This is a genomic window from Pedobacter sp. KBW01 (assembly GCF_003852395.1).
In the GTDB taxonomy this organism is placed as follows: Bacteria; Bacteroidota; Bacteroidia; order Sphingobacteriales; family Sphingobacteriaceae; genus Pedobacter.
This window is the reverse complement of record NZ_QAJQ01000016.1, coordinates 1-57,671: the sequence shown is the minus strand read 5'-3', so window position 1 is coordinate 57,671 and position 57,671 is coordinate 1. Positions and strand designations below refer to the sequence as shown.

The 57,671-nt window shown below is 41.8% G+C and carries 48 protein-coding genes and 1 riboswitch (1 of these 49 running past the window's edge); of the genes, 13 read left to right on the top strand and 35 right to left on the bottom strand.

Annotation, left to right across the window (positions count from 1 at the left end; genetic code table 11):
- The 10 genes in view from DBR40_RS17245 to DBR40_RS17200 are tightly spaced (at most 26 nt apart) and all read right to left on the bottom strand, a layout consistent with a single transcriptional unit that may run on beyond the window.
- Positions 1-601, bottom strand: the 5' portion of a protein-coding gene (locus DBR40_RS17245) for a M60 family metallopeptidase (protein WP_124560986.1). The gene continues 851 nt to the left of window position 1, outside the view; only the first 601 of its 1,452 coding nucleotides appear in the window; its start codon is at positions 599-601; its stop codon lies off the left edge, out of view.
- Positions 602-609: 8 nt separating this feature from the next.
- The gene (locus DBR40_RS17240; RefSeq protein WP_124560985.1) at positions 610-2,337 is read right to left on the bottom strand and encodes an alkaline phosphatase family protein; all 1,728 of its coding nucleotides are present in this window, start codon (positions 2,335-2,337) and stop codon (positions 610-612) included.
- A 26-nt stretch (positions 2,338-2,363) separates the two neighbouring features.
- Complete coding sequence (locus tag DBR40_RS17235) at positions 2,364-3,968, bottom strand: DUF5008 domain-containing protein (protein WP_158674074.1); 1,605 nt, start codon at positions 3,966-3,968, stop codon at positions 2,364-2,366.
- Between the two features lie 13 nt (positions 3,969-3,981).
- A complete protein-coding gene (locus tag DBR40_RS17230; RefSeq protein WP_124560983.1) occupies positions 3,982-4,725 on the bottom strand; it encodes a fasciclin domain-containing protein in 744 nt (247 codons plus the stop codon).
- Positions 4,726-4,747: 22 nt separating this feature from the next.
- Positions 4,748-6,304 carry a RagB/SusD family nutrient uptake outer membrane protein gene (locus tag DBR40_RS17225; protein WP_124560982.1) on the bottom strand — a complete coding sequence of 519 codons (1,557 nt, stop codon included), beginning with the start codon at positions 6,302-6,304 and terminating at the stop codon, positions 4,748-4,750.
- An 11-nt stretch (positions 6,305-6,315) separates the two neighbouring features.
- Entirely contained in the window at positions 6,316-9,510 is a 3,195-nt protein-coding gene (locus DBR40_RS17220; RefSeq protein WP_124560981.1) for a SusC/RagA family TonB-linked outer membrane protein, read from the bottom strand.
- Between the two features lie 22 nt (positions 9,511-9,532).
- Positions 9,533-10,555 (bottom strand): DUF5007 domain-containing protein, encoded by a 1,023-nt coding sequence (locus tag DBR40_RS17215; RefSeq protein WP_124560980.1) that lies wholly within the window; start codon positions 10,553-10,555, stop codon positions 9,533-9,535.
- Positions 10,556-10,568: 13 nt separating this feature from the next.
- On the bottom strand, positions 10,569-11,231 hold the full coding sequence (locus DBR40_RS17210) for a hypothetical protein (protein WP_124560979.1): 663 nt from the start codon (positions 11,229-11,231) through the stop codon (positions 10,569-10,571).
- Positions 11,232-11,233: 2 nt separating this feature from the next.
- Positions 11,234-12,772: a RagB/SusD family nutrient uptake outer membrane protein gene (locus DBR40_RS17205; RefSeq protein ID WP_233603922.1), complete on the bottom strand. Its 1,539-nt coding sequence runs from the start codon at positions 12,770-12,772 to the stop codon at positions 11,234-11,236.
- 10 nt (positions 12,773-12,782) lie between these two features.
- Positions 12,783-15,725 carry a SusC/RagA family TonB-linked outer membrane protein gene (locus DBR40_RS17200; RefSeq protein ID WP_158674073.1) on the bottom strand — a complete coding sequence of 981 codons (2,943 nt, stop codon included), beginning with the start codon at positions 15,723-15,725 and terminating at the stop codon, positions 12,783-12,785.
- An 859-nt stretch (positions 15,726-16,584) separates the two neighbouring features.
- On the opposite strand from DBR40_RS17200, the gene DBR40_RS17190 reads away from it, so the two are divergent.
- Positions 16,585-17,133, top strand: a complete 549-nt coding sequence (locus tag DBR40_RS17190) for an RNA polymerase sigma factor (RefSeq protein ID WP_124560976.1) — start codon at positions 16,585-16,587, stop codon at positions 17,131-17,133.
- Between the two features lie 60 nt (positions 17,134-17,193).
- On the top strand, positions 17,194-17,871 hold the full coding sequence (locus DBR40_RS17185; RefSeq protein WP_124560975.1) for a FecR family protein: 678 nt from the start codon (positions 17,194-17,196) through the stop codon (positions 17,869-17,871).
- A 195-nt stretch (positions 17,872-18,066) separates the two neighbouring features.
- On the opposite strand, the gene DBR40_RS17180 is transcribed toward DBR40_RS17185, so the two are convergent.
- The 7 genes from DBR40_RS17180 to thiS form a co-directional block, all read right to left on the bottom strand.
- On the bottom strand, positions 18,067-19,104 hold the full coding sequence (locus DBR40_RS17180) for a HesA/MoeB/ThiF family protein (protein WP_124560974.1): 1,038 nt from the start codon (positions 19,102-19,104) through the stop codon (positions 18,067-18,069).
- Complete coding sequence (gene thiH, locus DBR40_RS17175) at positions 19,098-20,222, bottom strand: 2-iminoacetate synthase ThiH (protein ID WP_124560973.1); 1,125 nt, start codon at positions 20,220-20,222, stop codon at positions 19,098-19,100. Before thiH ends, DBR40_RS17180 begins: the two co-directional genes overlap by 7 nt.
- Entirely contained in the window at positions 20,209-20,979 is a 771-nt protein-coding gene (locus DBR40_RS17170; RefSeq protein ID WP_124560972.1) for a thiazole synthase, read from the bottom strand. Before DBR40_RS17170 ends, thiH begins: the two co-directional genes overlap by 14 nt.
- Positions 20,980-20,985: 6 nt before the next feature.
- Positions 20,986-21,621 (bottom strand): thiamine phosphate synthase, encoded by a 636-nt coding sequence (locus DBR40_RS17165; protein WP_124560971.1) that lies wholly within the window; start codon positions 21,619-21,621, stop codon positions 20,986-20,988.
- Positions 21,618-22,220: a thiamine phosphate synthase gene (locus DBR40_RS17160; RefSeq protein ID WP_124560970.1), complete on the bottom strand. Its 603-nt coding sequence runs from the start codon at positions 22,218-22,220 to the stop codon at positions 21,618-21,620. Before DBR40_RS17160 ends, DBR40_RS17165 begins: the two co-directional genes overlap by 4 nt.
- A 6-nt stretch (positions 22,221-22,226) precedes the next feature.
- Entirely contained in the window at positions 22,227-24,110 is a 1,884-nt protein-coding gene (thiC, locus tag DBR40_RS17155; RefSeq protein WP_124560969.1) for a phosphomethylpyrimidine synthase ThiC, read from the bottom strand.
- A gap of 129 nt (positions 24,111-24,239) precedes the next feature.
- Positions 24,240-24,443: a sulfur carrier protein ThiS gene (gene thiS, locus DBR40_RS17150; protein ID WP_124560968.1), complete on the bottom strand. Its 204-nt coding sequence runs from the start codon at positions 24,441-24,443 to the stop codon at positions 24,240-24,242.
- 63 nt (positions 24,444-24,506) lie between these two features.
- A riboswitch (TPP riboswitch) is annotated at positions 24,507-24,594 on the bottom strand.
- Positions 24,595-24,823: 229 nt separating this feature from the next.
- On the opposite strand from thiS, the gene DBR40_RS17145 reads away from it, so the two are divergent.
- The gene (locus DBR40_RS17145; RefSeq protein WP_124560967.1) at positions 24,824-26,131 is read left to right on the top strand and encodes a leucine-rich repeat-containing protein kinase family protein; all 1,308 of its coding nucleotides are present in this window, start codon (positions 24,824-24,826) and stop codon (positions 26,129-26,131) included.
- Positions 26,132-26,165: 34 nt separating this feature from the next.
- On the opposite strand, the gene DBR40_RS17140 is transcribed toward DBR40_RS17145, so the two are convergent.
- The 3 genes from DBR40_RS17140 to DBR40_RS17130 form a co-directional block, all read right to left on the bottom strand.
- Positions 26,166-26,591 (bottom strand): VOC family protein, encoded by a 426-nt coding sequence (locus DBR40_RS17140; RefSeq protein WP_124560966.1) that lies wholly within the window; start codon positions 26,589-26,591, stop codon positions 26,166-26,168.
- 522 nt (positions 26,592-27,113) lie between these two features.
- Positions 27,114-27,572: a DoxX family protein gene (locus DBR40_RS17135; protein ID WP_124560965.1), complete on the bottom strand. Its 459-nt coding sequence runs from the start codon at positions 27,570-27,572 to the stop codon at positions 27,114-27,116.
- 81 nt (positions 27,573-27,653) lie between these two features.
- The gene (locus tag DBR40_RS17130; RefSeq protein WP_124560964.1) at positions 27,654-28,520 is read right to left on the bottom strand and encodes an aldose 1-epimerase family protein; all 867 of its coding nucleotides are present in this window, start codon (positions 28,518-28,520) and stop codon (positions 27,654-27,656) included.
- A 124-nt stretch (positions 28,521-28,644) separates the two neighbouring features.
- Between DBR40_RS17130 and DBR40_RS17125 the strand changes: the two genes are divergently transcribed.
- A complete protein-coding gene (locus tag DBR40_RS17125; RefSeq protein WP_124560963.1) occupies positions 28,645-28,974 on the top strand; it encodes a hypothetical protein in 330 nt (109 codons plus the stop codon).
- A 51-nt stretch (positions 28,975-29,025) separates the two neighbouring features.
- Here the strand turns inward: DBR40_RS17125 and pepT are convergent, their stop codons facing one another.
- Complete coding sequence (gene pepT, locus DBR40_RS17120) at positions 29,026-30,279, bottom strand: peptidase T (protein ID WP_124560962.1); 1,254 nt, start codon at positions 30,277-30,279, stop codon at positions 29,026-29,028.
- 59 nt (positions 30,280-30,338) lie between these two features.
- On the opposite strand from pepT, the gene DBR40_RS17115 reads away from it, so the two are divergent.
- Genes DBR40_RS17115 through DBR40_RS17105 form a run of 3 tightly spaced genes read left to right on the top strand, consistent with a single transcriptional unit; the run spans position 30,339 to position 33,476 of the window.
- Positions 30,339-31,070, top strand: coding sequence for a hypothetical protein (locus tag DBR40_RS17115; RefSeq protein ID WP_233603921.1), 732 nt, complete (start codon positions 30,339-30,341; stop codon positions 31,068-31,070).
- Positions 31,071-31,117: 47 nt separating this feature from the next.
- Complete coding sequence (locus tag DBR40_RS17110; protein ID WP_124560961.1) at positions 31,118-32,857, top strand: M14 family metallopeptidase; 1,740 nt, start codon at positions 31,118-31,120, stop codon at positions 32,855-32,857.
- A 4-nt stretch (positions 32,858-32,861) separates the two neighbouring features.
- Positions 32,862-33,476, top strand: coding sequence for a rhomboid family intramembrane serine protease (locus DBR40_RS17105; RefSeq protein WP_124560960.1), 615 nt, complete (start codon positions 32,862-32,864; stop codon positions 33,474-33,476).
- A 123-nt stretch (positions 33,477-33,599) separates the two neighbouring features.
- Here DBR40_RS17105 and DBR40_RS17100 read toward each other — a convergent pair whose 3' ends face one another.
- The 6 genes from DBR40_RS17100 to DBR40_RS17075 all read right to left on the bottom strand — a co-directional run bounded on the left by DBR40_RS17100 (position 33,600) and on the right by DBR40_RS17075 (position 43,268).
- Positions 33,600-34,583, bottom strand: a complete 984-nt coding sequence (locus tag DBR40_RS17100) for a hypothetical protein (RefSeq protein ID WP_124560959.1) — start codon at positions 34,581-34,583, stop codon at positions 33,600-33,602.
- 81 nt (positions 34,584-34,664) lie between these two features.
- A complete protein-coding gene (locus DBR40_RS17095; protein WP_124560958.1) occupies positions 34,665-35,405 on the bottom strand; it encodes a rhamnogalacturonan acetylesterase in 741 nt (246 codons plus the stop codon).
- A gap of 12 nt (positions 35,406-35,417) precedes the next feature.
- Positions 35,418-36,440 carry a pectinesterase family protein gene (locus tag DBR40_RS17090; protein ID WP_124560957.1) on the bottom strand — a complete coding sequence of 341 codons (1,023 nt, stop codon included), beginning with the start codon at positions 36,438-36,440 and terminating at the stop codon, positions 35,418-35,420.
- Between the two features lie 72 nt (positions 36,441-36,512).
- Positions 36,513-38,165, bottom strand: a complete 1,653-nt coding sequence (locus tag DBR40_RS17085; RefSeq protein WP_124560956.1) for a DUF5123 domain-containing protein — start codon at positions 38,163-38,165, stop codon at positions 36,513-36,515.
- Between the two features lie 10 nt (positions 38,166-38,175).
- Complete coding sequence (locus DBR40_RS17080) at positions 38,176-40,020, bottom strand: RagB/SusD family nutrient uptake outer membrane protein (RefSeq protein ID WP_124560955.1); 1,845 nt, start codon at positions 40,018-40,020, stop codon at positions 38,176-38,178.
- A 17-nt stretch (positions 40,021-40,037) separates the two neighbouring features.
- Positions 40,038-43,268, bottom strand: coding sequence for a SusC/RagA family TonB-linked outer membrane protein (locus DBR40_RS17075; RefSeq protein WP_124560954.1), 3,231 nt, complete (start codon positions 43,266-43,268; stop codon positions 40,038-40,040).
- 266 nt (positions 43,269-43,534) lie between these two features.
- Between DBR40_RS17075 and DBR40_RS17070 the strand changes: the two genes are divergently transcribed.
- Positions 43,535-44,569: a LacI family DNA-binding transcriptional regulator gene (locus DBR40_RS17070; RefSeq protein ID WP_124560953.1), complete on the top strand. Its 1,035-nt coding sequence runs from the start codon at positions 43,535-43,537 to the stop codon at positions 44,567-44,569.
- Between the two features lie 65 nt (positions 44,570-44,634).
- Positions 44,635-45,819: a class I SAM-dependent rRNA methyltransferase gene (locus DBR40_RS17065; protein WP_124560952.1), complete on the top strand. Its 1,185-nt coding sequence runs from the start codon at positions 44,635-44,637 to the stop codon at positions 45,817-45,819.
- Positions 45,820-46,035: 216 nt separating this feature from the next.
- Here DBR40_RS17065 and DBR40_RS17060 read toward each other — a convergent pair whose 3' ends face one another.
- On the bottom strand, positions 46,036-46,287 hold the full coding sequence (locus DBR40_RS17060) for a DUF6814 family protein (protein WP_124560951.1): 252 nt from the start codon (positions 46,285-46,287) through the stop codon (positions 46,036-46,038).
- Complete coding sequence (locus DBR40_RS17055) at positions 46,284-47,822, bottom strand: MFS transporter (protein WP_124560950.1); 1,539 nt, start codon at positions 47,820-47,822, stop codon at positions 46,284-46,286. Before DBR40_RS17055 ends, DBR40_RS17060 begins: the two co-directional genes overlap by 4 nt.
- A 136-nt stretch (positions 47,823-47,958) precedes the next feature.
- Between DBR40_RS17055 and DBR40_RS17050 the strand changes: the two genes are divergently transcribed.
- Positions 47,959-48,849 carry a bestrophin family protein gene (locus DBR40_RS17050; RefSeq protein WP_124560949.1) on the top strand — a complete coding sequence of 297 codons (891 nt, stop codon included), beginning with the start codon at positions 47,959-47,961 and terminating at the stop codon, positions 48,847-48,849.
- Here DBR40_RS17050 and DBR40_RS17045 read toward each other — a convergent pair.
- From DBR40_RS17045 to DBR40_RS17020, 6 genes are all read right to left on the bottom strand, one after another.
- Positions 48,846-49,475: a Pr6Pr family membrane protein gene (locus DBR40_RS17045; protein ID WP_124560948.1), complete on the bottom strand. Its 630-nt coding sequence runs from the start codon at positions 49,473-49,475 to the stop codon at positions 48,846-48,848. The two genes, DBR40_RS17050 and DBR40_RS17045, sit on opposite strands and share 4 nt — an antisense overlap.
- A gap of 85 nt (positions 49,476-49,560) precedes the next feature.
- Complete coding sequence (locus DBR40_RS17040; protein ID WP_124560947.1) at positions 49,561-50,136, bottom strand: peroxiredoxin family protein; 576 nt, start codon at positions 50,134-50,136, stop codon at positions 49,561-49,563.
- Between the two features lie 55 nt (positions 50,137-50,191).
- Positions 50,192-51,559 (bottom strand): S41 family peptidase, encoded by a 1,368-nt coding sequence (locus DBR40_RS17035; RefSeq protein WP_124560946.1) that lies wholly within the window; start codon positions 51,557-51,559, stop codon positions 50,192-50,194.
- A gap of 205 nt (positions 51,560-51,764) precedes the next feature.
- Positions 51,765-53,054, bottom strand: a complete 1,290-nt coding sequence (locus DBR40_RS17030; protein ID WP_233603920.1) for a hypothetical protein — start codon at positions 53,052-53,054, stop codon at positions 51,765-51,767.
- A gap of 194 nt (positions 53,055-53,248) precedes the next feature.
- Positions 53,249-53,779, bottom strand: coding sequence for a hypothetical protein (locus tag DBR40_RS17025; RefSeq protein WP_233603919.1), 531 nt, complete (start codon positions 53,777-53,779; stop codon positions 53,249-53,251).
- Positions 53,772-54,329, bottom strand: coding sequence for an RNA polymerase sigma factor (locus DBR40_RS17020; RefSeq protein WP_199748371.1), 558 nt, complete (start codon positions 54,327-54,329; stop codon positions 53,772-53,774). The genes DBR40_RS17025 and DBR40_RS17020 overlap by 8 nt, the downstream gene beginning before the upstream one ends.
- A 342-nt stretch (positions 54,330-54,671) precedes the next feature.
- Between DBR40_RS17020 and DBR40_RS17015 the strand changes: the two genes are divergently transcribed.
- The 3 genes from DBR40_RS17015 to aspS all read left to right on the top strand — a co-directional run bounded on the left by DBR40_RS17015 (position 54,672) and on the right by aspS (position 57,506).
- Positions 54,672-55,076, top strand: a complete 405-nt coding sequence (locus DBR40_RS17015) for a nuclear transport factor 2 family protein (protein ID WP_124560944.1) — start codon at positions 54,672-54,674, stop codon at positions 55,074-55,076.
- Positions 55,077-55,088: 12 nt separating this feature from the next.
- On the top strand, positions 55,089-55,670 hold the full coding sequence (locus tag DBR40_RS17010; RefSeq protein WP_124560943.1) for a DUF6882 domain-containing protein: 582 nt from the start codon (positions 55,089-55,091) through the stop codon (positions 55,668-55,670).
- A 90-nt stretch (positions 55,671-55,760) separates the two neighbouring features.
- On the top strand, positions 55,761-57,506 hold the full coding sequence (aspS, locus tag DBR40_RS17005; RefSeq protein WP_124560942.1) for an aspartate--tRNA ligase: 1,746 nt from the start codon (positions 55,761-55,763) through the stop codon (positions 57,504-57,506).
- Positions 57,507-57,671: the final 165 nt, after the last annotated feature.

Below are 57,671 nucleotides of genomic sequence, written 5' to 3'. Positions count from 1 at the left end.
GTACAAAATCGGGCGATTTAACCGTTCCGGTAAAAGTGAATTCTACCTTGCGGCCCAGTGCCCTTGGTGGGATAATGTAAACCTGACCACCATACAGGTTACGGATAAGGTTTTTGCCCGGTGCCAGGGTATGGCGGCTGTAAATAACCGGTGCCCTGAGTTTGGTTTGCAGGCTGGTCAGGTCATCATCCCAGGCACCAATCTGCGCAGTCATACCATATTCTCCGGAAGGAACATCGACCTGAATCAGCTCGCCAGCGGGAGCGTACATCCCCGTGCTAAACCAGCCTTGCGGCGGTACTGAAATTCTTAAATTGGCATTGTTTGCGTATACAAAATCGAAATCGAGTGTTACTTTGGTGTTTTTTAGCCGCGGCTCGGTAATGGATACCAAACCCGGGAAAACCCTGGCCAGATTAAACTGCGAGCGGTCTATCTTGTATTTGGAAGTATCGAGTTCCTGATTGCCAAAGGTATCTATTACCTCTGTTTTACTATAGCCATCTTCGAAAGCGTAGCCGTAATCTTTTTTGCAGGCCTGTGTAAGCAGCAAAAGCGCAGCACAAGCAGAAGTTAAAACTGTTATATGTTTACTTTTCATGGCCTCGGTTATTTTAAAATATTATTGTAAATAGGCGTCCAAACTTTCCCATCGAGGTTAAAGCCAGTTGCATTGATGTTTAGCCAACCCAGAATAAACCTCGGTATATCAATACCCCTTGGAACTTTTTGATAAAGTTCGGGGGTTGGTTTGATGCAAAATTTACTGTCGTAATCTTCGAAGTTTATCCACTGCGGGCTTTTCTGAAAAACAAAATCGTTTTTCGATTTACTGTAATCTTTTACTAAAGTGCCGGCACCATTTAGGGATGGCCAATAACCGATTAGGTTATTATAGTTTGGATGTCGGCTATCTAAATCTACCTGACAGGCAAAATCTTTAATGATAGCATCGGGAACAGCCGCATTAAAAATCCTGACGTCGGTTATAAACTGTGTTGCACTATTACCATAACCAGAACGGTAGCCTGCCACTAAAGGCTCGCTGTTGTTCGCATTTCTACCGGTTATTACTGTAGCTGGCCCAACCGGATCGCCATCCTGGTAGAGCTGCACATACCTGACTGTACCCACGAAATAGACCTTAAACCCAATATTGTACCAGGTATTAACTTCCATAGCTTTGGTTGTAGGGGTAGCTATTGCTGCCGAAGCCAGACCACCCAGGCGCCAGGTACCGTTCGATCCGTTGTGGATAATCCACCAGCCGGTAGTAGCGTTGGCAGGGCTCGATGTTTTAAAGAAAATGGGTGCATTGAGTGTGCCGAAAGCCTGCACTTTTAACTTAAATTCTACAGTATATTCTCCGGTGGTACCGAAATTGTATGCGTTCGATTTGACTGCATCAACGCTGGCAAGCGTATCGCCACTTAGTTTACCATAACTTCCATAATAGGGAAGGGAATTTAGGTTGGTAGGTTTGTTGTAAATGGTCGATTTGAAAATAGGATTATACAGAATCACAAAGCTGTTTAACAAGGGCTTACTGTACAGGGTTTGATCCATTAAAGCAGGAATAACCGGATAATTTCCGCCTTTGTTGGAGGCAATAACAATAAGCCAGTTTTCTTTGCTAAAACTGGCGCGGGCCTTAATGGCATTATTTAGCTCACCAATATAGGTGTCAATATTGGTGATGGCTGCGGCATACTGAGGCACGCTGGCATCGTAGCCATATTGTGCACCGGCTTTATCTACACCCTGAAACTCGGCCAGTACCACTGCGGCATCGTTATTGGCCAGCTCGGTTAAGGTGGCTGTTTTTACGGCCTCATCGGTAGCAAAAGTGCTGTTTACATCGGCATTGCTAATGAGCTTACTGCTTAAGCTTTGCGAAATGCTAAATGCAGCTGTTCTTAACGCAGTGTTATCTTTAACACGTTTAAAAAACATAGGGTAATCAGTGAGTTTGTTGTTCGCAAAATCTTCGCTAATCACCTTATGCTTGGTTTTATCATAGCCCGTAAGCATATCTGCCCATGAAGTGGAATTTAAGCCATTTTCATCCGATACGGAATTGATGGTAAACATGCCAGTCTTAATCATGCGCGAGAGGTTGGGCGTAGGCGATTTGAAAATAGATTCGCCACGTGCACCATCAACAATTATGTACAATACTTTTTGCTTTTGGGCATCGGCTACCTCGCCGCCGGTATTGTTAGAGAAGTCTTTTTTATCGGCCAGTTCTTTATTGCAAGAAAAAACTGCCACTAAGGCCACTATTAAAAGGGCTGCCAGTGGGTAGCTAAATGCCGGCTTTTTTATTTTATTTTTCATTGTAAGCTATTTGGTTAACAACGTGATTATGGTTTGAACGAGATGCGTACTGCACCGGCTACCTGCTGGTTATCGAAAAGAGAAATAGTACCTGCAATAAGTGCGGTAGGGTTACCAAAAATGTCGGTGCTTTCGTAAACATCGTTTACAATGCCCTGAAATTTACCGGTATTGTTGTATCCGGCGGCCAGGCTTCCATTGGGGTTTAATACCATAAAGCCTTGTCGGATAATTCCGTCGTACTTTTTAAATGAACCGAATACGAGTATTTTACCGCTTTTTAACTGAAAGGCTTTACTGATGTTCCCGCCTTCAATGGTTTTAAGCACCAGGCTTTTGTCCACCGTGCCATCGGTATTTAACATCACCAGGCCTTTGGAGGCAAATCCGTTATAATTGCTAAATGCACCAGCAACCAGGTATTTGCCGGAGGTTGCACTGTAGGTAAGGGCATTGATGGCATCGTCGGCACCAGTGCCCGAAGGGTAAGTTGGATCTATAAGTCCATTGGTGCCAATGCGCGTAATGCGGTTGCTGTTTAAACCCTGATAGGTGGTAAATGAACCCACGAGGATAATTTTGCCGTCGCTTTGCATTAATGCATCACTAACGGGGCCATTGCCGGCAACCAAAGGCAAATTGGTAGCTACATTAAAATTATAACTCGAATCCATTTTACCATTCATGTTCATTTTTAACAAGTTGTTGAGTTTGGTATAGCCCACTACTTTATTGTCGCGTGTAGAACGCTCGTAGAAAAATTCGGCATAGTTAGTAAAGCTGCCTACCACATAAATGCTGTTGTTGTAATTGAAAACTTTGTTTACTACACCATTTACGCCGCCATTAAAGGTGGCTACGGTATCGTAAGAATGGTCGGAGGTTTTACCTACTACTTCTACTACCGTTGAATCGACAGAACCATTACTGTTTAAGCGGGTTACGCTGTTCATGCCGATAACGTTGTTGTAAGTAGTGAGTGTACCGCCTACGATAAACTGTCCACTTGCCAACCTGAGGATAGAAGATATGGGGCCATTTGCACCTTTACCTGTTGAAAAACCAGAAGTAATAAAACCGTTTGCATCAGTTAATACGATGTTGTTGATGGGCTTTTTGATCGTGGCTGCAGCCATGTAATTGCTAAAGGAACCCACCATTACCAGGTTGCCATTGGCTAAGGGTAAAACCTGCCTGATGCTGGCGAAACTGGTATTTGAAGCAAAAGTGGCATCAATCTCAACCTTGCCTTCTACGCGGTAAGCCGGGCCAAAAAAGATCTGGTCGCCTACAATCAGTGTAGTTCCGCCTGTGCTGGCACCCGCCGGAAAAAGTACGGTAATGGCTTTGTCGGTTATTTTGGTAATGCTGGCTTCGGTATCGTTAATGTAAAACTTAACCTTGTCTTTAAAAGGTATGAGTCCGGTTACCTCGAAGGTAATTTGGGTTGCCCCGTTTACCTGTTCGGTGTCGGCTACATCAGAAGCGAATTTAATACCCAGCGCTACTTTACCTCCTGCATAGGGATCTTCGCTAATGGGATTTTCCTTTTTACATGATGCGAAGGAAAGTGCCAGCAGCAGCAGGCAGACCAGATGGGTATTTTTAAAAATTTGTTTATTTCTTAACATAATGCTGTTTTTATTAATTCCCAATTCCATTTTCTATTGCTATCGAATTAAAATAGGCGCTGTTAAAGCCAAAGGAGTGCTTTTCCATTTTAAGTGCGTGTACAATCCCGTTTGTGGGGTTGATATCAGATGAAGCTACTGGTGCGTTGATCCAGAAGGCTTGCGGGCGCGAGAGATCGGGGATATACGAAATCATCAGTTGCCTGTAGCCTGCATATTTTACCCTAACCTCGTTGGCAGTACCAGCATTGGTTACGGCATCGTTATACACCACGCCAATGTTCAAGGGCGCACCGTTGTACGAAAGATAACCCTGCCCTTTGTAGGTGTTCAGGGCCAGCGTATCAACCTGACTGTAATCTTTAAGACGGTTGGTGCCTTTAAAGACATAAAGCGAAAGTGCTGTTTTCCATACCGCGGGTTTAATATCCGAAAGTTTGTTTACGGTATCTTTACCGGTTGAGCGGAGCTCTTTGTTCAGTGTACGGATAGCGCGGTTAATGGTTGGATCAGTAGGAGCAAAAAAGGTAATGTTATCGCCGCTAAAAGTACTTTCCATGCCGGCCAGTTTAATTACCTGGGTTAGCGTATCGAAATGCAGGGGTTTGGCCTGTAGGTACTGCAAAATGGTACCCTCAAATTTGGCTTCTTTTACGCCCCCATCAATGTAGTGTTCGTATTTTTTGCAGCTAAAGGCTAATCCGGTAAGTACAAGTACCAGGCTCAGCAATAGTGTGTTTTTGTTAAACTTATTCATGTTTAAGGTGTGCTTTAATGGGTTAGCGCCAGTAATTGTTCAAAGTCATGTAGGGGTTGTTAAGGGTTGCACTGGGGTCGATTGGCCAGGTCCATGCACCCGCCTGAAACGCTGAAAACGAAAGTGGGTTAGGTGTAAACTTAGGGTCGAGAATTCTTCTGGTGCGTACCAAATCGTAAAAGTGGTGCCCTTCGCCCATGAGTTCCTTCCCTCTTTCTAAAAAGATGGCATCTTTAATTTTCCCTTCGCCCGGGTTTGCCGGAAAGAGATCGGCACCGGCACGGGCCCTGATTACGTTGAGCAAGGTTGCTGCCTCGCCATCCCTGCCCAGTTCGGCCAGTGCTTCGGCGTGCAGTAAAATGGCATCGGCCAAACGGAAAATAATGGGGTTATCATCAAGAGACTGAACAAGTGCTGCCCTGTTAAAAAATTTGTAGAACTGCCACAAGCCTGTTTCGTCGTAAATATTCTCATCAAACCAGATTGTTTTTCTTTTATCGGTACCATCTTCAGGATAAATCCTTTTCATGTAATCGCTTTTATAAGCCATTTCCGAATAAGGCCTGTCGCTGGGGAAGAAAGGAATATGCACTACCGAGAAGGAATATTTATACCTCGCATCGGCAACCGATTCGCCGGTATTATCGCTCAGTTGAACCTCGAAAAGACCTTCCTGCGATTTACCAAACATGATGAGGTAAGTTTGTTCAATCGGGATTAAGCGATAGGCTTTTTGCTGATCTACACCTATATCCTGCAGTTCGTTACCGAGTTGGTCTACTGCATCGTAATAGCTGGCTGAATTGGCGGCATCAAAACCGGCACACCACATGTTCATGTGCATCATTAAATCAATGGCTCCACCACGCATGGCCCTGATGCCTCTAAAAGTAGGATCGCTGTAGGTCCAGGGCAAATCGTTTTTTACGGCACCTAAATCGGCCAGGCAATTTTTAAAAACCGTAACCATGTTGGTACGCGGCAAAGCTTCCTGGTTATAGGCTTCGGTATAATAGGGTACATCGCCAAATAACCTGGTTAGGAAGAAATAAGATATGCAGCGCATAAAAACAGCCTCAGCAATATATTGTTTCTTTTTCTCCGAGGTAAGGATGTTGTCTGGCATTTCTGCTACCTCTTTTACCATAATGTTAGCCGCCTGGATCACTTTGTAAAAGGGAGTCCATTGCTGGATCAGATCATATCTCGATCTTAGCTGAAACCATTCGTTAATGGCATTGGCTTCGTAACCAGGTAATGAACGGTCGGCACGGGCCGCAATGGCCATTTTAAGGTTGTTGGTGGCCATGTAGTCAAAATCAATCCGGCCCGGATAATTTTTGACAGAAGACCTTGCCCATCCGCACCGGGTATCGCCGATTTCGAAAAGTACATTTTTCATCGATGCTTCTCTAAACAAGCGGTACAAGCCCAAATCGTAGCTTTGTACATCGGCTTCGTTTTTCCAGTAATTGTTGCCCGATAGTTTACTGAGCGGCTCTACGTTTAAGAACTTTTTACAGCTAAAGTTTACACTCAACAGCAGCAGTGCTGCTAATAGATATATTGTTTTTTTCATCGTGTTCCTGTTTATAATTGAATGTTTAAGCCCAAAGCATAGGTTCTGCGTACGGGGTAACCACCAGAGCTATCCCGGCCCAGCGAACTCACAGTTTCGGGATCGGCACCCGAGTAAAAACTAAAAGTGTGGATGTTGTTGGCTGTAGCAAATACCCTTAAGCTGGTAATGCCCAGACGTTTGGTTAACTGTGGCTTAAAGTTGTAACCCAGTGTTACCGTAGCCAGTTTTAGGTACGAACCATCTTCCTGAAACAGGGTTTGGTTATAACGGAAAGGCAAAAACTGTGTCGATTTATCGGTCGCCCCATAGTTTCCGTACCGCAAATAATCGTAGGGATTAGGATAATTTGCAATATCGCCCGACTGGCGCCATATATTGTATTCGCTTATGGGTACCAGGTTATTGGCCGAAAAAGGCGAAGCAAAGTTCTGAAAGCCCGAAGCCAGCGGGTTGTTCAGGATATCGCGGTGCCAGGTATAAGCTATAATTACGTTAAGCGAAAAGCCCTGGTACGATACGAAGTTGCTGATACCACCGTTAATTAATGGCTGGGAGTTGCCGGCCCCCACCATATCTTTCGAGTCGAGTACGTAATCGCCATTGATATCGGCATAATACGGATCGCCTGCCTTGAAATACACGGGTACAGCACCGTTAAAAGTATGGTAACGGGTACCATTGGCCGGGTTAACTGGCACGTCATCATTGGTAGCAAATACACCTTTAAAATTGTAAAGGATATTGGTTAAAGAGTTGCGGCCCAGGCGGTACAATATGGCTTGTCCGGTAGCGCCTCCCTCAATTAAGATCTGACGGGTAGCATCAGGAAGGGCGGTAATTTTTTCCTTATTGTAAGCGCCGTTAATGCTCAGGGTCCAGTTTACCTTGCTGGTAGCCGGCAATGGCCTGAAACTTAGAGCCAGTTCATAACCGATGTTTACGTTGCTAACCTCGTTGGTTTTAAGTTTGGTAAAGGCATTGTGTGTAGTAATGTTCTTTTGCCAAAGCTGGTTATCAACCATTTTGTAATAAGTATCGAAGGTTAGGGTAATGCGGTTTTTAAAGAGGTTTAAATCTAAACCCGCATTGTACTGGGTAGTAGAGGTGGGCAATAATTTAATGTTGGGCAGGTTGTTAAAATCGATAGCCGTAGTTGGAATACCGTTGTAATTGCCATAATAATCATAAGTACCATTGGCGTCGAATACGCTACCCACCGGGGCAATGTTTCTACCCCACGATAGGCGGAGCATACCTACATCGAGCCATTTGGAGTTGGCCAGGAAGTTTTCTTTGTTGAAATTCCATTTTACAGCCAGCGATGGGTTTTTAGCCCATGGTGCATTTAAACCTGTACTCGAAGTACCATCTAAACGGAAAGTAGCCTCGATGAGGTATTTGGTTTTGTAGTTGTAAGATAAACTTCCGGCGAGCGATGCTGCTCTCGAATCGGAGTAGTTATCTAACACCCCGCCACCCGAGCTTGCTGCTGCAGTGCCGAAGGGCCCCTGGTACTGATCGTTGGTATACTGATTTTGCTTAATGGCATGTGCCTGGAAATTGCGCACATACACCTCAGAGAAAACGTAGGCACCCAGGTTATGCACATCTTTTTGAAAGGATTTGTTAAAGCTTAACATGGCCCTGTTGTATAAGGTGCTGCGCTTATCGTTGTACGAGTAAACACCTGCCACATTGTTATTTAATATGGCGGGGTTAAAGGTTTCGGTGGTTCCCATCGAGTAATCGTAACTGGTGATGTTAGAGAGCGCCAAACCGGTAAGAAATTCGTAACGGGCCTCTACGCTGGTTTTAATGTTGCCAGCTTTATTGTCGTTATCAACAATTAAAGCACCCAAAGCTGCACTGCTGTTAATTAAACTGGGGCCGGGCAATAAAGATGAAGAGCCTGCACCTGAGGCTACTCCGGTTTGCAGTAAACCATTACCACTCCCTTTTTGGGTGTTACCCAAACTGCTTGATAGGATAAGGTTTACATTAAATTTAGGACTGGGTTTGTAACGGGTATTCATGCTCAGCGAGTAGCGGGTAAAACCGGTATTTTCCTGAATCCCCTTTTCATTGTAATAACCCACGTTAATTTTATAGTTAAAAGAATCGTCGCCACCGCTTGCATTTACATTGTGCTGCTGGTTATAGGTAGAGCGGTAAAAAATGCTTTGCCAATCGGTAGAGTTGTTGTAAAAGGCATTTAAACTATCGGCCAGCATGGGTGTGTTGTCGATACTTTGGCGCGCCGAATATATATTGGTTCCATAAGTGTAAATTTCCCAAAGCCTTAAATTACTTTCGGCAGCACCACCAATTACCTGACGCAGTTTAGGCGGGGTGTTGAAGAAAAAGTTGGTTGAGTACTGAATAATCGGGGTTTTCGATTTACCTCTGCGGGTATTGATTAAAATTACCCCATAAGCACCCTGTGCACCATAAAGGGCTGTTGCACTGGCATCTTTTAAGAAGTTGATTTCTTCAATATCCTCGGGTGGGATTAATGATAAGGGACTAATGCCCGGGCCGTTGCTCGAAAAGCCATACTGGTAATCGGTATTTAAATCAACCGGTACCCCATCAATTACGAACAAGGGTGAGGTTGGAGTTAAAAAGGCATTATCGCCCGAACCGGTTACGCTGATGCCGGATAAACCACGCATATTAATGGTTGGTGCCGCACCCGGACTACCTGTATTGATCTGGATGTTTAAGCCCGGTACTTTGGCCTGAAACAATTCGGCTACGTTACTTACAGGCACATCCTGGATATCTTTGCCTTTTAATGAGGTTACCGCCCCCATTACGGTTTCTTTTGTTTTTTGGGCGTAACCCACTACCACAATGTCTTCCAATGAGGTACGGTCTTCGGCCATTACAACCTTGAGGTCGTTTTTGCCATTTAACTTTACCGTAACATTTTTATAATTGAGGTATTTGAAGGTTAGTGTTGCGTTATCGGGTACGCTTACCGTAAATGAACCATCATCTCTGGTCATTCCTATTGCCCGGGTAGTGGTACTGGCCATAATGGTTACGGCTGGTATGCCGTTTCCATCACTTTTATCTACCACCTTACCCTTTACGCTGATGAGGGTTTGGGCCGATACTGTGCCCCCCCATACTGCCAGCGTTACCAAAAACAATAAATTTAGGATGTATTTTTTAGTCATATCTGTATTGTAAAAACTCATGTTCAACTTATTTTTCTGGGGATTAGTCGTTGGTAAACCGCGGGTTATCTTTATTAAACCAGAAAATGACTTCCCAATCGCCCTTTTCGAAAATGGCAAAGTCTAAACCCAGGTTGGCCTCTACCCTGAAGCCACCAAAACCAATGCGATCGTAAGCGAAAGCCACGCGGGCTCGAGTACCGTTAGCGTTGGTGTAAGGCGTTGGGATGGTTACAAGTGGGATGGGATAAGCGGCATCGTACTTTACAGCCGTAGTGCTCATTTTCATGTTAAAGCCATGTACCAGTTTTGTCCAATTGGTGAGTTTAAATTTGGCGGGGTCGATGGGTTTGAGCAGGGTATCTAAAAACTTAAATGAAATGGAATTGCCTTCGCCCACTTTATTAAACAGGATGGTTACATCGCTGCTGGATAAAGGCTGTCCGGATTTATCGCCCACTATACCGTTCAGTAATGTTGGGGTAATGGTGCCGCCTGTATTGGCCCCGGTTAGCGGATTAATGCGGTTGGGCTCGTAAGGCAGCTCTCTTTGCGGCTGCAATACCAGGTTATTGAAATATTTACGGCCGCCATTGTTCGATACTTCTACGTCGAAAACATAGCCCGAATCGGGCAATGCTTTTACAATATTGCTTTTGGCCTCTGCCCACATGATAAACTCGCCCGAGTGCTCGCCTACTTCAAACAGGGTATGCTGCTCGGTGCTGCGTTTGGCTTCAATTTCCTGAATCGATTTCTCGCTCCCATCGTAGGCTTTTTTCCACACCAGTACAGGAAAGGGTTTTAACAACTCGGGGCTGGTAATGCCATCGCTATTGCGCATGGCCACGATTTTGAAGGTGAGTGGTAAGGATGAGCTTTCGATATTAAAATTATCGCCCATTAAAGTGGTACGGCCCAGTATGGGTTTGTAAACGGTTTGTTTAAATCCGGCATCCTTATTAAAGGCATCGGTATCGCTCGGCAATAATTTTTTGCAGCCCAGTATGGCCAATGCGCCAATGGCTACAAAAAATAAGGCAATTGATTTATTTCTTGGTATCATATAACTGAATGATTTATTTATTTAATCGGATGAGGAATTCGCCGAAACCAAATTCGTGCGAAGCCGAAAGCACGTGGATAATGGCATTGTTGGTTTCAATATTTACCGCCTGGGTAGTGGCCGATTTCCATTCTTTGGTATACTGCGAGTTTTTAATGTCGCTGTAAACCACCCCTTTTGGACCACCAAAAACATAACCGCTGGCATTCGAGTTCAGCTCCTGCGCATTCATGCCATATTTAAAATGGGTGCTGGTTAAAAAGGCTCCATCAGCAAAGTGCAGGCTATCGGTGGTTATTTTTGTGCTTACAATGTAGCGGTCTAATAAAATACCCAGCTGGCCAGCATCCAGATTGGCAATACCCAATGCTTTTTTATTCTGGCTTAACCTGAGGTTGTTCAGGGCGTTTAGTGCCACTGAAAAATTGCGGTTGGTAAGCGAAAACACGGTAATGGCTTTACTGTTGCTTAAGGTATCTTTTGCCCAGCTTACCCGCTCGCATACTTTAAGCAGCGAATCGTATTTACCGGTTTGCGATTTAAGGTAGGCATAAGCATTGCCATCAAATACATTGGCTTCGTTTTCATAGTTGTAGGCGCCATTGTCTTTTTTGCAGGCAAGGGCAAACAGGGCTATGGCCATACAGCAGGCTATATTTTTAATACTTTTTATCATCGTTACCTCCAATATTCGTTTTGAGTAATTTTTGCATTGGTGCTTAGCACTTCTTCATCAATAGGCCAGTAAATGCCGCCTTTTTTAATCAGGTCGGTAAATTTTGGGTCGTTGTTTTTTAGTTTGTTGTAGCGTACCAGATCGTACCAGCGCCAGCCTTCGCCCATTAACTCCCTCCGGCGTTCGGCAAAAATGGCGTCAATCAATCCGGCATTTGTACCCTTGTACAGGCCAATACCACGACTGTTGCGTACAATGTCCAAAGCATCTGTAGCATCTTCCATACTGCCTATAGCAGCCAGCGATTCGGCATAAAGCAGTGTAATTTCTTCTATCCGGGTAAAAATTAAAGCTGAGCTGTAAATGGCCAGTGTACCGTCGGTAGAGGCATTGCGGATACATTTTACTTTGCTGAATACGGTGTTTGAAGTACCATAACCGCTGAAATAATCGGATACGGGTAAACCGGTAAGGGGATCGAACCTGAACCTGAGGTCGTTTGCTTCGTTAAATATGCTTGCAATTACATCATCAGGCATTTTAATTTGCGGTACAGCTTTTGAAATGATGGGAGCTGCCAGCGCCAGATCTTCGATATGGCCTACAGCGCTCATTTCGGCAGTATTGTAGTTAAACGGAAAGCCTACCAGTTGCGAGGCGTTATTGCCATAAAACAGGCCATCTACCTTGGTGAGGTTTTGTGTGGTGGTATAAATGGCACCACTTAAACCAAAGTTGGTCATTACAAATTTCGAGTAGGCAACGGCATCGAGGTATTTTCCCTGCCAGGCTGCAATATGTGCCAGAATGGAATAGGCCGAAATGCGGTTCAGTAAGATACCATCCCAGTGCGGGGCAACCTTACCGTAATAGGTTTGCTGGTTGAAACCGTTTTGCAATGCACCATAGCGGTAAGGCAAAGCATTAACAACGGCCAGCAATTCGCTGGTGGCAAACTGCAATACAATTTCTGATGCTACTTTAGGCCGTTCGATAAAATTACCGTCGGTAGAGGCCGTAATCAGCGGGATATCGCCCCAGATCCTGACCATGTAAAAGTAGGTAAAGGCCCTGAGTGCCCGCATTTGAGCAACATCAATCTTGTAATTTTCTTCGGTGTATTGCTTGTCGTTTTTTAAAATTTCGCCGGCACGATCAATAAAAACCGTACAGCTGTTAATTACGGCATAGAATTTACGCCAGTTGCTTAATGATTTTACTACCGGATAAGGTGCATTTAAGTTGTTTTCGGCAATAGCCTTTAAATCCAGGCGGGAGGTGGCTTTAAAATCGCCCATGCGCACATCGCCATACAGCCAGTGGGCATTATTATCGGCCAGTGCAGCCCTGAGTAAGCCGTACGAACCCAGCAGGGCCGAGCGGGCATCGGCTAAACTTTTCCAGTTGTTGCTTTCGTTTACCAGGTGGGTAGAATCGATATCGAGTTCTTTGTTACAGCCCGATAGCAATACCGTACCGAATAGCATAAACATCCCTATCTTTTTGATTACGTTTCTGGATGGTTTTATTTTGTTATACATGTGGATGTGCTTATAAATCAATTTTTAAACCTAGTGTGAATGTTCTCGGTATTGGCAAGCCATAACCGGTATCTTCGCCGGTATAGCTCACCAGTTCCGGATCGCCGCCGGTATAACTTTTTAAGGTGTACAGGTTAAGTGCTGAGGCGTACACATAAATTTTCCGGAAGGTTTTGTTAAAATACCTGAAGCTCGAGATGTCGTAACCCAGAGAAACAGACCTTAACTTGGCATAAGAACCATTTTCGATAAAAATATCCTGATCGGTACGGTACGATTGCACAGCACTCCATGGATTGTAAATTGGGTAATCGGCCACATTAATGCCTTTTTGCCAGAAAGTGATTTCGTTTACCGAGTTGATGTTGTTATTGCCGGTTTTGTTGATGAAATCGAGCTGGTTGGCTGCCGATTGGTTAATGATGCTTCGTTTTAAGGCGAAGTAGATGTTGAAATCGAGGTTAAAGCCCTTGTAGCTCAGTGTGCTACTAAAATTGCCGACAATGCGGGGCATATAACCGCCCATGGCTACCTTATCGTTTTCATCGATGATGTAATCGCCATTCTGGTCTTTCCATTTCGGATCGCCACCATGCAGTTTCAGGCCTTTGTAGGTCATGATCTGGAAGTTGGCTGGATTTACAGGTACATCTACATCGGTTTGGTAAACGCCCTGACTTTGCAGTACCAGAATCTGATCGACCGGTTTGCCTACAGTAAGTTTTTGTGTGCCAATGGTAATCTCGTTCAGGTTGTTGGGCAGGGCTTTTAATGTATTTTGGTTAAAAGCAATATTGAAATCGGCATTCCAGCCCAGCGTACTGGCCTTAGGCTTAATGATTTCGGCCGAAAGTGCCAGTTCTATGCCTTTATTGTTTACATCCATGCCGCTTTTGTACTCTTTGGTGTAGCCCGATTCGGCATTTACCGGCACGCCTAAAAGCATGCGTTTGTTGGTTTTAGAATAGAAAGACAGGCGGGTTTGCAACCTGTTGTTTAAGAAAGCGGCATCGGCGCCTAGTTCAAGTGCCTGTACATAGGCCCATGGAATATCGTAACCAATCCAGCCCGAGCTGTACGGGCGAGAAAGTGTACCAATACCACCATAAGAACCTACTGATTTATTGGAGCTCCAACCCAGATCGCTTACATATTGCGGGCCTGCACCATACATATCGGTAATGTTAAGCGTACCTAAACGGCCATACGAGGCGTTTAAGCTTAAGTTATTCAGTACACCGCTTTTAAGGTATTTAGTAATGTCCCATTTGGTGTTTACCGATGGCGAAAAGAACCACCTGTTATTGGCCTGCATGTTCGAGGCGCCATCGGTACGGGCTACCAGGGTAGCAAAAAACTCGTTGTTCAGGGTATAATCAAAACTGCCGTATAAAGAGCTAATGTTGATTTTTTGTTTATCGGTAAATTTTTTGGTGAAAAAGCCCTGAGGTTGTAAATAGTCTTTCTCATTAACATCGCCATCTACACTGTTAATCCGTATATAATCGCTGGTACCTTTATAGCCCTGCAGGTAGTTGTATTTATTTACATCGCGCGAAAGCGTATGGCCGAACAATGCCTTAAATACGTGGGCTTTGTTTACTTTAAAATTGTAAGCAATGGAGTTATCGATGTTTAAACGCTGGTTGTAGGCATAAAAATTAGATACGTAGTTGTTTCCATCCATTAAAGTGGTGGGGTAAAATAAATCGCGCATGCCCTCATTGTAATCAAACGATACGCGGCTAATGAAATCGAAGTTCATGTACCTGGCATTGGCCGAGAACGAGCCTTGTATTACATTGTTGATATTGTTATCGATGGTTTTGTTTTCGTACTCGCTTAGGTAATTGCCATAAATGGTTTTATTTGGAGCTATGGGGCTAATGAGGTCGGGTACGTATTGCATTTCTGCAAAACGATCGCGCAATGAGCGGTTGCGGTCGCGGTTAAGGCGGGTAGCATTAACCATGGTTGAGATGGTGAGCCATTTCAGCGGCAGTACATTGATAAAGAAAGCTGCATTGTAGCGGTTCAGGCGCGTATCGTCGGCATTGCCTGCGTTAGAAGTATTGCCGGCAAAAAATCTGAAGTTAGATCGCGAGGTTCCACCGGTTATGCTGGCATTGATGGTATGCAGTGCTGCGTTTTTGTAGTACAGGTCGGTCCAGTCTGAACGGCCGTAATAGTTTTCGTTAGTGGCATCGGCCAGGTAAGCCGGGTATTTGTCGAAATCTTCGGGCTTAGCATACTTATTGTAAAAAATACTACGCAACAGGCTTTCGTCGCGGCCATTGGTGGTGGTTACCTTGTTTTTACTGGCAAAACCGAAATAGCTGTTTACCGAAATTTCGCGGTTGCCCTGATGTGCATTTTTGGTGGTAATTAAGATGGCGCCATTGGCAGCGCGCGGACCATAAATAGAAACGGCTGCCAAATTACTGATTACGTTTATAGATTGGATGTTATCGAGATCGATGGCAGATAACAGATTGGTGGCGGGCCCTATTGGCGAAAAATCGTATTCCTGTACATTATAAACAAAAGGATTATCGCCGATTAAAGGAATACCGTTAATAAAAACAGCAGGCTGCGATTCTGCAACATTGGTTTTAGAAAGTAAAGGACGGCTTAAGCCTCGTAACAGCATCGATTGGTTGGCACTGCCCGGCTCGCCGGTAATTTCCTGCACATACAAGCCTTTAGTATTGCTTTTTAAGGCTTGTTGCAGGGAGATAAAAGGATATTTGCTTACCTGATTGAGTTTTACGGTATCTGTATTTCTTTTGGATACATAGCTTACCAATACCACCGAATCGATGGCAGCTGGCTGTTTTGCTTTTTTGGTGGTATCCTGAAAGCAGATGCCAACCGGGTTAACTGCGCTTTTTCCATACGATTTAAGGTTAACTGCACAGTTAATCATGGTGGATAGCACTAAAAATAAACCCATTTTTTTGGGGATGTTTTTAAATAAACATACCGGTTGAAACGGGTTTAGGTATGGATCCAATGCTTGATTTTTTTTGTTCATTTTATATCATGTTTGTTGGCTTGTCTATTTAAAAACAGCAATACAGATCCACCCACACCTTTCGGCAGGGCAATAAATTACCGGGCCACTATTGTGGCTATTACATCAACAGCATGAAAAGGGCTTGTAGCTGCTCTTCATGGTGTTATGCACCGGGTAAACTGTTTAACTGTTTTTACCTTTAAAATTTGGGGGCTTGCTTAATTCGGTTGTAAATTTTGGCCTTGAACTGGAAACATTAGGATTTTGGCATCACCGCATAATAGTGCTGTTAGGTACGTTCGGTGGTAAGGTTGCAGGGGCAACAGTACGCCTGGTAACAAACAGCCGAAAGGAATTGGGATCGAAGCCTGGTAAACCTTCAGAAAGCCATGTTTGTGAAGTAGTGGTTTTTTCATAATTAATCGTTTTGGTTAATTTGTTTTATAAGCCTGCTTTTGGGGACAGCCTGCCTATAAGGTTTTCATATCTTCCCCGAAGCCGGAAAGGATATGGGTTTGGTTAAATCAAAACTGCTATATTCTACTTTAAAAAAAGATGAAAATCCTTAAATAAAAGGTAGAAAATCGGGTATAATTGCCTGAAAATCGACTATTTAGTTCAAAAGCCTGTTTGGGCATTTACTTTTCGGTTGGGTAGCTTAAAAAAAGCTGGCTCGGCTAGCTTTCTCTCTCGGAACATGCCGGCTAAACGCCAAAATTTAATTAAAACATAACCTTCAAGTAAAATTCAGGCCACATCTTTTTCATTTCTTAGGCTTAAAAATTAATCATCCCCTATGATCTGCTTGAAAGAATTTGAATACATCTATATCCGCCATTGGGAGAAACTGTATGCATTCTGTTTTCGGATGACCAGGGATGAGTCTCTTTCGCAGAATTTTGTGCAGGATATTTTTACTGATCTGTGGGCGCGCAAGACCGAAGTAAACATTGTTTCGATAGAAAATTACCTGTTTAGGGCCGCTAAAAACCAGATTTTAAAAGAATATCGGCGGAAAAAGACGGATACCACCATTATGGAAGATAATTTTGAAAATTACCTGATCGATAATGTGGGTACACTCGAAACGGAACTGATGGATCAGCTGTACGGACTGCTGCAGCGCCTGCCCGAAAAAAGGAAAGAGATTTTGGTAATGAGCAAAATACAGGAGATGGATATTGATGAAATTGCCAAAGTACTTAACCTCTCTAAACAAACGGTTAAAAACCAGCTTACATCAGCTTTAAAGCAATTGAGGTTTCATACCAACGAAACATCGGGACTTATTATGCCTTTTGGCTTTTACCTGTTAATACTGCTTAAACATAGCTTAACGATTTAATAACAGGCAGCAATAGTACTATTTTGACTCATTTGGTACTTATACACGAATATTAGTACTATGATCGAAAAAGAAATGCACTACCTGGAGTACCTGGTAGAAAAACAAGAAAAGGGAACCATTACTGAAGCAGAAAGAAGATTGCTCGATCATTTCTTTAGCGAAGAATACCAGCGTGCCGAATGGGATGGGGAGCAGATGGGTAAAAAAGCAGCGGTTTCTGCAGGCATATATACCCAGATTAAAAAACAGGCCCATTTTGCCAAATCGTGGACGAGTTACATCAAGTACGCTGCGGCTGCGCTGGTTGTGCTTATCGTGGGTGCAGGGATTTTGTTAAATGCTAAAATTAACCCGAAAGAAGTTACACTCAGTACAGCGGCTGCTACCGATTCGGTAAAGCTGGCTGATGGAAGTGTAGTGTACCTTGCAGCTCATTCAACGTTTCGCTATCCGCAGCGTTTTGCGCATCAGGTAAGGGCTGTAACCTTAGTAAAAGGGGGGGCTTTTTTTAAGGTGGCCAAAGACCATAAACACCCATTTATTGTTAGTTCGGGCGCAGTTAGCATCAAGGTATTGGGTGCCTCGTTTCATATCGGGCTCGATAACGATAAAACAAGTGTAAAGGTTGTTGCCGGCTTTGGTAAAGTTACTTCTGCTAAGCAGATGGTATTTCTAAAACCGAACGAAAGTGCGGTATTTACCGCTGCCGCAGGCCCTCACTATATGTCACTTTGACTTCCGCCCGCCTGATCGGACGAGTGTTTCAGGGGCTCTTCTTAACTAAGCCGCGCAATGGAGAGATGCTGAAATAAATTCAGCATGACGGATTGGGTTTTCTGCGCCCTACGCGGAATGACGGATTAGGAAAGTGATCACCTCTCTATCGTCACCCTGTCTATATTTTACATCGGATCAGCATATGGATTTAACTTAAACTCCACCTTTCAAGCTATACACTTCACCGTTATAATACGGTTGGAGCAACTTAGCCGCCATTTTACTCTTTTGGCCTGTTTGGCAGTAACATACCACCTGCCTGCCAGCCGGAATACGGTCGATAGCGTTGTTTAAATCGTATAGGGAAATATGCATCCCTCCAATGTTGTGTTCTTCGTGCTCGTAGGCTTCGCGTACATCGATTAAGCAAACCTCTTTGGGTTTTGTTTCCAGCCAGGTCGTTAAGGTTTGACGGTCTATTTCTTTTATGGGCGGTTCGTTTTTTATTTGAGTAGGCTTATTGTTTGTTGCCGTTGTATCGGCTTTAATGCTAAACACGTAGCTGGTATTGTTTAACAGATCAACACTCATGAGTTTGTCGGCCAGGGTTTGGCCTACTTCACAAATAAGTTTAATGGTTTCGTTGGCCATGTATAAACCAATGAGGCCGGGTAGGGTGCCTATTACCCCACCATCGGCACAGCTAATATCTTCGCTGGGTGGCTCGGGGTATAAATCCCTGTAATTTACCCCGCCGTTATGGTTAAAAACGGCAATTTGTCCTTCAAATCTTAATATTGATCCAAATACAAGGGTTTTGCCCAAGGCCACACAGGTATCGTTAACAAGGTAACGGGTATCGAAATTATCAGAACAATCTACTACCAGATTGTAAGGACTGCAAATATCTTTGGCGCAGGTGGCATCGAATCTTTGTACGTAGCTGTTTAGGCTAAGATGGGGATTTAGCAGTTTTAGTTTTGCGCAGGCCACAGTGGCTTTTGACAGGCCAATATCGGCAGCATTAAATAGGATTTGCCGGTGCAGGTTACTCAACTCTACCACATCATCATCTACAATACCTATTTCGCCTACGCCCGCCGCTGCCAGGTATTGCAGTACGGGGCAACCCAATCCGCCGGCGCCGATAACCAGTACTTTGGCGGCTTTCAGTTTTTCCTGCCCTTCAAGCCCAAATTCGGGCAATAGCATTTGCCGCTGGTAGCGTTGTTGTTCTTCTTTTATTAACATGATTTGTTGATCAAACTCATATCCCAGTCTTTCCAAATGGGTTCGTAGCCCTGTTTTCTGATCATGGCCGCAATTTCCTGTGACGAACGCTCGTCTGATATTTCAAACTGCTCTAACGATTGCGGCTCTACCTGATAACCACCCGGATTGGTTTTTGAACCTGCACTGATGGCGGTGATGCCAAGTTTGATTACCTGGTTTCTGAAGGCCATGGTTTCGCGGGTAGAAATGGAAAGCTCTACTTCGCTGTTAAATAAACGGTAGGCACAAATCAGTTGAACCAGTTCCTTATCGTTCATGGCTACTTTGGGTTCTAAACCTCCGCTAAACGGACGTAAACGGGGGAAAGAAATGCTGAATTTGCTTTGCCAGTATTGCTTTTCGAGGTAAGAAAGGTGCAGCGCCGTAAAAAACGAATCGGTACGCCAGTCTTCCAGGCCGATTAAAACCCCTAGCCCGATTTTATGGATGCCTGCCTGCCCCAAACGATCTGGTGTTTCCAAACGGTATAAAAAGTTCGATTTTTTACCTTTCGGGTGATGCTTGCGGTAGTCGTCCTGGTGGTAGGTTTCCTGATAAACCAGTACGGTATTTAAGCCGTGCGGAATAAGCGTTTCGTAATCGGCCACATCAAGGGGCTGCACTTCCATCGAAATGTGCGAGAAATGCGGGCTGATCAGATCGAGCACTTTTTTAAAGTAATCGGTATGCACACTTTGGTTGGCTTCGCCTGTAACCAGCAACACGTGATCGTAACCCATACCTTTAATTACGGCAACTTCCTGCATAATTTCCATCGGGTTAAGCGTTCTGCGTCTTACCTTATTGTCGTAACTGAAACCGCAATAGGTACAAATATTGTTGCATTCGTTGGATAGATACAGCGGAATATACATCTGTATGGTACGGCCAAAACGATCTAAGGTTAGCCGCTGACTAATCTGCGCCATATCTTCGAGGTAGGGCAAAGCAGCAGGCGAAATGAGTGCCTTAAAGTCTTCAAGGCTTCTTTGCTGCGTGACAAGGGCATTCTCAACGTCGGCCGCTGTTTTGTCGTAAATACTGGCTTTGGTATCGTCCCAGTTATACGATTCGAATAGGGAATTAAAACTCATCATCTAAAAATGCGGTTAGTGGACTGCTGGCTGCGGCATAATGTTGCTGCGCGCCAAGTTTAGCTTCGAAGGCCATTCTGCCGGCTTCCACAGCCAGTTTAAAAGCTACTGCCATATTGATTGGGTTTTTAGAAATGGCTATGGCGGTATTCACCAGCACGGCATCGGCACCAATTTCCATGGCTTTGGCGGCATCAGATGGGGCACCTATTCCGGCATCAACAATTACGGGTACCCGGCTCTGGCTGATGATGATTTCTAAAAAATCGATGGTTTTTAGTCCTTTGTTACTGCCAATTGGCGACCCGAGCGGCATTACAGCTGCTGTGCCTACATCTTCCAAACGTTTACATAAAACCGGGTCGGCATGGATATAAGGCAGCACCACAAAACCCATTTTAACCAGCTCTTCGGTAGCTTTCAGCGTTTCAATGGGATCGGGCATTAAATATTTGGGATCGGGATGAATTTCGAGTTTAATCCAGTTGGTTTCCAAAGCTTCGCGTGCCAACTGTGCGGCAAAAATGGCCTCTTTGGCATTGCGTACCCCCGAGGTGTTGGGCAGTAAGTTAATGTGTGGGTATTTTAGGTGATGCAAAATGTCATCATCTTTGGTTTTTAAATCAACGCGTTTAAGCGCCACAGTAACCAGTTCGGAGGCCGAAGCAATTAAGGCACTTTCCATTTCTTTTGCCGAACTGAATTTTCCGGTTCCGGTAAAAAGACGCGAGCTAAAGGTTTGATCTGCTATTTTTAACATAATTTTTTAAAAAGAGTTCAAGGCTAATTTGCTGTTCATATCAGCTAATACAGCCGATGTTTGGGTTTGGTTGGTCAATACTGCCGATACTGCAATACCATATACACCTGTTTCGAGAATGGCCTCAATATCTTCGGCTTCAATTCCGCCGATGGCAATAATTGGTGTGGTAATGCCTGCTTTCTTTACCTTCTCCATTAGTTTCTGGTAACCTTCGAGGCCAACTATGGGGCTCAGGTTTTCTTTGGTGCGAGTAAACCTGAAAGGGCCAAGGCCAATGTAATCAACTCCTTCGGCCACGCGTTGCAGAATATGTTCGAAAGTGTTGGCGGTGCCGCCAATAATCTGATCGGGGTTGATAATTTGCCGGGCCTGGGGTACAGGCATATCCTGCAGGCCTAAATGAACACCAAAGGCACCGGCAGCTTTGGCCAGGTGCGGGTAATCATTCACAATTAATTTTGCGTCGTAACGCTTGCATAATTCCTGTGCCGATAAAGCAAAAGGCAGTATTTCGGCTTCGGGTAGGTTTTTAATGCGAAGCTGGATCCATTTTCCTCCTGCCTGGAGTACCTGCTCAATGGCATCTAAATGGGTACCGGTTTTGGGTGCTTGTGAGATATATTGTAGGGGGTGGATCATTGCTGTAAGGTTAAAAGGTGCTGGCATTTTTCCTGTATTTTTTTAAAGTTGTTTAAAGCCTGTGCCGGATCGTTCCAGATACTGCCTAAAAGGGCAATTCCATCAAAGTTCATGGCTTTTACCTGGTCTATGTTGTTTATCTCAATACCGCCAAGCGCAATCAGTTTAGTGGTTTTGGGCCTATCTATGCTAAATCCGTTATGGGCAATACCCGCATAACCCGGTTTGGAAAGACTATTGAAAACCGGACCAAAGAAACTGTAATGGTATTGGTCAATTTGATCAATTTCTGCCATTTTGTGTATCGAGGTACTGAAAGTGTAAGGCTGGGTAAAATCACCAAAAGTACTGTTCTTTCTAAAACGTTCGGTATGGTGTATTCTGTTAATGTTATAATCGCCTGCCAAGGAATGGAAATGATGTAAGGCAATGCGGTTATGGTATTCGGGTAAAATACCATCCATAAATTTCCCGTGCGCCGCCTCATCTGCTTCTGGTTTGCGCAAATGAAAAATAGGTAAACCAGCCTCAAAAAGCTGGTTTACCAATAAGGTTTCATTTTTTAAAATCTTTGGATGCGCAATTACAATCAGTTCCATTGTGTTTTATGAATATATTTCGCTTCCTTTTTGGGTAAACTCTTTCGATTTTTCCTGCATTCCTTTGGTCAGTGCATCTGCGGTCTCCAGCCCTTGTTGTGCGGCATATTCGCGCACATCTTGTGTGATTTTCATAGAGCAGAAATTTGGTCCGCACATAGAACAGAAGTGGGCAATCTTAGCGCCTTCGGCCGGCAGGGTTTCATCGTGAAATTCCTTAGCGGTATCAGGATCAAGTGAAAGGTTAAACTGGTCTTCCCATCTAAATTCGAAACGTGCTTTACTTAAAGCGTTGTCGCGGTATTGCGCGCCCGGGTGGCCTTTGGCCAAATCAGCCGCATGGGCAGCAATTTTATAGGTAATTACCCCGTCTTTCACATCTTTTTTGTTCGGTAGGCCCAAATGTTCTTTAGGGGTTACATAGCAAAGCATGGCGGTTCCAAACCAACCAATCATGGCGGCGCCAATGGCCGAAGTAATGTGATCGTAACCCGGTGCAATATCTGTAGTTAAGGGGCCTAAGGTGTAAAAAGGCGCTTCCGAGCAGTGTTCGAGTTGTTTTTCCATGTTGGCCTTAATCAGGTGCATGGGTACGTGCCCGGGACCTTCAATAATGGTTTGTACATCGTGTTTCCAGGCAATTTTGGTTAGTTCTCCCAAAGTTTCGAGTTCCGAAAACTGCGCTTCATCATTTGCATCGGCAATACAGCCCGGTCTTAAACCATCGCCTAATGAGAACGCCACATCGTAAGCTTTCATAATTTCGCAGATTTCTTCGAAATGGGTGTAAAGGAAGTTTTCCTTGTGGTGTGCCAAACACCATTTGGCCATGATCGATCCGCCACGCGAAACAATACCGGTAATCCTTTTGGCTGTTAATGGCACATAACGAAGCAATACGCCGGCATGGATGGTAAAATAATCTACCCCCTGCTCTGCCTGCTCAATAAGCGTGTCGCGGAAGATTTCCCAGGTAAGGTCTTCTGCTTTCCCGTTTACTTTTTCTAATGCCTGATAAATAGGAACGGTACCAATAGGCACCGGCGAATTGCGGATAATCCATTCGCGGGTTTCGTGTATGTTTTTTCCTGTCGATAAATCCATAATTGTATCGGCGCCCCACCTACATGCCCAAACGGCCTTTTCTACCTCTTCTTCAATGGTTGAGGTAACTGCAGAGTTACCAATATTGGCATTGATCTTTACCAGGAAATTACGGCCGATAATCATCGGTTCCAGTTCGGGGTGATTAATGTTACATGGAATTACCGCACGGCCTGCGGCCACTTCTGCCCGTACAAATTCGGGGGTAATGTAGCCTTTTGGGGTATTGGCGCCAAAGCTGTTGCCCTGGTGCTGGTGGTTCATTACCTCGTGCTGGTTGCCAAGCTGTTCGTTTAAAATATCGATCTGCTGGTTTTCGCGGATGGCAATATATTCCATTTCGGCAGTTATAATGCCTTTTTTGGCGTAATGCATTTGCGATACATTGGCGCCTGCCTTTGCCTGATAAGGTTTATTGATATGGTTAAACCTTAAAATATCGAGTTTACTATCGGCCAGGCGCTGCTGTCCATATGCCGATGATAGCTGATCGAGCTGCGTTACATCCAGGCGGTCTTTTACCCATTGCTCGCGCAGGCGTGGCAAACCTTTCCTTACATCAATAACCGCGTTAGGATCGGTATAAGGGCCACTGGTATCGTACACCGTTACCGGCGGGTTTGGCTCGGTTAAACCAAATCCATTATGGATTTTAGTGTCGGTTAAGCGGATTTCGCGCATGGCCACATGTATATTGTGGATTTTGCCGGGCACAAATATTTTGGTAGATGCCGGAAACGGGCTGCGGCTGATTGCTTCGGCGTTAGGGGTTTTTTCTTGTTTCATATTAGAAGAGTGACTGAATGATTGAATGGGGAATAATTGAGTGATTGAATGACAGAATTGACGAATGAATGAAGGATTAATTGGACTGTATCTTCAATTAACTCATTTAAATCCAATCATTCGTCGATTTTATCCGCCCTGAGTAGCTTTAATGAGTATAATCTGATCGCCAGGCTGTAAGATATGCACAGGCCAGCTCGATTTCGGCACGATAGTTTGGTTAACGGCAATGGCCAGACCATTGGTTGCTGAAACTGCCAGATAATTAAGCATGCGTTCAATAGAACAGGCTTCGCCAAGAAAATGGTTTTGATTGTTTATAGTTACTTCCATGTTTAAAAAAAATTGGAAAAACTATAGAGATTGCCCCTAACAGGGTACGAAAAGACGGCAACAGATGTTGCACTCACTTTTCCCTTCGGCAGTACTAACTACATCAGGTTCGAAGGGTATTTCTCAGCACTAGGCACCCCTAAAGTTTTTTGTAAATATAGCGCTATAATTTACTAATGCAAATAAAAAATAAATCTGAGTCGGGCCGATGAAACTTATGATGAGCTTCTTATGATTGTATTATCAGTTTGAATTTATTGTTTGAAGAAAATAAACATAGATAAAATCTATTTTCTTTTATTTTAATATAGTTTCCGCTGTTTAGTGTTCATTTCCTTATATAGCGGTATCTTCGCGTGTAATTAAAATCGAAGTACATTATGGGGCAAACCTTATTACAACTGCAAAGCGGTGAACTTAATGGATCGGTATCGTTAAAATTAACTGAAAACCTGACCCACTTCCCTTTAGCCATATTTGACCTTGCCGATACACTGGAGGTACTGGATCTTTCGTTTAATAAGCTGTTTGCCTTGCCCGAAGATTTTGGCCGCTTAAAGAAATTACGGATTTTCTTTTGTTCTGAAAATCATTTTAAGGTGCTGCCTGAGGTACTGGCCGATTGCCCTCAGCTCGAAATTGTAGGTTTTAAGTCTAATCAGATCGAAACAGTGCCAGCCAAGGCATTAAACCCTAATCTCCGTTGGCTGATTTTAACCAATAACAACATCGCCACCTTACCTGATGAAATTAGCTTTTGCCCACGCATGGAAAAACTTATGCTGGCAGGAAACCGACTTGTGGCTTTGCCTGAAACGCTTAGCCGATGTAAAAACCTGGGTTTGTTGCGTATTGCGGCAAATAAGCTGCATGAGTTGCCACAATGGATAGCCACCATGCCTAAGTTAGCGTGGATTGCCTTTTCTGGTAATAATTTTAGTAAAACCCCTGCTGTTGAAAAACTTTCGGCCATCAACTGGCATGATCTGGAAATCAGCCATGTATTGGGCGAAGGCGCATCGGGTGTGATTTCGAAAGCCAACCGCACCATTAGTGATGAAATACAGGAGGTAGCGGTTAAGATTTTTAAAGGAGATGTAACCAGCGATGGGTTGCCGGAAGATGAAATGATGGCTTATATTGCTGCGGGTTTTCACCCCGGGCTGGTTAACCTGATTGGGCAGATTGCATTGCACCCTGAAGATAAAAAAGGTTTGGTGATGGAACTTATCCCGCATCATTTTTATAACCTGGGCAATCCGCCAAGTTTAGAGAGTTGTACACGCGATGTTTTTCCTGCTGATCGGGTACTGACTGAAAAACAGGTTTTAGGTATTGCAAGAATAATTGCTTCGCTGGCCAATCAGTTACACAGCGCAGGGATTATGCATGGCGATTTATACGCGCACAACACCTTGATTGATGATGAAGGAAGTGCTTTGTTCGGTGATTTTGGTGCAGCCAGTTTTTATAATCAGCTTAGCGCAAAACTGGTTTTTGCATTAGAACGCATTGAAGTGTTGGCCTATGGTTACCTGCTCGATGATTTACTGGCGTTGCACAGGCAATCTATTAGCAGAAAAGTTTTAGAAAGTATAGCTGCACTGAGGGATGCCTGTTTGGTGCCGGATGTGGCAAATCGCCCTGGCTTTCAAGATTTGGTAACAGAATTGAGTAAAATTGACTAGTCCCGCTTATATTTCTCAGGACTAGTCATATTTTTTAACCGTTGGTGGTAAAGTTAACCATCCACTGGATACCGAACCTGTCTTTAAAACTGCCAAAGTAATCGCCCCAGAACATATCAGCCATTGGCATTTCAATGGTTCCACCTGCTGAAAGACCATTAAACAACCTGTCGGCATCATCGCGACTTTCGGCTTGTAAATTAATGTACATGTTGTTTCCTTCTGTAAGTACATGGCCTGCAGATGGTACGCAATCAGAAGCCATTAAAATGGTGTGCCCGTTAATCGGTAGTGCCACATGCATTACACGGTTTTTTTCTGCCTCAGATAGTTTGTCGCTTTCAGGTGCATCGCCCATTCTCGCAAAAAAGGTAAACTCACCACCAAAAACAGATTTGTAGTGGTTAAAAGCTTCTTCGGCCTTGCCATCGAAGTTTAAATAAGGGTGCATTGCTGCCATAATGTTTTTCGTTTTGTTGATACTAAATTACAGACTTTACTGGTTTAAAATGGGGGCAGTTGAGACAAATGTAAGGGTGTTTTTTGACCAGGTGATGCACCTTATTCTATCGTGGAAAATCATTCATTCATTAAAACATGCTTTGTTCATTTAAACGGCTGATTTTTTGTAAGGTGCTATTTTTCAGATGAATAAAACTGAATGGAAATAGCTCGCTTATCTTTTTGATATTTGTGTGAGGGTATTAAACAAATATTTTAAATTACTTCTCAATCGTCCCGCAAAATAACGTTAAATGAACACGCTCTCAGGAGCGTGTTTTTTAAAATAAAAAAGTCTTCCATTGCTGAAAGACCTTTGTTGTTTTAATCTAAATCGTCCCGTTGATTTAATTTTAACGATATAAATATAGTTATCAACATGTTACGAACAAACTAAAAGGTAAAAATACCCTTTAGCGTGTAAGGTTTTTACTACACCGGGGGTGCTTTTTCAAAACCAGGAAGCGCTTTATTTGATCGGCTAATTACTAAATTGGTTCTGCTTAATTTTATTGTTAGCTTCTATAGCCCATTTATAATCAGGTATTGTGGCCAGCAGTAAGCTCGATGTACTCACTACAAACACAGAATAATTAAACGGTGCCCTGTAATTTGCAAATATTAACATAGATAGTGCAAAGATCAGAGTAAGCAGAAAGCTACCTATTGCTGCAAGCCTTATTTTGTAGCCAATAAGGAGCAAAACGGCAAAAACCAATTCGCCGGCTGTAGCAATAATAGCCATAATGTTAGCTAATGACCTGCTTAAAAATGGCATTAATGAATTGGTGTAATCTAAAAATATGCTCCAGTTGCCCCAGCCAACAGTTGGGCTGCCCGGTGCGCCTAACCAGCCAAAGCGGTCCATAACGGGTAAAATAAAACCTATGCCCAGGGCCAGGCGAAGAAATAATTGAGGAAAATGTGCACTGTTTTTCATTTCGTGGGATAATTATTTAAACAGCAAATTAATACCTGCGGCTCACATTTTTCTTAAACTAGATTAAGAAATGAAAATCCTTTAAAAACACTCCACTTCCCAAAAGCGCTCCCAGTTTTTACCGGCATCCAATCTGATTATCCCTTCTTTCCGTTCCAGGTGCTGATCGTGGTTTACACCATCGGCTACGCCGCACCAGGGCTCCAGGCAAATAAAAGGCGCATCAATAGCAGCCCAAATACCGAAGAACGGAAAGTCTTCGAAATGGAAATGCAGCCCAAAATCGTTTTTAGTGTTCAGTAAACTAATACAGTTGCTCTGTAAGGTTTTAAAAACCAGTGCGTCGTTGTAAAACAAGTTGTGCGTGAGGTTTAATTTATGCCCGCCCAGTTCAATGTTTTCTGTCTCATTGGCAACCAGGCCATCTTCCAGTTTCCAGGAGGTTAGACGCTCATCCGCATTAAAGGCCAGGTAATAATCTTCGTAAGTGGTATTTGGAGTATTGGGGACTGCAAAAGCGGGATGTGCCCCAATTGAGAAAAGCAGTTCTTCGGCGCCTGTATTAATTACCTCGTAGGTTAAGTTCAGTTTTCTGTCTATTAACCTGTATTTCAGTTTCAGTTCAAAGTTAAAAGGATAAACTTTTAAGGTTGCTTCATTTTGTGTTAAAGTAAAAACGGCCTCTGTTTCGGTGGTTTTTTCAATTTCAAAAACATAATCTCGTGCAAAACCATGGCGAGGTAACTCGTAATTTTTTCCCTTATAATTAAAGCTATTGTTTTTTAACGAGCCAACAATCGGAAATAATACCGGGCTATGTTTGCCCCAATATTTTGCATCGGCATTCCACAGGTATTCAATATTGGTTTCTTTACTGTACAAGCCTTGCAATTCGGCACCTTTGGCCGATAAGCCAACTTTTACGTATTCGTTCTCGAGAGTTATCATTTGAATCTAAATTAATAAATAAGCTGTGTTTTGAAAATTTCTTTTTTATAATTTTGGGTATTAACCAACGCATTTAATGCTGGTTAATAAACATTGTTCTGCTCAACATTAAAACCATAACGCTATGTCGGTAGATTTAACAAAATTATCGAACCCAAAGGTAAAAGCTGCAATAATGGCTTTACAAAAAGGAGATGAGAAAATCTGGTTCCCCTTGTTTGCCTCTGATGTTGCTTTTTACGATGACGGTAACCAGATGAAGTTTAACAATTTCTTTAAAAAAGCACTGGGCCACGAACGCTTTACCCATATTGATAAGGTTGAAAATAACGGTTTACACGTATACGGGCATTTCCACTCCGATCAGTGGGGAAGCTTTACCACTTGTTTTAAGTTCGAAATAAATAAGGAAGGCAAAATAAGCAGCCTGGCTATTGGGCAAGCTGCTTATTAGTTTGGAGTTGAGGGTTTGGAGTCTGTTGAAACTCCAGAGCCCAACTCAATATTATCCTTTTTCTTCCCAAATGGAGGCTATGTTGATGATTGTTTGTACTGCTTTTTCCATATCCTGAACACTTACCCACTCTTGTTTGCTGTGGAAAGCATGTTCGCCGGCAAAAATATTGGGACAAGGCAAACCCATATACGAAAGCCGCGAACCATCGGTACCACCACGGATACTCTGTTGTTTGGCCACTACCCCAGCCCTCTCAATAGCTTCGATACCATACTGCACAATTTTAGGATGCTGATCTAAAACCTGTTTCATGTTGCGGTATTGTGCTTTAATTTCCAGTTTGTAGGTTGAGTTGGGGTATTTTGCCATTACCTTTTCTACGGTTTGCGCTAAAAAAGTTCCGTGTTGTGCCAGTTTTTCGTCGGTAAAATCGCGGATAATAAATTGCGCTTCTGCTTCTTCTACCTGGCCGCTAATGCTTACGGGATGAATAAAACCATCTTTTTGATGCGTAGCTTCGGGCGTAAGGGTATCTTTGGGAAGGCTGTCTAAAATTTCGGCCAGGATTTTTATTGCACTTTCCATTTTTCCTTTTGCAAAACCGGGATGGGTGCTTACGCCATAAACGGTAAGCCTGGCTCCATCAGCCGAAAAGGTTTCATCTTCAATAGAGCCCAGCGTTTCGCCATCAATGGTATAACCAAAATCGGCGCCTAACTTTTTCAGGTCAACCTTGTCAACGCCACGGCCTATTTCCTCATCGGGGGTGAAAAGAACCTTAATTGTGCCGTGCTTTACCTCCGGATTTTTCATTAAAAAAGCGGCTGCTTCCATAATTTCTGCCAGGCCGGCTTTGTTGTCGGCGCCCAATAAAGTAGTGCCGCTGGCAGTGATAATATCGTTGCCAATCTGGTGTTTTAAGTCTTTATGATCAGACATTCTGATCATGATTTTGTTGTCATCGGGTAAAACGAGGTCTTGCCCTTGATATTTATCATGAATAATCGGTTTCACGTTTTCTCCGCTACAATCGGGCGAAGTATCCATGTGCGAGCAAAAGAAAATAACCGGTAGTTTTTTATCCGTATTTGAAGGAATGGTTCCGTATACATAGCCGTTATCGTCCATTTCTGCATCAGAAACGCCAATTTCGAGTAGTTCATTAACCAACTCCTGACCTAAGTTTTTTTGTTTTAAGGTAGATGGGCAGGTTGGTGAAGCTGGATCGGATTGTGTATCTATTTTGGCATATTTAACAAATCTTTGTTCTAAAGATTTGTTAAAGTTGTTGTAATTACTCATAATTCAAAGGTAAAAGTTATAGATATTCAATAATCATATTATTTTTGTAAAAAAACAATATGATTTCGAACCTCTTGAAAGTTACTTACCTAACCGTTCTTCTTGTTTTTATCGGAAGTTTTTCTTTTGCCCGATCCAATTATTTCAAATTTTCATATGGTTTAGGCGCTGGTATCAACCGCTCTTATACTGATGTGTACGAAGGAAGTTATGGTTATACCACTTACGGCGTACTCGATTTTCATGTTACCCCATTTGTAACATTGGGTTTAGAAGCACAATACGGCAGGGTTCAGGGTGGTGATATTGTTAACGATCCGCATAACCGTCAGTTCATCAACCAATACACTTCAATTTCGGCCAATGCCAAGTTAATGTTGGGCGAGGTTGTTAATTACGATAAAAGTGAGTTTTTATATAATATCAGAGGTTTGTATTTAGGTACAGGCATAGGAGTAATTAACAATAAGATAACTGATGTTGTAAGATATAAACCAAGCTGGGCTGCCTCTAATCCGGGTTATGGACCTTTTCCGGGTGAGGATAAGAGCCTAAACCTGTTAGTACCCATTAATTTCGGGTTTAACTATTACATTGAGGATGGTTATGGTTACATGCGTTATGTAATTAATATCAATGCACAAAGTAACTTTACTTTTGGCGAAGGGCTTGATGGTTATAATGATCCGAGTATCAAGTTTAAAAATTATTCTCCCGATGTTTATAACGCTTATACCATAGGCTTCAAGTATTTCTTCGGGAAGATTAAATCTTATCGTAAAACACTTTAGTAAATGTGTTTGCTCCCCTGGTTTTAAGATAAACAAAATATATCCTGATGAAAAAATGCTTTGTGTTTTGCTTTTTATTAATTGCAGTAAAGGCATGGGCACAAAAAACACCCTTCGAGCTGAGTGGTAAAACCGAAACCACAACTTATACTGCTGCCATTGCATACTATCAAAACCTGATTAAGGGCAGCCCTGAAGCTAAGCTGCTCAGCTATGGAAGCACCGATTTTGGCAAACCCTTGCACCTGCTGGTTTTATCGAAGGATAAAGTTTTCGATCCTGTTGCCATCCGGAAAAGCAATAAACGCATTTTGCTGATCAATAACGGCATTCACCCGGGCGAACCGGAGGGAATAGATGCCTCTATGATGCTGGCGCGCGATCTGATTAAGGGAAAGAAACTGCCAAAAGATGTGGTGATCTGTATCATTCCGCTTTATAACATCGACGGTAGTTTTAACCGCACTGGTACCTCGAGGGCTAACCAGAACGGCCCTGTGGCTTATGGGTTTAGGGGCAATGGTAAAAATCTCGATTTGAACAGGGATTTCATCAAAACAGACTCTAAAAATTCGGCGGCTTTTCAATTGATTTTTAATACCTGGCAGCCCGAAATTTTTGTTGATACACATACGAGCAACGGAGCCGATTATCAATATGTAATGACCCTTATTCCAACTCAAAAGGATAAGTTGAACGGTATTTTGTCCAATTATTTAACACAAACTTTAGTGCCAGGTTTATATGCCGCGATGGAGCAACAGGGTTATCCGATGATTCCTTATGTAAACTCGATTGGCGAAACACCTGAAAGTGGAATTACAGGCTTTATCGAGTCGCCACGGTATTCAACAGGTTATACTACCCTGCACAATACCATTGGCTTTATGCCCGAAACACACATGTTAAAATCGTACGATTTAAGGGTTGATGCCACTTATAAACTTTTACAGGCTTATGTTGATATTGTAGCACGTGATGCCCGGATTATTGGCGAAAACAAGCAAAAGGCAGATGCTTTTGTAGCGGCTCAACAAGCGTTTCCGTTGGATTGGAAACTGAATAAAAGCGAAGTAAACGAACTGAATTTTAAAGGTTTTGAAGCTGGCCAAAAACCAAGTGCGGTTAGTGGTGCCGATCGTTTATATTACGACCGCAGTAAACCCTACACCAAACCGATTAAGGAATGGAATAAGTTTGAACCAGCCATTACCGTACAGAAACCAATTGCCTATATTATCCCTAAAGCCTGGGATAGGGTAATTAATTTGTTGAAGCTAAACGGAGTAAAATTAAAGGAGATAAAAGCCGATCAGAAAATTGAGGTTGAAAGTTATTACATCGGTGATTTTAAAACCAGCACCAGGCCTTATGAAGGGCACTACCTCCATTCGGCGGTAAAACTAAACCCTGTGAAACAAAACCTGCAGTATTATGCCGGCGATTTTGTGGTTTATGTAAACCAGCCTTGCAACCGCTATATTGTAGAAACCCTCGAGCCGCAAGCAATTGATTCTTATTTTAACTGGAATTTTTTCGATTCGATTCTGGATATGAAAGAACATTACTCGGCTTATGTTTTTGAAGATACTGCAGCTGAACTATTGAAGAAAAACCCGGAGTTGAAAGCACAGCTCGAAGCGAAAAAAGCTGCTGATGCTGATTTTGCAAAGAATGGTGCTGCACAACTTGACTTTGTGTATAAAAATTCTGATTATTACGAAAAAACACATAACAGATATCCTGTAGCCCGTTTAGTTACAGCTGTTCAATTAGATTTAAAATAACCCGATGGAATATTTCAATATAGCACCCGTTGCCTCGTTAATTTTTGTTTTTACGATTATTACGAGCCTTTACGCCTTTTACGACCATAGCATTTACGGCAAGTTTATGCTCCATCCGTACAGTGTATCAAAAGGGCATAAAGTGTGGACGGTAATTACCAGCGGCCTTATACATGCAGATTGGATGCACCTGTTTTTTAACATGTTCACCTTTGTGGCATTTGCTTTTACATTAGAACAGCTATTGGGCAGCTTTAAATTTGGCTTGTTGTACTTTCTGGCACTGATTTTAAGTGATTTGCCTACCATTTTTAAGCACAAAGATCATTTTAACTATAATAGCTTGGGGGCTTCTGGTGCTATCAGTGCTGTTTTATTCAGCTTTATATTGTTTAACCCGGTATCTAAAATTTATATCATGTTTATTCCTTTCGGAATTCCGGCATGGATATTTGGCATTATTTACCTCATTTATTGTGCGTATGCCTCTAAAAACTCGCGCGATGGTATTAATCACGATGCACACTTTTTCGGTGCTTTAACCGGCTTAATTTTTACCATTATTTTTGTGCCGGGTATATTACAGAACTTCTTTACGCTGCTAACCGGATCGAGGTAAAGATCCGGAAGATGGATGATGTGAGATTTCCGGAGGAATTTTAACCAACCGAGATCACTGAGTTTTACACAGAGAAAATGGCGTTTCTTCTTTGCGCGCTTTGCGGTAAAAAATAGAAGTTATCTACCCTGCATTAGGCAAACAAGGCTTTTCGAAAAAGCTCATCGGCTGTTCGGGGTTTTTAATAATTTCGAACACTACATAACCCCAGGGTTTCCAGAAGTTTTCTAAAACCTGCGCATAAACCTTGTGTTGCCAAACATCAAACAAAGGTTTGCTCATGTTGCCGCGTAAAGGCATGGCTTCAATATAAGTGGTGCCATCAACCGGCATAAAAGTATATTCGGGCAAGCGGTTAAACAGATAGGCAGAATAATAAAAACGCGCTGTAACCTCTTCAAACTGTTCGGCTGTTAAGCTTTTTCCGGCTATCTCATTTACAATTTCCTGGTGGTAACGTTTGTTGGTACCATTATCCTGCAAGCAGGCAATAATCCCGAAATCTTTCATCTTTATTGAAAAAGTAAGGGTATTGATCTCGTCGCGGAAACTGAATGGGGTTTCTTCGTTTTCGAGTTTAACCACAGTGATAGACCAGGGTGTAAAATCTTCAAATTCCAGACTGGTATACAAATTCTGCATCATGAAATTCAGGTTGGCAAATTTCATCATTAAAGATTGCGACATGTTTAAGCCATCGGCAGTCATCTCCTTACGCAGTGCAGCATGCATTTCGATGTAAACAAAGCCATATAAAAACTTGCCAATCCAGTTAAATAAATCCAGCTCCGGCAGTGCCGAAACAGCAGCATAACCTTTTGCAAAGGCTACTTCTATTTTATCCTCAAGCGGGTTTAAAAACTGTTCGTTTAACTCACTGTTAACCGGAATAACAAGTGTATTGTATGAACGGATGCTCTCATCCAAAAACTGAATTTGCTCTTCGCCGCTTAAACCTGCCTGCGCCAGTAACCATTTTGGAATTAATGGCACCTGTACAACTGGTGTGTTAAAGGTTTTGCCGCTTAAAAAGCAGATTTTGTATAAAAAATCGAAGTTTTGGAAAGGATTGTATAAACCGGTATTCATTGCTGCAATATTAGCCATTATATTTTTAGCGCTTCGTACCGATCTTTTATTTTAACGCTGCGATTACCAATTTTAGCTACTTAAAATTCCTTTTATGGCTTATTTCAGTTTTTTGGCCAGGTCTAATTTTAATTCTTTTATACCTTTTACCACTAAAGCAGCAACTTGTTTGGCTCCCTCCGGACTTAAATGCGTATTGTCTTTCTTCCCGTTTGGATAATTCACGTTTCCTGAATCGACATGGTTAAATAGTTTGATTGAAGGTTCCTCGCCTAAACGGTTTAACAAGCTCTCGGTTTTAACCAGCATATCAATTAATGGCACTTGCAGCGAGTCGGCTACCTGGCGCGTGATGCGTGGGTAATCGCCGTGCGAATCGATTAAAACCCCGTTTTTAAAACTTCTTCTCGAAATGGGTGTAAGCAGTACCGGTAAAGCTTTTTTGCTTCGGGTTTCTTTGACGTAGTTAATCAGGTTGGTTTTAAAATCGGCCAGCGAAACACCTACAGTGGGTTTATCTACCTTTTCGTCGTTGTGCCCAAATTCTATAAGAACGTAATCGCCAGGGTTCAGTTGTGCTAAAATAGGGTCCCAACGTTTCTCTGCACGGAAAGATTTAGTGCTTCTTCCATTCAGTGCGCGGTTATCAACGGTAACATCTGACTTAAACAATGATTGTAATGCCATGCCCCAACCGGTTTCGGGATAAGTTTTAGGATCTTTATTGGCTGCGGTAGAATCGCCTATAATGTACAGCGTAGTTTTCTTTTGAATGAAAGTAAATGATAAGGTAGCCGTTAATGCGGCCAGTGCAAATGCCAGGTAAAACTTATTTTTCATATTGATAATTCACTAATTAACTGTGGGGTTCCATTTGTCGGTTCCGCCCAGGATATTTTTAAGGGTATAATTTTTTGCGGCTTTATCGCTAAGCTGTGTTGTCCAGGCTAAGCGTGTTTTGGGTGATGCTCCTGCACCGATATTTTGGTATTCTGCGTAAAACACAGTTTTCTCTTTATCGGGAAACATCTTGTCGCCTTTCCATGGGTTCCAGCCAACAGGGAGAATGTGTTTACCTAAATCGCAATGCATAAAAACGGTTTTAGCGTAAGGTCGCCATGGCCGGCCAAGATAAGCTTTTGTTACAGCCGAATCAGCAATGAGTTTACAATGCATAAACACAAACCCAAAGGGCTGGTTTGCTGAAGTAGAGGCTGCGGTAACATAAGAATCGGTTAAGCTTTTAATGGTGCAGTGCTCAAAAACAACGGTTGCTTTGCCAAAAATAAAATCGGTAGTGCCTTCTATGTAGCAGTTTTGGTAGTATTGGCGGCTATTCTCGATAGCGGCATAAAGCGTATCCTGATTCCCTGAAAGCCTGCAGTTTTTGGCTACAAAACGATCGCCTTCTACATGTAGTGCAACAGCCTGCCCAACGCGGCCTGCTGCGTTTATGATGGTTAAATTTTCGAGCTTTACATCATTGCCCTGAACCAACACTGTAAATGAAGTATAAGTGCTGAATTTGGTATTGCCAAAAGCATCTTTGCCTGCCGGATAGTCTTTTCCAGAGTAGTCATCATTAGTGATGACGGTGTTTTCGTTACTTTCGCCTATAATGGCAATTTTTATTTTCCAGGAAGGAATAATCAGCTTTTCTTTGTAAATGCCATTTTTGACATAAATTTTAACTTCCTGTTCGCCTAAATCGCGCACTGAGTTTACAGCTTCCTGTATGGTGTTATAATTGCCGCTGCCATCTTTCGAAACGGTAAGGGTAGTCGGGTATTTGGGGTCTTGCGCATAGGCTTGAGGGATTAAGCCGATGCAAAAAAGGATGGTATAAGCTAAATGGATCAGGGTTGGTTTCGTCATTTTGACCGGTATAGTGCTATGCTATAAATTTCAATAAAAAAGGGCAGATATAAGCCTGCCCTTTAAAAATAATTAATATGTCCAGCGTGGATCGCCAATTGCCCCGCCTGTACTTCCGGCAGTTCTTAAAACAGAACTCGCCTGGAGGGTAAAATCAGTTGTGGTTGCCGTCCATCCGGTATTGATACTTTGGTTACTGGCTAATGTTGCGGTGCCAAAAGTTAAAGCGGTACCGCCTGTTAATGCGCTAAATAAATTAAAATAATTACTGTTCGAAATTTTTAGGGTACTGCCCGCACCTGTACCCCTGATGGCGGCAGCGTTAACCGTACCTGATTTGGGTGTATTAGCCATAATACTGTTGAGAATGGTGAAGTTAATAGGGTTTGCACTCGCATCTAGTAAAGCGTATTTCGCATTTCCTCCAAAACCATTAAAGGTAGAGTTGCTGATGGCAACCGTTGGGGTCACATCGCCTGTATAGGTCGTGCTGGCGGTAACCAAACCCGGACCTGCATTATAAAAAGTAGATTTCGATACCGTTAGTGTATTGAACTGCATTTTGTTTACATGGAAGGTATAATATGCCGACGAACCATTAGCTCCCATATCGTAAACAATAGAATTATTAACGGTAATCGCCGTTATTTTGAAATCGCGCGCTGCCGTTCCCCTGTCGCCACGTAAAAACGAAGTAGTAGAACCATGTGCAATACAATTATCAACAACCACGTTGGTAAAGGTTGCTGCTGCACCGTTTGAAGCCTGTGAGCCAATAAAGTTGATGAAATAAAGCGAAGCCGAAGCTGTTCCGTCGAACTCAATGCCTGATAGTGTTACACCAGCGCCAGTACCTTCTAAATCAATTTCCCTATAATTTACCTTGGTATCTGTTGGGTTGCCTGATGTCGACTTTATGGTTATGGTTTTTTGGGTAATAAATGTTGCAGTTGCTGTAGGCAGGTTGTACGTGCCCGGATTTAAACCTATAATAGCACCGTTAGCTGCGTTTGCAATGGCTGCTGCCAAATCATCGCCTGGATTTAATTTTACTGTGTAGGTAGTTGGGGCAAGTGTAGTAAAAGTGGTAATGCCTTTACTCTTCGTCCCAGCAAAAAGTTCGGCGGTGTATTTCATGCCTGCTGTTAATCCGGTTATCGCTTTTAAGCCGGCAGTTGCATCGGTTGTGCTCAGTGTAGTGGTAATTGCTGTACCTGTTGCTGGTGTTAACACAATGGAGGTAAGACCAACTGTTGGTGTATAACGTAGTGTAATGCTGTTTTCTTTAATTTCGTTATCCCTTATCGCAGAAAACAATTGAATGCCGGTTAACTGAAAGGCACTGCTGCGCACGTATTTCGATTCTGGTTGAGTTTCGGTAGCATTGGCTTTCACCCTCGCATAGTATTTTGTTCTAACAGCCAGATTATCCTCGGTTACAGTTACGCCAGCCGTATCGGCGGTAGTAGTGTAGTTCACCGTTGCGAATAATGAATCGGTTGAAAAGTCAATGCTGTATTTCAGTGCTTTCCCTGTCGACAATAGCGGTAAAGTCCAGGTTAATTTGGCCGAAGTTTCGCCAGCAGCAATTTTAACATCGCTAGGTTTAAATATCCTGGCTGGGTCAGTGGGTACATCGCCTTCTTTTTTACAAGAAGAAATGGCCAGCACCATCAGCGATAAAATAATTAGTTTAAACCCCAGTTGATCTATAATTTTTTTCATGATACCTGTATTAATAGCCAAAGTTTTGAACCATGCTTGGATTTTCAATTAAAGTAGTTTTTGGATATGGGAAAAGCTCCTTTTTGTTTGCTTCGAAGTAAAAGGCAATACCGGTTGATGTACTGGTGATCGAATTTTCTTCTGTTACCGCTTTTCTCCAGTTTTTGGTGGTATAACCCGTTGGGGCCGAAGAAGTATTTAAACCCGGCGAAGCAAATACGTTGTTCGGAACGCCACCGTAAAGATCGAGCGTTGCCACTTCGTTTACACTGGTTCCCAGTAAATAATTGCCTTCTTTAGCATAAATGTAATTGGGTACACTGGCATAATCGCCCGTGCCGGCAATTAAAGCACGGATTTTGGTACGTGTTTCGTCAAATTTGCTGCCCAATAAATTCCAGCGAATTAAATCGTATTTGCGGATGCCCTCCCCACCAAACTCCAGCAAACGTTCTTTAACAATTGCATTAAAAAAGCCTGCTTTATCGGTTGGTGTTACCGGAATTTGACTTTCGAAACCTGCATAAGCCCTTTTTTGTACTTCCTGCAAGGCGTTAACAGCTGCTGCAGATGGTGCGCCATTAATTTCATTATCGGCTTCGGCGTACATCAGCAATACATCGGCAAAGCGTAAAATTGGCCAGTTGATCGAAAAGTTCTGCGCGGCTGATGATCCGTTAAAGGTTGTCCACGATTTACGGAATTTTCCATCCGTCATGTTAAACAAAGTATTGATGATTTTTTTCGAAGTTGCCGTAATTTCGAAAACACCAATGGTTACATCCCTGCGGCAATCTTTCGTAACATCGAACTCATAAAAATAAGTTGGAATAGCATTCATACCGCCACCTCCCGAGCCGAAAGTAGAGGCCGAGTTAAATCGGATACCGTTATAATACCCCAGCTTACTATCTGTAGCCGCATTACCGCCGAAAGCGGCCACCTCGAACATCAGTTCGTGGGCATCATCGTAACGGGTAGTGGTATGCAAGGTTTTAAATACGTTTTCGTAAACAGGATTGATATTATGCTCCGAACGGTGGTTCATTAAATCCAGGCACTCATCCAACGCAATTTTGTAATAGGTTAAATAGTCCGAGCTGCGCTCTATGGTATGGCTTGCCGATCTTAAGGAGTAACCTCCTCTTGCCAACGCAATACGCGCCCTTAAACCTTTAATAGCTCCTTTTGTAAAACGGAAACTACCATATTCGGCAATGCCACTTCTCCATGGCACTAAATCTTCGGCCATTTTTAAATCGGCAATTATCTGATCGTAGGTTTTATTGCGATCTACATTTGGGCCATATAATGTTTCAGCATCGGCCGATGGTACAAATGAGGCCGGAACATCTCCCCAGTTGCGGATCAGTTCGTAAAGAAACTGCGCTCTTAAAGCCAGAGCTTCGCCGTAGTAGCGTTTCATAGTGGCTTTTTCGTCATCAGAACCATTTGCATAAAGTTTAGATGCCGGAATAAATTTGATGCAGATATTGGCGCGCTCTACGCCGGCATACAATTGTAAAAATGGGTTAATCAGATCGGTATTATCCGAACTTGCGCCGTACATACTAATTCCCCGACGATCGGAAGAACTATAACTTCCAGAGGTTTTAAAATCATCGGCGGTTAGGCCAAATAAGGTCGAAATACGACTGCCATAACCATTATCGCCACATAAGCGGTTGTATACTGCTATAATGGCCGCATTTGTATTTGCTGTACTTTCGAAAACTACATCAGGTGATGAAGTTGATGGTGATTGTACGTCTAAATATTTTTTGCAGGAAGTTGTTATACTCAATGCTCCAACAGCAATTACCATTAAAGCCGATTTTATCAATTTATTGTTCATTTTCTTTAATGTTGAGGTTAAAATACCATGTTAATACCAGCAAGGATATACCTGCTCCGTGGGTAGGCTGCATAATCGATACCTGGAGTAAGCGGATTTGAACGGCGTGTATTGGCTTCCGGATCGTAACCGGTATAGCCTGTTATCGTGTATAAATTGTTAACCGTTCCGTATATCCTTAGTTTTGAAATAAAGCCGGTTTTCTTGATTATACTTTGTGGTAAGCTATAGCCTAGTGTTACATTGCTGATTCTTAAAAAAGAGCCGCTTTCAACCGCATAAGAGGTTAAGGCGTAGTTTCCTCCGGTGGGTGTCCATAATGTTGTATTGGCGTTCATGGCTGTTAATAAGGTTGGGTCGGTTACCTTTACGCCGTTGGCATCAAAATTCTGCCACCTGTCGTTCATTACTGCAAGTAAATTGTTGTCTTTTACGTTGTATTGTGATGTAAATTCTAATTTGTTGGCATTATAAACCTTGCTGCCATAGCTAAAGTTTACGAATACGGTTAAATCGAAGTTTTTATAGGCAAACTGGTTGTTAAAACCGCCTGTGAATTTCGATTGTGCGGTACCCAGTACAGTTCTGTCGTCGTCTCCAATCATCATGCTCGATGAAGAAGAAAGTTTCTGAACTTTCATATCTCCTGGTTGTGGATCACGGTTGCCCAATAATACCCTGCTATTGGCTACGGTAGGCTTAAGTGTGTAAGTGTAAGCTCCGGTTGTGGCATTTTGTACATAGGTAAAATCATCAACGGTGTAGCGCCCGTCAGATATGAAACCATAAAACTGACCTACCGGCTGACCTACTTCCACTTTAAAATCGCCTAAGCTGTTAACCCAACCCGATTGGGTGATGTAAGAACTTACGCCGTTTTGCAATTCGACAATTTTATTCTTGTTAAACGAAATGTTGAAGCTGGTGTTGTAGCTAAAGTTTTTGGTTTTAACAGCCTGGTAGTTTAACTGCAGCTCGAAACCTGTATTTTGGGTTTTACCCACGTTTTGCTGTTGGGTAGAATAGCCCGTAGTTTGCGGCACGTTAGCATTTAAAAGTAGGTTTTTGGTGCGGTTATCGTAATAATCTAAATTAAGTGAAAGTTTGTTTTTGAATAAGTCGATATCAATACCCAGGTTTTTAGAAATATTAGTTTCCCAGGTAATGTTCGGGTTAGACAGGATATTGCCTGTAGCTGTACCCGAAATCAAGCCTGTTGAAACCGACCCATCTGTTTCGGCATAACCGCCAGTTGTTGAGCTGAGATAAAACAAGGTTCTGAACAAATCCTGACCAATACGGTTGTTTCCGGCGGCACCATAACTCATTCTAACTTTAAAATTATCTAACCAGTCCAGGTTCAGGTCTTTCACAAATTTTTCTTCCGTTACCCTCCAGGCCATTTGTGCAGATGGGAAATAACCCCATTGTTTACCTGCTGCGAATAGTGATGAAGCATCGGTTCTGAAATTTACGGTAGCCAGGTATTTATTTTTAAAGCCATAAGAAGCCCTGCTGAATATCGAAAACTGTCTGGTTCCTGAAATTAAAGAAGTAGGCCGATCCTGAATGGTATTTGCAGGAGCTGAGCTTATGAAGGCATCTTCTGCTGAGATATCGATTGGTAAAAATTTAAGTACGGTACTTCTCGAATCGATATCAACCATGTTGATTTCCTGCCCCACCAATAAATCTAAGCTGTGATCTTTGCCCAAATTGGGTTTGTAATTAATGGTGTTGGTATTGATGAATGATTTTTGAGAAACCGTATCGAGCTGTATGGCAGGTAAGCCTGCATTGTTACGGGCCACATTACTTACAGGGCCATTAAAAACATTTACATGCCTGTTGGTTCTGTTGTAACCTACTGTACTTTTAACCGTTAAATTTTTAAGGATTGAATATTGTACATAACCACTGGTGATTAAATCATTGCGGTAGTCGTATTTCAGCTCCTGGTTGGCTAAAGTAATCGGGTTGGTTAATCCTGTTGTTAAATAATCGGCATCAAATAAATCTCCAGAATCAGATCCACCTGAATAAGGCTGGTAACGTACAGAATTTCTTAAACGGTTGGTGCCTTGTGAACCGGTAGAAGTTGTTCCTACTCCATCAACACGTTGACGGCTGTAACGGGCATTCAGGCCAACCCTGAATTTATCCGAAAATTTATGGTCTAAACGCATCGAAGCAAAAGTTCTTCTAAAGCCCGAGTTTAACATAATACCATCTTCTTTGGTATTGTTTACCGAAACATTATAGGTGGTTTTAGCGGTTCCGCCAGCCAGGTTTAACACTTCCGTATTGCTCCAGGCCTGGCGACCAAAAACCTTATCCTGCCAGTCGATATTGGGAATATTTTTGTAAATATCAAGATCTTCGAAAGTGCCGTATTTTTTGGTAAAGGTATCTTTAACATCCTGGTTGGTGTTGTTGTTATACAGTTCGTACTGGTATTTAACAAACTCGTAAGGGTTCATTACATCCAACTCGTTTACAATCTGCCTGGCACCTGCATAAGCATCAAAGGATACAATAGGGCGACCTTTTTTGCCACTTTTGGTAGTGATAATCACTACTCCGTTGGCGCCTCGGCTACCATAAATGGAGGTTGATGCCACATCTTTTAGCACATCAATAGATTGGATTTCGTTTGGCGATAAAATATATAAGGCATTTTCTACCTGAATTCCATCTACGATATAAAGCGGAGAGTTATCGCCGGTAAGTGAGCTCCCGCCACGTACTTTGATCACGATTTCGGCGCCGGGGCTTCCTTCAGTGGTGGTAACCGATACACCGGCCAGCTTTCCGGCCAATGCCTGTGCTGCTGTACTCACGGGAAACTGGTCAATGTCTTTTCCGGTAACAGAAGAAACCGAACCGGTTAAAGCTTCTTTACGCACCGAACCATAACCAATGTTTACAGTAACCTCTTGCAAGGTGTTGGCATCTTCTTCCAGCGTAACGTCTAGTTTGTTCTGCTCACCAACCGTTACAGTTCTGGTTTTGTAACCCACATAAGTGAAGGTTACGACAGCTCCTTTACCTGGAATGGTAATTTTATAAGCGCCATTGGCATCTGTACTGGCTCCGGTTTTCGAATCTTTTACGGATACACTAACACCAATCAGGGGCTGCCCATCCGATTTATCCTTTACGGTTCCTGTTAATTGCCTGTTTTGTGCCTGGGCCACAGATAATCCAAAAAAAGAGAGAAGTGCTAAAAAGAGTAAAACTCTGCTCATAGTTATTTAATTATTTGAAATGATTTGGTTTTTTAATGTGTTGCAATCGCTTGCATGTAGAATATAATTCTAATTTCGGGATGTTATGCTTTGTTTATATTTGGTTACGTTGATGTAACAATTTTACAAACTAAAAACCGTTTGAAACCGAATTTAACTAAAAAAGTGTGCAAACGTTCCCAAAAACGTCAAAACGACGTTTATTAAAATACTTGGTAGAATAGCCATCAGCGATATTTTTTGTAACTTGTACGCAAGTACATGCCATGAGATTTGAAACATCTACCATAAAAGATATTGCTAAAGCATTAGGACTGTCTACATCGACAGTTTCGAGGGCTTTAAGAGACCGTTACGAAATTAGTGAAGAGACTAAAAAACTGGTTCTGGCTTATGCCGAGAAGGTAAACTACAGGGCGAATCCTATTGCCCGGAGTCTTAAAGAACGCCGCAGTTATTCTATTGGCATTATTGTGAGCGAAATTGCCAATAATTTCTTTTCGCAGGTAATTAACGGCATCGAATCTATTGCTTACGATAAAGATTATCATGTAATTATTTCACAAAGCCACGAATCTTATAAACAAGAAAAACTCAACGTAGAGCATTTGGCCTCGCGTTCAATCGATGGGCTTTTAATTGCGTTGTCGTCTGAAACACAGGATATTGATTACCTGCGCGATTTATACAGCAAGGGCTTACCAATTGTTTTTTTTGACCGGGTGCCCGAAGATTTTGAAACCCACAAGGTAATCGCTAATAACTTTAAGGGCTCTTTCGATGCTACCGAGCATCTTATTTTATCCGGAAAAAGAACCATCGCACATTTAACCAATTCAGAAAACCTGTCGATCACAAAAGAGCGGTTGGAAGGTTATAAAGCTGCGCTGGCTAAATATCATATTGAATTTAAATCCGAACTTGTTAAGTATTGCCAGCATGGTGGCATGCATAGTGCCGAGCTAGAGCAGGCTGTTAAAGAACTTTTGCCGCTTAAACCTGATGGGATTTTTATTTCGAGCGACCGTTTAACTACAGGTTGCATTATGGCGCTGAAGAAAACCAACCCGGAGGTGGCCCATAATATTGCCATTTCAGGTTTTACCAACTCAAACCTGGTCGAACTGTTTTCACCTTCATTAACATCTGTAAAACAACCTGCCTTTGAAATGGGTCAGGTAGCCACCGAATTGTTGATCTCGATGATTGAAGCTAAAAGGCCAGTGACTGAATTCGAAACCAAAATTTTAGATACTGAGTTGGTTAAGATGCAGAAAGCAATCGGGAATCGATTTTTGTAATTGGGTAAATCTTACATCTTCCATATTGCATTTAACATTCGCCCGCTTTTAATTACCTTTGCAGCATGGTAGAAATCACGTTAAAAAAAGGCAAAGAAAAAGCAGCATTACAAAGACATCCATGGGTATTTTCTGGTGCACTGGAAAAAGTTAAGGGAAAACCTGAAGATGGTGATGTGGTAAAAGTATATGCCTTTGATCAGGAATTTCTGGCCTATGGTTATTATAACAGCAACTCTCGCGTGGCCGTTCGTTTGCTGGAATGGGATGAAAGCCAGACAATTAATTTTAGCTGGTACCAAAACCGGTTAAAACAAGCCATTGCTTCGCGCCAGTTTATTTTGGGTGAGCAAACCAATACCTGTCGACTGGTTTTTAGCGAAGCCGATTTCCTGCCCGGTTTAATTGTCGATCAGTATGCCGATTTTCTCTCGCTACAGATTTTAAGTTCGGGTATTGAAAAGGTAAAAGCCGAAATAGTAGAAATCTTAAAAACTGAACTACAGCCTAAAGGTATTTTTGATAAAAGTGATGCTATTGCCCGTACCCACGAAGGCTTGCCTGTTGAAAATGGCTTGCTTTGGGGTGAAAATCCACCAGAGTTTTTAGCGGTTAAAGAAAATGGGATCACCTACCACATTAATATCGCAGAAGGACAAAAATCGGGCTTTTATTGTGATCAGCGAGACAATAGAAGCATTTTAGCCAGTTATACTAAGGGTAAAAAGATATTAGATTGCTTTAGCTATAGCGGTGGTTTTAGCTTAAATAGTTTAGCTAACGGTGCTGTGAGTATTACCAGTGTAGATAGTTCGGGACTGGCGGTAGAAACGCTTAAACAAAACGTAGCCCTTAATCGATTCGACGAGGCTAAAGTTACTGCCATTCAATCGGATGTTAATAAACAATTAAGGGCTTTTAAAGAATCGGGCGAACTGTTTGATGTGATCGTGCTCGATCCGCCAAAATATGCTCCCTCTCGTTCGGCCTTGGACCGGGCGGCCAGAGCATACAAAGACTTGAATCGTTTAGGCATGTTGCTGTTAGAAAAGGGTGGCCTTTTAGCTACTTTCTCTTGCTCTGGCGCGGTTGATATCGAAACCTTTAAACAAATTATTGCTTGGGCAGCGCTCGATGCAGGAAAGGAAGTACAGATTATTAAACAATTCTGTCAGCCGGAAGATCACCCGGTTAGGATTTCTTTCCCAGAAGGCGAATACCTGAAAGGTTTGTTGCTGCGGGTACTTTAATTTTTTGCGAGTAGCTTTCGTTAGCCACACAGATTAGCGGGGATTTTTTTCTATGTATTCCGTGTTTCCGTGGCAAAATATGTCTTTATCGTCGTAAAAAATACGACGTGTTATTTCCGCACGCGTTAGAAGCGCGCGCGAGCGGCGAATAGTGATTATCCTTAAGCTATACTTTGTGTCCTTCGTGTCTCTGCGGTGAAAATGGAAAAATAATAGCTACACATCTTCCGAGTTCTCCGGCAATTTATCGTATTCGCCTTTCCAGGCGTAGAAGCCAAAAATCATTAGTCCAAGGCTTATCGGCAGGAAAATAAACAGGATAATTCCCCACTGTAAAATGGTATTGGTACGTTCGATATCGGTATGGGTTAAACCTACTTTATCTATGGCTTGTAAAAACAAAAATGTCATGGCCAACGGTCCTAAAACCATCCAAATTAAGCCTAAAAATTTCTTCAGTATATTCATTTTCTTAATTGGTAATCGTTAATGTTTTCGTCTCTTTTGTTCGATAAATAAATGGTGCCGATAACCAGACTCAACGTAGCAATACCAATCGGATACCACAAGCCAGATAGTGGTGTCGATCCCGAAAAACTGGCGATCAGGGTGGCAATAAATGGAACAAGTCCGCCAAAAACACCATTGCCAATATGGTACGGTAACGACATAGAGGTATATCTGATCTTGGTTGGGAAAAGCTCTACTAAAAATGCTGCAATCGGCCCGTAAACCATGGTAACCAACAGAATCTGAAAAAAGATTAAACCTACAAACTTCCAGAATACGGGCTCTGCCAGTACCTTATCTTTAATGATTTCTTTTGCGGATAAAATGCCATTGCTTAAAGTAACGGTATCGGTTTGCACGCGGTTAAAAGTGGCTCCGTTTTTAAGCACAACTTTGGTTACTATTGTTCTTAAACTATCAGTCGAATTTTGGATCAATACGGCGCTTGCCGGAGCAGCCGTTGAAGATAAAATGTCAGCTTGTTCAATTTTGGTATAATCTGTATCATCTAGAAAGATCTGATAAATAGGGCGATAGAAAATAATGCCGAGCAACATGCCTGTAAGCATAATCCATTTTCTGCCCACCTTATCGCTCCAGGCTCCAAATACTACAAAAAATGGGGTGGCGAAAGCAATACCCCAAAGTAAAATATATCTCGAATCGTTAAAATCCAGCTTACAGGTGTTTTCTAAAAAAGATTGTGCATAAAACTGGCCTGTATACCAAATTACACCCTGACCCATAGTTGCCCCAAATAATGCCAGTAATACCATTTTAAAGTTTGCCTTATTGCTGAAACTTTCTTTTAACGGATTTTTTGAAACATTCCCTTCCGCTTTCAGTTTCGAAAACATGGGCGATTCGTGCATTTTCATGCGGATATAAATGGATACCACAACCAGCACAATCGATAGCAGAAAAGGAATCCGCCAGCCCCAGTCGCCAAAAGTTTCGGAGCCTAAAATGTTTTTGGTAATTACAATAATACCCAGCGAAAGGAAAAGTCCTAATGTTGCGGTGGTTTGAATCCAGCTTGTAAAAAAGCCTCGTTTATTTTTAGGGGCATGCTCTGCAACATAGGTTGCGGCACCTCCGTATTCGCCACCTAGCGCCAAACCCTGAATTAGCCTTAATATGAGCACCAGGATAGGCGCGGCATAGCCAATGCTTTTATAAGAAGGAATGAGGCCAATAAAAAAGGTCGATCCTCCCATTAACACCAGTGTTAAAAGAAAAGTATATTTCCGGCCAATTAAATCGCCCAGGCGACCAAAAACAAGCGCGCCAAACGGGCGTACAATAAAGCCAGCGGCAAATATGGCGAGTGTATTAATCAGAGCCGATGCACCTGCATCTTCAGGAAATAACTGGTGGCCAATAATTACGGCTAAGCTGCCAAAAATGTAAAAATCGTACCATTCAATCAGTGTGCCCAGTGATGATGCACCAATAACTTTAAAAATGTTGTTCTTAGGTAAAGCGTCGCTCATAAAAATTCGGGAATATTTGGTTTCCCAATATAAACATTTGAATAGCAATCGGCAACCTGTACTGTCTGCTATTAAATTTGTTTATAATGAAACATTTTGCCTTTAGTTTTGTATTTTCATTTTCCATTTAGAATATATGCTTTTAGTACAGAATATCAGGTTAAGTAGAATTTTGAGAAATACATGGCAGGTTGATCTTATTATGATCGCCTCCTGTACAGCAGCTTACTTCGTGCGCGAATATTTAATCGCACACCATTTTTCTATTCCATCCATAATTCCAACGGTTTTAGGTACGGCAATTGCCTTTTTTATTGGTTTTAACAATAACCAGGCATACGATAGGTGGTGGGAAGCCCGAAAAGTGTGGGGCACATTGGTTAACGATTCGCGTTCTTTTGCCCGGGCATTGATTAATTACGCAGATAATGACGACGAAGGTGTAAAACGAATGGTTTGCAGGCACATCGCTTTTTTATATGCCTTAAAAGCCAATTTAAGGGGTACTGTTGATGAAATTTACACCAAATATTTATCTGAAGCAGATTTATTGGAAATGGAAAAGCATAACAACAAACATAATGCTCTTTTGAATATCCAATCGAGAGATTTGCAGAGACTTTCTAAGACTGGTGCTATTGATGGTTTCAGGTTTATCGAAATTAATGAAATGCTAACCCGCTTTTCCGATTCAATGGGGATGAGCGAAAGGATTAAGAACACCATTTTTCCAACCACCTATAGTTATTTAACCAAGGTATTTATTTGGCTGTTTGTGGTAACCTTTACCCTGGTTATTAGTCAGGATGCAGGGCCTGCAGCTATATTTTTGGGCTGGTTAATTGGTTTTGTATTTGTATCTACACAAATCAATGGCATGAGTCTGGTTAATCCTTTCGAAAACAATTCGGCTGGGGTACCGCTTAATCAGATTACGCGGACCATAGAAATAAACCTTTTGCAGATGCTTGAAGAAGAAGAAATTCCGGAGCCCGTTAAGCCAATAAACGATGAGTATGTGCTTTAAGCTTTAGCAGTTTTCTTTCCGGTAAACACGAAAATTAAAGATAAAATCCAAAATACAACCAGAATAATGATGGTATTTAAAATAGCTTTGGGGTAACCAATTTTTGCCACATTAATAAATGGATAAGGGTATTGACTGATTAAATAGCCTCTTATCACAATAAAAATAACATACAGCAGCGGATAAACCAGCCAGCCAATGGTTTGTTTGTACTCGAGTTTGGTTTTATCTACAAAAGCAATCCAATAAATTAAAAATAGCAATGGATTAATAACGTGCAACAATTCGTTACTGAGGCTATGCCAGCCCGTTGGTTGATCTAAACCACGTAAGGCTATATTATATACCAAAGCCACTAAAAATATATACACCGCAATAGCTGTTTGTGTAGAGGGCTTTGAAAAAAAATGCCCTAGGGCAGTATGCTTAAACAACAGTAATGAGACTAAGCAGATGGCTACGCAAAGATTGGTTAAAACAGTAAAGAAAGATAAAAGTATCTTAAGGGTTGGCCAAACAGCTCCCTTATAAAGCTCTAAGCTTAAATTAAATTGTAGTGCAAGCGAAAACCAAACAATTAATGTAATTAAAGTGAGGTAGATGTTTTTGCTGTTAATAGATTTCATTGCCTGGTTTTTAGCTGTTTATTAAGTGTCGGCCAAAATATGCCTGCCTTAAAACTAAGATAAGCATATCTCTTTTATGGTTAATCTATTTCTTCGGGATATTTCTAAATGATATCGAATTTTTATCCACCTCTGTTCTCAGTTTTTGTTCAAATAAAACCGATTTGGCTTTATATGTTGTATCAGTGAAAGAAATGTTGGCCGTAGCGTAAATGATTTTACCATCGCGCCCAACCAGAATGTTGGAAGGGAAGCCATGGTTAATATTCAGCTTTCTGATTTCATCCTGCGTTAACGAAACAATTTCATATTGGTAGCCATTGCGTTTTTGAAAAAGTTTTGTGCGCATTGGTGTATCGTGGGTTATGCCAATAAAGCGGATGCCTTTTTTTCGGTATTCGGTAGCCAGTTTATTTAATTCGGGCATTTCGGCCAGGCAGGGCGGGCATTTTTCAAACCAGAAATTAATCACTACTATCTGGTTTTTTAAATCAGCTTTACCAAACGTTTTTTTACTGGTGGTTTGTCCTTTAAAATCTGGTAAATCTTTCCCCGTTAAGTCTTCAAAGAAAGTTTCTTGCGTAGCCCATTTTACAGTAGGCGTTTCCTGAGCTTTTGCATAGCCTGCAATTAAAAGCAATGTGAAAAGATAAAACTTCATAGCGAGGCTAAATATAAAAAGTCTCGCCAAATTTAGACGAGACTTAATGGATTGACTATTTTATCTTTTTATTGAGGTAATCAATTGCCGTGTTTAGTGTTGCATCCTTGTTGGCCATAAAATCTTTTACGGTTGGTATTACTTCGATATCAGGTTTTACACCGTAACCAACAAATTCACGCCCATCCGGGTAAGTGTCCTTTTTGGTGCAAACTCTTGCGCTTCCTCCACCTGGAAGGTCGAAAAGATAAGGCTGGCCAGTGCTTCCAAAAGAGTTTCTGCCAATTTTGGTCATGTGTTTTTGGTTATCTGCGTAAATCAAAAAGTCTTCTGCTGCTGAGGCAGTGTTGTGGCCAATTAATAAAACCGTAGGTACCACAATCCGCTTTTCGGAAAGTTTATTTTTCAGCGGGTAGTAATCTAAATTGTAAAAATAATTATCCTGATAAGTTAAAAGGGCTTTTTTATTCCATTCACTGTTTGCTGTATCCTTTGCAGCAGTATATTTCCCCCAGGCTTTAAAAGCGGAAGTTAGTTGCCGGGTAGCATAGCGCGATCCATAAAGTAGGCTGTCGTTGGTTAAATATTTCAATATATAACTACCAATTCCGGTACTTCCGCCTCCATTATTCCTTAAATCAACAATTATGGCTTTGGCTTTATACAGCTCTGGCAGTTTAGTGGTAAAAAGAGAATCTATTTTTTCGTCGCCAAAAGAGTTAAGTGCAACATAGGCCACATGGTTTGGGTACCATTTAAAATCAAGCAAAGCCGATTCTGGTGGAAAAGCAGGGAAAACCTCTTTTTCCTCAGTACGCTTGTGGCTTAAGTTTAGGGTTACAATTTGACCTTTCGGTTTTTTAATTTTGATTTCAAACTGGCTTCCTTCAATTCCCTGAAGCAGCTTGCTTGTGCTCCAATCGTGCAAAACATAATCGGTAGAGGATGAAATATATGGAGCAACATGCTCGGCTATATATTGAGGTGTGGGTTTGCCATTAACAGCTATAACTTCACTTCCGACAGGAATTTCGTCTTTTTTGCTGAAATTAACACGTGTAATAATTGCCTTATTCTCTACGTTTTCGATGAAAAAACGATAGTCGCCGAACATGGTGTTCATAGGCTCAAAATCTTTACCAGCTGGCATGTAAATGTTGGTATGTCCGTCCTTCAACATCGCACAAAACCTTTGCATTTCCTGGTAGTACGCATAATCGGTTTTGGTTTCTGGTATAGTGGTAATTAAGGCTTTATAAGTGCTATCCCATTTAACACGGTCAACTTTATTTAGGTAAACAAAATTGTAATTTACCTCCTGCCAAAATTTCGATAAGCCATAAATTTTATCAGCTTTTGTTAGTTTGTTCGATTGCGCGAGTAGCGTTAAAGGCAATAGAAGCAGTAAAAGAATTTTTTTCATAGTTTGTTTAGTTTAATCTCGGTGATTTTGGGCTTTCAATTTTTATACCAACTGAAAAAGGCTATCTGGATTGATCTATTGGCACTTACAAACTACGGAGGTGTTCATAATCGAACATTTTAATATCCGTTATCGGACAGTGGTAAATAAAAAAGTCCTGCCTATAAAATAGACAGGACTATAGTTTATTTGGTCTCTAAAATTCTTATTTAAAGGTGATCGATCCGTATTCTGATTTAATGTTTACAGTAGCACCACCGCCAGAACCAATTTTGCCTGTGTATTTTTTGGTTTCATCGTCATCGCTAACTTTACTTGACGAAACGTTTGAGCCATATTTAAAGCCTGCATACGATGTTGAGAGATTAAAGTTTGCATTATATCTATCGTTAAACCCTAATGCAGTGCTTACATATTCGCCGGTAAAAGTAAAGTTGTGGCAAGCTGGGGTAATTTCGGCCACACTTAGCTTGTTATACTCCATATCTATTAATGCATCGCCATTTAATGCGCCCAGCGTTACATTGGTATACTCGGTTTTTAAATTAAGTTTACCTACACTGGCCAGGTTTAAACTGCCATAACCTTGTTTAATTACGGTATTTCCTTTTACACTGTTTATGTCAACCTTGGCATACTCGGTATTAAGCAATAAATTACCGCCAATGTTGCCAACGGTTAAACCACCTCCATATTCTACCTTAATATCGGCCGATTTACGAATGGTATTTACATTAACGGCTACATATTCGGCAGCTAGTTCTAATGTGCCCACGCTACCAATGCTTACAGGCCCGTTGTAGCTATGTTTCACCACAGCAGCATTGATGTCCTGAATGGTACATTTGCCATATTGCACATTGATGTAGTTATTGGCATTGCTTAAGTTACCCGCCGTTAAGCTTCCGTATTGTACTTTTAAAGAAGTTGGACCAGAAAAATCGTCCATATTTACGTTGCCGTACTGTTGCATTACCGTAAGTGGGTTAACTGCAGGCATATAAATGATGTAGGAAATTTTAAGCTCTCGGCGTTTAGTAACTCCGTTTTTTGTTATCCTGCCCATAAAATTATTGCCACCACGATCGGCAAAATTGGTTTTTATCGATACCACATCACCTGTTTTATTGGCCTCAATACTTACACCGTCAATTAGCTTTTGGGCATCATTATCCGAATTGCTGTAGGCCTTAATGTCGATATCAACCTTAACTTCTTTTTTGTCCCAGGTTTTAATCACAATCGATCCGTATTGGTTGTTGAGGTTAACTTTATCGTTGTTATCAACACTGAAACTCTTGCTGAAAGATTTGGAACGTTCAGCGTCACTACCGGTTTGAACGTATTTGGTATTATTTACCACAGCCAGGGTAGTAGATTTTTCTAAAATTTCTACAACCGCTTTTTCTGATGGGCTATTAACTGTTGCCTCCTGAGCATTGGCTTTTACGGCTATTAAAGCCATAAAGGCCAAAAGTATTTTTATTGTTTTCATGTTGTTAATTGTTAAACATTAAATGGCTTAAAACCTGCCGGCTGGCATAAGCAATTCAATGTGGTGAGCGTATTACGTCACTGTTCTTTTCCCGAGCGGATAATTTTAATGTTTTATATAGTTAACTATCTTCGGACCTCTGACTTCCCGACTTCCGACCTTTTATCAGCTTTGGTCTTTAACCTCTGGTCTTTCTATATCTGATTAACCCTTTTGTAATCGTCAACCTGATTTATAATTAGTAATTGTTGTTTTAAAAGTTGCAACTGTATTTCGCGGTTTTTTACCATTGCTTTTACCACAAAAGTTTGGTTGGGCGATGTTGGTAGTTCCGATTTTAGTCTTTCGTAATCTTCATCAAGCTTTCTCAAATCAGCGGTAAATTTTTTATACAATTCGGGGTTGGCCGAAGCGAAAATGGCCAAACTGTCTCTCTTTTCGGTAATTAAACCTGCAAAATGAACTTCTTTTTTAGCGTACGAAGCGCTAACATCAGCTATTTCTAAACCGTTGTTTTGCATTTTTACGGTGTACAACAAAGCTAAACCAATAACTACTACAATAGCTGCCGCTGCACTCATCCATAAATACAGTTTTACTGGTTTTTTTTTCTTTTTGGTGTCTAATTCCTTTTCAATTTTGGCCCAAAGCGCTGCCGATGGTTCCATTACATCGAATGCTTTGCGGTTTTCTTTTACAAAGGTTTCTAATCTACTATTATTCATCTCTCATCCCTTTCAGTTCTAAAATACTTTTTAACTTCTTTTTGGCACGCATATATTGTGTGCGGCTGGTGTTTTCACTTATTTTTAAAATGTGTGCAATTTCTTCATGGTCGTAGCCCTCTAAAAGGTATAAACTTAACACTACCCTATAACCATCTGGCAACTCGGTAATGGCCTGCCTTATCTCTTCGGCCTGCAACCGCACTTCACTGTCATCAAAACTATCTTCGTCAGGTACTTCCGATATTTCGTCGGTACTTACAAATTCCATCTTGCGTTTACGCAGATAATTGATGGATTTGTTAATCACAATCTGCTTTAACCAAAGTCCGAATGTGGTTTCCTGCCTAAAATCAACAATTCTGGTAAAAGCATCTAAAAATGCTTCCTGTAAAACATCTTCAGCCTCTTCTTCGTAATTTAAAATGCGCAACGCCACGTTATACATCGCCCTGGCATACAGCTTGTACAATTCAAACTGTGCTGCGCGGCTGCCCTGCATGCATTCTTTTACTAGCTCTAGGTTTTTATCGATGTATACGGCTTCCAAAATTTTGAATATTCTGATTATAAGACAGGAGAGATTTTAAAACGTTGCATCAAGGTATAAAAAAGTTTAAAATTATGTTAATTCTGTTTTAAGATTAGCCTGTCAAAATTTAAATTTTTTATCTCATTCGGTAGAAAACGAACGGTTCTGTGCTTTTGGCATTTTCAACCCCGCTTTTCCTCCAGCCAATTTGAAGAAGTTGGCGTCCGTTCAATCGGGTTTACTTAACGTAGGCTGGTGCAAAAAACTAAATCTTTAAGCAGATGGTGCTGTTTTGTGGAAAATTGACCAACTGCTCATCATTAATTTGAAAACCCTGCAACAAACGCTTAACTTCATGCCATGGAAACCGATTTAATCATTTCAGCAATAAACGAGATACATAAAAAAGCAAACCAGGCTTTGATTAACAGAGATGCCGATGCATATATTGCTATGCTCGACGATGGCTTTTCCTTTACACCAGCCGGTGGTGCAGCACTTAATAAACGCGATTATTCGATTGATTTAAGAAAGGATTTTAAAGGAATCAAAAGTTTCGAAACCAGTTACTACCGCATTAAATCTGCTTTCGAGGACGATGTTTTTACAGAGAAAATTGCCAGGAAATCGATTATTATTAAGCCTAATTTGCTGCTTTTCTCTAAAAAGCAAACCATCCAAACTGAAGAAACGGTGCATTGGAAAAATATTAGAGGAGAGTGGAAAGTAATTGCAGTTGAAATTACTTTAGAAGAAAAGTATTAGCGCTCATTTTGAATGATAAGAATACTAAGGTTATACGGTTTAGTACTTGCAGTCTACTTGGCAAGTTGCAATAGTAAATCTTCGAGAAAGATCGAGGTGTTAGATACAGTTTCATTTGAAGAGCTCTCCAGAATTTCATGCGAGTACCTAAAAAAACAGCAAGCCTATTGCCAGGAGAAATATAAAATTGGTCAATATGAACGATGGGATTACGACCAACTGACCGGTAAACTCATATTTAGTGATAAAAGTGTACAGAAAGTTATTATTGATTATGAGGAAGTAGGATCTGTTTCGTTAAAATCAAATACATGGTTGTGGGCCTGGGGTAATTCTTCGATAGAAGAAAATGTAAAAAAAGATATAGCAACGGTTAGGGCCTATGGTATAAAAAGAGGCTTTGAAAGCCTTTTAAATGTAAAATGGCCTGCTAATATAGTAGATGGCTGGGATATGGCTGCAATTTCTGCATACATTTTAAAAGCTAAGGGTGTTTATCGTATTCCAAGCCATGATGATAGATTGTTTTCATTTATGCTTTTCAAAAAGATCACTGTTGTAGATTCCTTACCCAAAAAGAAATCTCAATTATAGATGTTTCTGTTTAATAGGAAAAACATAAAATCTTCTACTCGAAACTTTAAAACAAAATCGGTATTTTTGCCGCTCAATTTAGATAAACATATGTTAAGAACAGTAACTTGTGGTGCATTAAACCTGAATAACTTAGGTGAAAGTGTAGCCTTATGTGGTTGGGTACAGAAATCGAGAGATTTGGGCGGTATGACTTTTATCGACATCCGCGATCGTTATGGCATTACCCAATTGGTTTTTAACATGGACGATAACCGCGAACTTTGCGAAAAAGCACGTAGCCTTGGTCGCGAGTTTGTAATTAAAGCCATTGGTACCGTAGTAGAGCGAAGCAATAAAAATCCAAAAATGCCAACGGGTGATGTGGAGATTAAAATTACGGCATTAGAAATATTAAATGCAGCTAAACTACCTCCATTTTTAATTGATGATGAAACCGATGGTGGTGATGAGTTGCGCATGAAATACCGCTACCTGGATTTACGTCGTAATCCGGTTCGTAATAACCTGGTTTTACGTCATAAAATGGCGCAATCGGTACGTCGTTACTTAGATGCCTTAGATTTTATCGAGGTAGAAACACCGGTTTTAATTAAGTCGACACCAGAAGGTGCAAGAGATTTCGTTGTGCCTAGCCGTATGAACGAGGGCGAGTTTTATGCTCTGCCTCAATCGCCCCAAACTTTTAAGCAATTGCTAATGGTTTCTGGTTTCGACCGTTATTTCCAGATTGTAAAATGTTTCAGAGATGAAGATTTGAGAGCAGACCGTCAGCCTGAGTTTACCCAGATTGACTGCGAAATGTCGTTCATCGAACAAGAAGATATATTAAACACTTTCGAAGGCTTAATCCGTACTTTGTTTAAAGAAGTGCGTAATTACGATTTACCGGAAGTACCGCGTATGCAATATGCAGATGCCATGCGTTTATACGGATCGGATAAGCCGGATACCCGTTTTGCTATGCAGTTTGTAGAGTTAAACGACCTGGTTAAAGGTAAAGGTTTCCCTGTTTTTGATAACGCTGAACTGGTAGTGGGTATCAATGCAAAAGGTGCTGCAAGCTACACACGTAAGCAGTTGGATGAACTAACAGATTTCATTAAACGTCCGCAAATAGGCGCTACAGGTTTAATTTATGCCCGCCATAACGACGATGGAACCATTAAATCGTCGGTTGATAAATTCTTTAATGAAGCAGATCTTAAACAATGGAGCGAAGCTTTTGAAACTGAAAAAGGTGATTTATTGTTAATTTTAGCAGGTTCGACTGATAAAGTACGTAAGCAATTAAACGAGCTTCGTTTAGAAATGGGTAACCGTTTAGGTTTGCGCGACAAAAATACATTTTCTGCCCTTTGGGTATTGGATTTCCCGCTTTTAGAGTGGGATGAGGAAACTGAACGTTACCATGCCATGCACCACCCTTTCACTTCTCCAAAGCCAGAAGATATTACATTATTAGATACTGATCCTAAAAATGTACGTGCCAATGCTTACGATATGGTAATTAACGGTACCGAAGTTGGCGGTGGCTCTATCCGGATTCACGACCGCGAATTGCAGGCTTTAATGTTTAAACATTTAGGTTTTAGTGCAGAAGAAGCACAAAAGCAATTTGGTTTCTTAATGGATGCTTTCGAATTTGGTGCACCTCCGCATGGTGGTATTGCTTTTGGTTTCGACCGCTTAACCTCAATTTTTGCAGGTTTAGATTCTATCCGTGATGTAATTGCTTTTCCTAAAAATAATTCAGGGCGCGATGTGATGATTGATAGCCCAAGTACAATTGATGATAAGCAATTGAAAGAACTTAAGATTAAAACGGATTTATAGTTCGTTGGTTCATTAATTGATAGCCGTTAGGACAAGGGATATTAATACAAAAAGCCACAGATTTTAAAATCTTGGACATGCCCCAAAAAGTTAGACACTTTTTGGGGCATTTTTTATGAGTAGAAAACAGAAATACGACTATCAGTTTAAACTTGATTTAGTCAA

Bases quoted from the DNA above. Each gene is read 5' to 3' on its own strand.
- DBR40_RS17055 (WP_124560950.1), bottom strand. From the start codon at position 47,822: ATGAGCGACGCTTTACCTAAGAACAACATTTTTAAAGTTATTGGTGCA.
- DBR40_RS17185 (WP_124560975.1), top strand. From the start codon at position 17,194: ATGATCGAAAAAGAAATGCACTACCTGGAGTACCTGGTAGAAAAACAA.
- DBR40_RS17165 (WP_124560971.1), bottom strand. From the start codon at position 21,621: ATGATCCACCCCCTACAATATATCTCACAAGCACCCAAAACCGGTACC.
- DBR40_RS17060 (WP_124560951.1), bottom strand. From the start codon at position 46,287: ATGAATATACTGAAGAAATTTTTAGGCTTAATTTGGATGGTTTTAGGA.
- DBR40_RS17110 (WP_124560961.1), top strand. From the start codon at position 31,118: ATGAAAAAATGCTTTGTGTTTTGCTTTTTATTAATTGCAGTAAAGGCA.
- DBR40_RS17180 (WP_124560974.1), bottom strand. From the start codon at position 19,104: ATGTTAATAAAAGAAGAACAACAACGCTACCAGCGGCAAATGCTATTG.
- thiH (WP_124560973.1), bottom strand. From the start codon at position 20,222: ATGATGAGTTTTAATTCCCTATTCGAATCGTATAACTGGGACGATACC.
- DBR40_RS17040 (WP_124560947.1), bottom strand. From the start codon at position 50,136: ATGAAGTTTTATCTTTTCACATTGCTTTTAATTGCAGGCTATGCAAAA.
- DBR40_RS17220 (WP_124560981.1), bottom strand. From the start codon at position 9,510: ATGAGTTTTTACAATACAGATATGACTAAAAAATACATCCTAAATTTA.
- DBR40_RS17080 (WP_124560955.1), bottom strand. From the start codon at position 40,020: ATGAACAATAAATTGATAAAATCGGCTTTAATGGTAATTGCTGTTGGA.
- DBR40_RS17230 (WP_124560983.1), bottom strand. From the start codon at position 4,725: ATGAATAAGTTTAACAAAAACACACTATTGCTGAGCCTGGTACTTGTA.
- DBR40_RS17235 (WP_158674074.1), bottom strand. From the start codon at position 3,968: ATGTTAAGAAATAAACAAATTTTTAAAAATACCCATCTGGTCTGCCTG.
- DBR40_RS17115 (WP_233603921.1), top strand. From the start codon at position 30,339: ATGATTTCGAACCTCTTGAAAGTTACTTACCTAACCGTTCTTCTTGTT.
- DBR40_RS17105 (WP_124560960.1), top strand. From the start codon at position 32,862: ATGGAATATTTCAATATAGCACCCGTTGCCTCGTTAATTTTTGTTTTT.
- pepT (WP_124560962.1), bottom strand. From the start codon at position 30,279: ATGAGTAATTACAACAACTTTAACAAATCTTTAGAACAAAGATTTGTT.
- DBR40_RS17095 (WP_124560958.1), bottom strand. From the start codon at position 35,405: ATGAAAAATAAGTTTTACCTGGCATTTGCACTGGCCGCATTAACGGCT.
- DBR40_RS17085 (WP_124560956.1), bottom strand. From the start codon at position 38,165: ATGAAAAAAATTATAGATCAACTGGGGTTTAAACTAATTATTTTATCG.
- DBR40_RS17045 (WP_124560948.1), bottom strand. From the start codon at position 49,475: ATGAAATCTATTAACAGCAAAAACATCTACCTCACTTTAATTACATTA.
- DBR40_RS17025 (WP_233603919.1), bottom strand. From the start codon at position 53,779: ATGAATAATAGTAGATTAGAAACCTTTGTAAAAGAAAACCGCAAAGCA.
- DBR40_RS17075 (WP_124560954.1), bottom strand. From the start codon at position 43,268: ATGAGCAGAGTTTTACTCTTTTTAGCACTTCTCTCTTTTTTTGGATTA.
- DBR40_RS17015 (WP_124560944.1), top strand. From the start codon at position 54,672: ATGGAAACCGATTTAATCATTTCAGCAATAAACGAGATACATAAAAAA.
- DBR40_RS17160 (WP_124560970.1), bottom strand. From the start codon at position 22,220: ATGGAACTGATTGTAATTGCGCATCCAAAGATTTTAAAAAATGAAACC.
- DBR40_RS17145 (WP_124560967.1), top strand. From the start codon at position 24,824: ATGGGGCAAACCTTATTACAACTGCAAAGCGGTGAACTTAATGGATCG.
- thiC (WP_124560969.1), bottom strand. From the start codon at position 24,110: ATGAAACAAGAAAAAACCCCTAACGCCGAAGCAATCAGCCGCAGCCCG.
- DBR40_RS17010 (WP_124560943.1), top strand. From the start codon at position 55,089: ATGATAAGAATACTAAGGTTATACGGTTTAGTACTTGCAGTCTACTTG.
- DBR40_RS17205 (WP_233603922.1), bottom strand. From the start codon at position 12,772: ATGTATAACAAAATAAAACCATCCAGAAACGTAATCAAAAAGATAGGG.
- DBR40_RS17125 (WP_124560963.1), top strand. From the start codon at position 28,645: ATGTCGGTAGATTTAACAAAATTATCGAACCCAAAGGTAAAAGCTGCA.
- DBR40_RS17190 (WP_124560976.1), top strand. From the start codon at position 16,585: ATGATCTGCTTGAAAGAATTTGAATACATCTATATCCGCCATTGGGAG.
- thiS (WP_124560968.1), bottom strand. From the start codon at position 24,443: ATGGAAGTAACTATAAACAATCAAAACCATTTTCTTGGCGAAGCCTGT.
- DBR40_RS17170 (WP_124560972.1), bottom strand. From the start codon at position 20,979: ATGTTAAAAATAGCAGATCAAACCTTTAGCTCGCGTCTTTTTACCGGA.
- DBR40_RS17140 (WP_124560966.1), bottom strand. From the start codon at position 26,591: ATGGCAGCAATGCACCCTTATTTAAACTTCGATGGCAAGGCCGAAGAA.
- DBR40_RS17030 (WP_233603920.1), bottom strand. From the start codon at position 53,054: ATGAAAACAATAAAAATACTTTTGGCCTTTATGGCTTTAATAGCCGTA.
- DBR40_RS17065 (WP_124560952.1), top strand. From the start codon at position 44,635: ATGGTAGAAATCACGTTAAAAAAAGGCAAAGAAAAAGCAGCATTACAA.
- DBR40_RS17050 (WP_124560949.1), top strand. From the start codon at position 47,959: ATGCTTTTAGTACAGAATATCAGGTTAAGTAGAATTTTGAGAAATACA.
- DBR40_RS17035 (WP_124560946.1), bottom strand. From the start codon at position 51,559: ATGAAAAAAATTCTTTTACTGCTTCTATTGCCTTTAACGCTACTCGCG.
- DBR40_RS17200 (WP_158674073.1), bottom strand. From the start codon at position 15,725: ATGGGTTTATTTTTAGTGCTATCCACCATGATTAACTGTGCAGTTAAC.
- DBR40_RS17130 (WP_124560964.1), bottom strand. From the start codon at position 28,520: ATGATAACTCTCGAGAACGAATACGTAAAAGTTGGCTTATCGGCCAAA.
- DBR40_RS17210 (WP_124560979.1), bottom strand. From the start codon at position 11,231: ATGATAAAAAGTATTAAAAATATAGCCTGCTGTATGGCCATAGCCCTG.
- DBR40_RS17135 (WP_124560965.1), bottom strand. From the start codon at position 27,572: ATGAAAAACAGTGCACATTTTCCTCAATTATTTCTTCGCCTGGCCCTG.
- DBR40_RS17225 (WP_124560982.1), bottom strand. From the start codon at position 6,304: ATGAAAAAAACAATATATCTATTAGCAGCACTGCTGCTGTTGAGTGTA.
- DBR40_RS17215 (WP_124560980.1), bottom strand. From the start codon at position 10,555: ATGATACCAAGAAATAAATCAATTGCCTTATTTTTTGTAGCCATTGGC.
- DBR40_RS17240 (WP_124560985.1), bottom strand. From the start codon at position 2,337: ATGAAAAATAAAATAAAAAAGCCGGCATTTAGCTACCCACTGGCAGCC.
- aspS (WP_124560942.1), top strand. From the start codon at position 55,761: ATGTTAAGAACAGTAACTTGTGGTGCATTAAACCTGAATAACTTAGGT.
- DBR40_RS17090 (WP_124560957.1), bottom strand. From the start codon at position 36,440: ATGACGAAACCAACCCTGATCCATTTAGCTTATACCATCCTTTTTTGC.
- DBR40_RS17070 (WP_124560953.1), top strand. From the start codon at position 43,535: ATGAGATTTGAAACATCTACCATAAAAGATATTGCTAAAGCATTAGGA.
- DBR40_RS17100 (WP_124560959.1), bottom strand. From the start codon at position 34,583: ATGGCTAATATTGCAGCAATGAATACCGGTTTATACAATCCTTTCCAA.